Raw genomic sequence first — 57,671 nt, forward strand, 5'->3', positions numbered from 1 at the left:
AGAAAACTCCGTCTATATAGGAATAAGAAAAGTTAGATATATTTTGGAATTATAAGAAAAATTATTTAAATTTAAGAAATAGACGTTTTTTTTTGAAAAAGTGCTTAAAAAAGTGTCTAAAATTAAATGAAATAATTTTTTTTTTTTAGATAATTAGTAAAGTTAAAAAATATTAGCTATAGATTTAATGGTAAAATGTATAAGATGTTTAGCAGATTTTGAGAGGAGAATTCAATTTGATAGTATTTTTAATTTTATTATTTGTCTTTAACGGAACATTACTAATTACAGGAAGATGGTTTTTATACAAACAAAAAGATAAATTTTCAACGATTTTTTTAAAAAGTATTCAATGGTTAATGAATGGCATCTTTTTGATAGTAAATTCAGAATTGTTATTGTCGACAATGTATCCCAATACATACCATCCAGTCATTTTTGAAATTGGAGTGTCGAACTTTATACTTACGCTTATTATTCAAATTCCTTTTTACTTACTTATTTATGGCTTCCTTGGTTTTTATATAGGGAATGCTTTATTGACCGTTTTAACCTTTATATTAGGTGTTTCAAATTACGTGAAGTTTACATTACAAGGTTTGCCCCTATTTATTTGGGATTTTTTATCATCTAAAATGGTTACAGATGTGCTTTTTAATATGGTATTGAAAGAACAATTACTGATTACAATTCTTTCACTTATTCTATTAACTGCTATGATTTGGGGCTTGAAGAAACTATTTTATTCTTGGCATTTTCCCACTGAAAATTGGAAATTACGAGGAACTTTAGCCGCAATTGGCTGTATTAGTATGGTGTTTTTCTTTTTTAATTTTGAACAGATTTACTCGAAGTTTAACATTCAAGCGGCAGAGTATAACAAACCGATTCAAAAAAGTTATCAAGAAAATGGATTTGTTCTATCGTTTCTTGGGAATTCTAATCAACATGGAATGGTTATGCCTGCGAACTATTCAAAAGAAACAGTTGCAGAGGCTGTCACTGAAATTAAAAATAAAATGGATGCGATTAATAAGCCAAAAGTTGAGCTAATTAAAGAACAACGACCAAATATTATCTTTATTTTAAGCGAAGCATTTTGGGATCCAACTACAATTAAAGAAGCGGAATGGACACAAGATCCAATTCCAACTATCCATGGTTTAATGGAAACGTCTGGTGGGTACCTATTTTCACCAGAGTTTGGTGGTAGCACTGCGAATGTAGAATGGAATGTTTTAACTGGTTTTTCTTCTAATTTTACTATTGATGGTTATATTCAATACAATCGAACAACTCAACTAAAACAGGCACCAAGTATTGTTGAACCTTTGAAAAGTCAGGGGTATCAAGCGATTGCCTTACATGATTATCAAAAAGAGTATTATTATCGGACAGAAGTTTACAAAAAGTTTGGTTTTTCAGAATTCATTTCTGAAACAGAAATGACGCATCACGATACGAATAATATTGGTACGTACATTAGTGACGCATCTATTTTTAAAGAAGCAGTTGAATTGATAGATAAAAAAGGAAAAGATAATCCTATGTTGCTACATATGATTACTATGCAAAATCATTATCCTTATACATCAAACTCTAAATTTGGCCAAATAGATTATGTGAAGAATAAAGAGGCATTAGTTGATGGTGACCAATTTAATTTATATATAAATGGGTTAGCAGATACAGACAAGGCAGTTAAAGAATTATTAACCAGTCTTGAAAAAGTTAAACGTCCAACCTATGTTGTCTTTTATGGTGATCATTTGCCATCTTTAAATAATGAATTCTATGAGCATGCAACCTTTAATACAAATCAAAACCAAGTCGTTGCCAAACACGAAACTTCTTATTTTGTTTGGAAAAATGATGGAGAAAAACTAGAAGTGCCAAGTGAGGTAATCAGTCCTAACTATATTGCTGGAGATATAATGGAAAGATCTGGATTGCATCAAACTATTTTTCAACAATATACGACCTATGTTCAAAATAAAATACCTGCCTTTAATAAGCGTGTATATTTGGACAAAAAAGGCAATTCAAAAAAATTAACCAATGATGAAGAGGAACTGTTAGATCGTTATTATTTAATTCAATACGATATGATGTATGGAGAACAGTATAGTTCCAAAATTTTTGAAGTTGAAAGTTAACATAAAAAGGAGATTAATGAATGAATATCGGTATTTTTACAGATACGTATTTTCCGCAAATAAGCGGTGTTGCAACATCAATTGCGATGTTGCAAAAGGAGTTAACCAATCGTGGACACCAAGTTTACATTTTTACAACATCGAATCCTGAAGCAAATGATATAGAAGATTATCCCAATGTTTATCGAATTCCAAGCATTCCTTTTCTATTTTACACGGAGCGACGTATTTCCTACGTTAGCTCCCGTAAAATAACGCGTTTAGTAGAAGAATTGAAGCTTGATATTATTCATACACAGACTGAATTTTCATTAGGGGTGATTGGACAAAAAGTAGCACAAAAATATAACTTACCGTTGTTACATACGTATCATACGATGTATGAAGATTACTTGCATTATATTGCGAACGGAAAATTATTAACTAAACCGATGGTGAAGTACTTAATGCAATCATTCTGTCAAAAAGCAGATATTGTGATTGCTCCTACTGAAAAAGTGAAATTAACTTTGGAGAAGTATCAAATATGCCGTCCAATTAAAATTATTCCTACAGGGATTGATTTTCAAAGTTTTGAGCAAACAGATTATTTACAACAACAAACCAATGAATTAAAAAAAGAATTAGGTTTGTCAGAGGATGATTTTGTTTTAGTCTGGCTTGGACGGGTTGCTTATGAAAAAAATTTAGAAGAAATTTTAAGAGAATTACCAGCTATTTTAATGGAACAGTCGAATACGAAGTTAGTTATTGTTGGTGACGGTCCTGCTAAAAAAGATTCTGAAAAAATAGTGCAAGAATTAGGTTTAAATGAAGTGGTTCAATTTTTAGGTGAACAAAATTGGGAAAATATTAATAAATTTTATCAGCTAGGAAATGCTTTTATCAGTGCATCAACTACAGAAACACAGGGCTTAACTTATATAGAAGCGTTGGCGTCAAATCTACCAGTTATTGCCAAACGAGATAGTAGCATTGAGCAATTAATAGTTGATAAACAAACTGGATTTTTATTCGAGAAATCTAGTGAACTGCCAGCCATTATAAAATCTATTAGTCAATATCCAGCCGCAACAGAGGCTATTATTAAAAATGGACGTGAACAAATTAAGAATCTTTCGGTTGAACATTTTGGTGATACTTTAGAAGAAGTTTATGAAGGTTTGTTAAAAGAAGCAGTTGAAAAATAAATGCACCAAGTAAGAGGGGAAAATAAATGATTAGAGTAATTGATTCATCAAAAAGCTATCCGATGGGTGATCGACTACAGATGGTAAATAACAAAATTAGTTTTAAGATTCGTAAAGGTGAATTAGCTATGATTATTGGACCTTCTGGTTCAGGAAAATCAACAGTTTTAAATATCCTTGGTGGATTAGAAGTAAATGATTCAGGATCAGTTTATGTAAATAAAAAAAATATTAGTAAGTTTAGTGAAAAAGAACGCTCCTTGTATCGAAAAGATGTAATTGGTTTTGTTTTTCAATTTTATAACTTAATTGCAAATCTTACAGCAAGAGAAAATGTTGAACTAGCAGCAAATATGGCTGAAAATCCTTATACAGCAGAAGAAGTGCTGAAACAAGTTGGATTAGCGAATCGGATGGATAATTTTCCAGCACAGTTATCTGGTGGCGAACAGCAACGTGTTGCAATAGCACGTGCTTTAGTAAAAAGACCGAAAATTTTATTATGTGATGAACCAACTGGCGCATTGGATTTTGAAAGTGGCCAAGGGGTTTTAATGTTGCTACAAGAAACCGCACAAAAATATGGAACGACCGTAGTCATGGTCACTCATAATGGTGCGATTGCTTCAATGGCGAACCGAGTAATTGAGATTAAGGATAGCCGTGTCAAAGAGATTAAAGTGAATAAAAGCCCAATTCAAGCCAACTTGATCGAGTGGTAGTAAGGAGGAGATACTCAGAATGAAAGTTTTAAGACTTGATTTTTGGCGAGAAATTTCAAAATCTAAAAATCGCTTTTTTTCAATTTCGTTGTTAATTATGATTGGTACGATTCTGTTCATTGGATTAAAATCAGTGGGTCCCAATATGACCGATACCGCAAGTGACTATTACAAAAAGTATCAATTATTAGATTTTCAAATCCAAACAACAGTAGGCTTTGAAGAAGCAGACTATTTGAATTTAATGAAAGCTGATCCAACAATTGAAAGCAGTGAGCTTGGGTATTCACAGATTGTCATGAGCTATGAAAAGAATTTAGTTGCCTACTTAAAATCTTTTCCAAAATATCAAAAAAATGAAGATAGCGGTTTAGAGATTATCGAAGGGAAATTACCTAGAAAAAGCGGCGAATTAGCAATTGATAAAAAAATGTTAGGTAGTTATAAGATTGGTGATAAAATTACCTTTAACGACAGTTCAGATACAGCTATTAAAGATCAATTAAAAGTAACTACTTTCAAAATAGTAGGAATTGTTTCTAGTCCAGAATTTATCCAAAGTGGCACTCGTGGTTTAAGTCCGGTGGGCAAAGGGCTGATTGACTTTTTTGGTGTTATTTTAGAGGAAGATTTTGCCTTACCAGTTTACTCAACAATCTCATTACGTTATCAGAATACTAAAAATTTAAATGGTTATAGCCAAAAATATAGTGATGAAATTGACAAGAAAACAAAAGTTTTAGAAAGTTGGCTAGACGAGTTAGTCTTAAATAAACAAACAAAAGCTAAAGAAGACTTGCAAAAATCCGTAAAATCCTTAGAAAAAGAAGTGATCTCCTTAAAAGATGAGATTAAGAACGGAACGGAAAAGCTAGAAGAAAATGAAAAGCTACTAAATGAAAAAAAAGCCGAATATGATAAAAATAAAGCCGAATATGATAAGAAACATGAAGAAATTCAAGTAGAATTAGAATCAAAAGATGCAGAGCTACAGGAAAATCAAGAAAAAATACAGCATCAAGAACAATTATATGAAGAAAAAGCACAAGAATTTGAAAAGGCAGAGAGTCTTTTGCAAGAAAAAAAGACAGAATTGGCTGGATTACGGAGTCAATTAGAAGAAGCAAAAGCTAGTTTAGAAGAATCTCGTCAGGAGTTGATTCGACAAAATCAAGCATTGACTAGTCTACCTCCTCAACAACAAGCAATTGCTACTGAACAATATAATACAGCTTATGCAGAATATTTAACTCAAGAACAAGTAATTCTAGCCCAAGAAAATGAATTGCTAACGAATGAAACTGCGCTAATTGCAAATGAAACAGAGTTAAATGCGAATCTTAGTGAGATTGAGGCGGCAAAAGGCGAACTGCTTCAGGCCCAGACTAATTTTAATCAAGCAGCAGAAAAATTTCAAACAAGCGAAGAAGAAGTGAATCAGAATTTAGAAGAACAGCAACAAGCAATTGATGATGCTGAAGAACGTTTGGATAGTGAAGAAACTAAGTTTGATGATTTTGTTAGTAGCTTTGAGGAACAGAAAGCAGATGCTGAAGCTGCTATTGAAGAATTAGGCGAAAATATAAAAAAATTAACGAATTCAGTTAAGAAAGTTAGTTTACCAAAGTATACAATTCAGACAAGATTTGATCAACAAGGATATTCTTTATACAAAGAAAACATTGATCGTCTAGAAGGTTTAGGTTTGATTTTTCCAGTTTTCTTTTTTGGAGTAGCTTTACTTGTTACAATGACTACCATAACAAGAATGATTGAGATGCAACGAATTCAAATTGGAACATTAAAAGCATTAGGTGTTTCACCAGTGAATATTTTTTCTAAATATTTTTACTATGCGTTGTCGTCTGGTTTATTAGGCTTCATTGTAGGGAGTATCATAGGAATTTATGGATTGCCAAACTTTATGTTTTATATGTATAAGCCAATGTATAATTTTGAAAGTCTAATTACGACAGTTAAGTTTGAATATGTTCTACAGGCATTTTTAATTACAATTATTGTAACGACATTACCTGTTTTTCTATTTTATACATCTATCTTTAAAGAAAGTGCCTTAAAACTAATGCGTCCGAAAGTTCCATTAGTTGGTCGAAAAATATTAATTGAGAAATGGACATTTCTATGGAGTAAGTTTAGCTTTGATACAAGATTGTCTTTAAGAAATTTATTTAGATATAAATTACGAGCTTTAATGGTTATTGTTGGAATTGCAGGTTCAATTGCTTTACTCTATACGGGATTTAGTGCAAATGAAGCCATTCGGAAAATTCCGGATCGACAATATCAACAATTAAATCAATATCAATTAACTATGCAACTAAATAATGCTGTAGATGAAACCGATACAGAAGCAAATCATCCCTACCAGTCAGTACTAAACTATTATGGGGTGAATGAGCGACTATTAGTTCATCAGCAAGTCATTGAGGTTGGAAAAAGTAAAGAATCTAAAAAGGTGACTCTAGTTGTACCTAAAAACGAAAAGCAACTAAATGAGTTTATTTTGTTAAGAGATCATTGGAATCATGATGCTATTCCTTTAACAAACACGGGAGTCATTATTTCAGAAAAGCTTGCCAAAATGTTTAAGCTAAAAGTTGGTTCTACAATTGAATTTAAGACTAATGATGGCAGTAAAAAGCAAGCTAAAGTGGCAGCTATTAGTGAAAACTATATGAATAATTTTATTTACTTTACTAGTGAGTACTATCAAGAAACCATGAAGCAAAAGCCAAGCTTTGATGTTGAATTGTTGAAATTACCACTAGAGTTTGATCAACAACTAGTTTCTACTACTAAAGAAACAAAAGCTAGCGAAGATACAGTGCTAATTGATGCACCGTTTTATAGCTATTCTGAGAAACTAGATTCTTCATCTGATGACGAAACAGATGCGTCAGAAGATAGTACAGAGGCGACTAAAGAAGCAGAACTGTTTAAAATTGTGAATCGAAGTGGTAAAGATAGTACAGTTCAAGATAATATTGTTCGGAATTTATTAGATCTCGACGAAGTTTCAGGTATCACTTTTATTAGCGATGCAAAACAAGAAGTGAGCAGTGTTCTAGATAGCTTAACGAGTATTTTTTATCTATTAACGGTTTCCGCTGTCGTCTTAACAATTGTTGTGCTAATTAATTTAGCCAATATTAATGTCTTTGAACGCCGACAAGATATTTCAGTGCTGAAAGTGATGGGGTATAATGGAAAAAAAGTCACGCTTTACGTTTTCCGTGAAATTTACTTGTTAATGTTTGTGGGAATCGGACTCGGTGGATTAATTGGAATTTGGCTGTATAATATTGTAATGGCTGAATTAGAATTAGATTTTATTCTGTTTCCAGAAAGTACATTTTTGCTTAATTTTGGAAATTCTAGTGTAGTTGTTATTCTTTTATTCATGCTAATTATGTTAAGAATGCATCGAACCATTCAAGATATTAATCTTTTGGAATCATTAAAATCAGTTGAATAAAACTAGTTAAGCCGTTAAATCTAAGAAATTATTTCTGGATTTAACGGCTTTTTTGCATTAAAAAAAGTGAGTATTGGTGATTTTTCACCAATACTCACTTTTAAAGAAATCTCAATTAGTTGGTAGTTGCAGAACCAATTGTTTCTTTAGCAGACACATTTCCAGTTTTTTGTAAATCAAATTTGGCAACTTTTTCCATGTTCGTAATAGCAACAATCATATCTGTCGCCTTACCAGCATCGATAATTTGTTTTAAATCAACAGTAGCAATTAATGTATCAGCCGTAACAACATCACCAGCTTGAACTTTGATTTCAAATGGAGCACCTTTTAACTCAACCGTATCAAGCCCCATATGCAAGAGAATTTCTAAACCACTGCTCATTTCAAATCCGAGAGCATGCTTCGTTTCAAAAACATTGATGATTTTACCAGCAACAGGGGAATAAATAGCACCATCTGTTGGCTGAACAGCATAACCATCACCCATCATTTTTTCTGAGAAGACAGGATCGCTAACTTCTGAAATTGGAATTAAAACACCATTAACAGGAGCATGGAATTCAACAGTTTGAACTTCATTTGAAGTTGTTTCTGTTTCTGTAACAACAGGAGCTTTAGTTGCTGCAGGAGTTGGGGCTACATTTGCTGTAACTGGTGTGACAGGATCTAATTTATTAAAGATTCCTGCACGACGGAAGAAAATGGTTAAGAAGAATGGTACCACAATTGAGATTGCCATTCCGATAAAGAAAGGAACCCAATCTTGAATTCTAACAGATAGGAAACCAGGTAAACCACCGACGCCGATTGAGTTTGCTCGAACACCCATTAAGGTTACAAACATACCAGCAATACCAGATCCAATCATAGCAGCTACAAACGGATAGATATATTTTAAATTAATTCCGAACATCGCAGGCTCAGTAACACCTAGATAAGCAGAGATTGTTGCAGGAATTGAGATTTGTTCTTCTTTTTCATTTCCTTTGTGAAGGAAGATAACTGCAAGAACGGCAGAACCTTGAGCAATATTTGATAAAGCAATCATTGGCCATAAGTTAGTTGTACCAAAGTCAGCAATTAATTGTGCATCGATTGCCAATGTCGTATGATGCAGACCAGTAATAACTAACGGTGAATAAATGAAGCCAAACAAAGCACCAAATAACCAGCTTAATGAAGATGTTAATCCCATATTTACAACAGCTGAAATCCAGCTACCGATTGTCCAACCAATTGGTCCTAAAATAACATGAGCTGCAATAACAGTAGGAACTAAAGCCAATAATGGCACGAAAATCATTGAAACAACTTCAGGAACATGTTTTCTAAAGAATCTTTCTAGATAAGCTAACATAAAACCAGCTAACATGGCTGGAATTACTTGTGCTTGGTATCCAATTTTATCAACTTGGGCAAAACCGAAGTCCCAGAAAGGAATATCAGCAACTTTAGTTGAAGCAACAGCATAAGCATTTAGTAGTTGTGGAGAAACTAAGGTAATCCCTAGAACAATCCCAAGGATTTGGGTAGTTCCCATTTTCTTCGTAACACTCCACGTAATTCCAACTGGTAAGAATTGGAAGATAGCTTCCCCGATTAGCCATAGGAAATCATTTACTCCTGCCCAAAACTGTGACATTTCAACGATTGTTTGACCACCAAATTGAATATCTCCAAGAATATTACGGAAACCTAAGATTAGCCCTCCGATAACAATTGCTGGTAATAACGGCGTGAAAATTTCAGCTAAAATAGCAACGGCTTTTTGAACAATATTTTGATGTTGTTGTGCTGCACCTTTAACTTGCTCTTTTGAAACGCCTTCAACGCCAGAAACAGCAGCGAAGTCATTATAAAATGTAGGAACATCATTCCCAATAATAACTTGGAATTGTCCAGCATTTGTAAACATACCTTTAACAGATGAAATATTTTCAATTGCATCTTTATCGGCTTTTGAATCATCATTTAAAACAAAACGCATCCGTGTGGCACAATGTGTGACCGCAGAAATGTTCTCTTTTCCCCCAATGTCCTTTAACAACTTTGTAGCGTCGTCAGTGTACTTCCCCATAAAATAAACCCCTTTCATTTTTCGTATTTGTAACTTGTATATATAAGTTCTTTATCATAATACTCTGCTGGAATAAAAAATGCAAGTTTTTATTCTGATAGAAGTCAAATATTTTATTAAAAGCTGTTCCTATAGGTTTTTTAATTCTTTGAAACCCCTTTTATATAAAAAGCTTATTAGATGATATAGGTATAAATTAGTGTTATATTAAATTTAATAATTCATTTAATTAAGATCAGTTTATCATGTTTAATCAAGATTTTCTTCTTTGAACCCTTTTATTGGAAGAATCTAATTTTAGGGAATAAAGAAAATATCAAAATAAAAGAAACTGCTTGAAAAATTTGTTTAAACACTATATAATTTTTATTGAGTACATGTATAGACAAGTTAAAAATTAAAAGGAGCGATTAAATGAAATTTTTAGAGATGAAGCTTTCGTCTAATTTTGATGATACAAATAATAAAGTAGAGATTCATTTAGTAAATTCAACAACATCTGAAACCGAAAAGGAACTAACTATTGAAAACGTAGTAAGTTTAAGTGATATTGAAAACTTACTTGTTTCAATTAAAGCACAATTTTCAGATTTTTCTGGTGGAATAGTTACACAAGCTGGCAGAGAACAAGAGCAAGATATTCTATTTACAGACCAGAATAAAATTTATGATTTTCTACAAGTATTATCAGAAGGATTAAATCAACCTTTTATTTCAAGTCAAATGGCAAATGGAAAGACGATTGAAGCTGCTTTACAAGAGGCTAAGGAATTCTATAGTTGGAATCTTTCTTATGTTGGATACAATCCAGGTAAAGATGAGTATTCAGTTGAATCGTTACTAACAACTGGAAATGGATTCATGGGTTTACGTGGAACAGTTCCAGAAATGAAAATTTCAACAGGTAATTATCCAGCTACCTATTTAGCGAGTCTATATAATACAGCAGATTCAAAAGTTGCTGATGCAACTGTTTCAAATGAGGATTTTGTGAATGCACCAAATATGCAGTATCTTGCTCTTAAAATTGGTGAAGAACTTATTGACATTGAATCAAATCAAGTTAATTATTTAAAACGTACGTTGAATTTAAAAAATGGATTATTTTCATCTGTTGCTTTATTAGAAACAAAGGATGGCAAACAAGTAGAAATTAAATCTGAGCGTATTGCAAATATGGCAGATATGAACCATTATTCAATTCGATATACATTCAAACCCTTGAATTTTTCGGAAAAAGTAACCTTACTTTCAGCAGCAGATGGAGACGTCTATAATTATAATGTGGAAAGATACCGCAGTTTAGAATCACATCATTTAGACTTGGTTGATCTTCAAGCTGAGGGAACGAAAGCAATCTTGGTTTCAGCAACAAAACAATCGAAGTTTACGATTGTGCAAAAATCAGAATTACTTGGTGACTTAGTTGAGGGACAAGAAATAACTAATGAGTTACAACAGAATTATTTAACTCAATCGGTAACAATCGATGTTCAAAAAGGACAAGCTTACGCTGTAACGAAAAATGTTGATGTTTTCTTATTTAATCAAGGAGAAGAAGCTCTAGCAACGAAAGAAAGTCAAACTCCTATTGCCAGTCGTAGCTTTGATGAAGAGTTAGCACAATCAGCAGCAGCTTGGGAAAAATTATGGAAGAAATCGACGATTACTATTACTGGTGATTTGATGTCAGAAAAAATGCTACATTTGCATACGTATCACATCTTAGTATCGGGTTCACCAAATGCAAATCCTAAATTAGATGCTTCAATTACAGCTCGTGGATTACATGGTGAAGCGTACCGTGGTCATATTTTCTGGGATGAATTGTTTATTTTACCATTCTATATTATTCATTTCCCTGAAACAGCTCGTCAATTATTGATGTATCGCTACAATCGTTTAGCAGCAGCTAAAAAAGATGCGTTAGTAGCTGGTTATAAAGGTGCAATGTTCCCTTGGCAGTCTGGCTTAGATGGAACGGAACAATCACAAGATTTGCATTTAAATCCATTGAATGGTGAGTGGGGCAAAGACTTTAGTCGCTTGCAACGTCACGTTTCATTAGCAGTAGCTTATAATGTTTGGTTATACTGGAATAACACAGATGACAAAGAATATATGCAACAATATGGATCAGAGTTACTATTAGAAATTGCGCACTTCTGGGAAAGTGCAGCTACATTTGATGAAGCAACGGGTCGTTATTCAATCGATAAAGTGATGGGACCAGACGAATTCCATGAAGCTTATCCAGGTAAAGAAGAAGAAGGCGGTTTGAAAGATAACGCCTATACTAACATGATGGTTGTTTGGTTATTTGAACAAGTTAAAGCACTGCCAACAATAATAGGTGACACAGAGTTTACAATCGTTGCTGAAAAAGTTGGTTTGACTCCAACAGATTTGATTAAAATGAACGAAATGAAACACAAATTAGCATTAGAGATTAATCCAGAAGGTATTATTGCACAATTTGATGGTTATTTTGATCTAAAAGAAATTGATTGGGACTATTATCAAGAGAAATATGGCAATATTTACCGTATGGACCGCATTCTAAAGGCTGAAGGTGAATCAGCTGATGATTATAAAGTAGCAAAACAAGCGGATACCTTAATGATTTTCTATAACTTTGCTAAAACAAAAGTAGATGAAATTTTAAAAGATTTGACTTATACTTTACCAACAGACTATTTAGAGAAGAACTTAGAGTATTATTTAAAACGAACATCTCATGGATCAACTTTATCACGGGTAGTTCATTCACAATTGGCAGCTATCGCTGGAAATGCAGACTTAGCATGGCAATTGTATCAAGAAGCGCTTTATTCAGATTATCGTGATATTCAAGGCGGTACAACAGCTGAAGGAATTCATGCAGGTGTAATGGCTGCAACCATTTTCATCACGTTAAGCACATTTGCTGGTGTAGATATCCGAAACAATGAAGTGACGATTGCACCAAATTTACCAAAACAATGGCAAGACATTCAATTTGGCTTAACAATTAAAAACGTGAACTATCAAATTGATTTAAATCACACAACATTGACTATTCAAGCAGATCAAGCAACAACTATTTCTGTTTTAGGAAAAAGTTATGCACTGCTTGCGAATCAGACTGAAACAGTATACTATTAAACAAATTAGAAAACTTAAGGAGTGTCATCATGAAAAAAGGATTTATATTTGATTTAGATGGAGTTATTACAGATACAGCGAAGTATCACTATGTTGCTTGGAAAGAGTTAGCAGATTCAATCGGGATCTCAATTGATTTACAATTTAATGAACAATTAAAAGGGATTAGCCGCATGGATTCTTTAGATCGTATTTTAGAACGTGGTGAAAAAGCTGACAGCTATACGCAAGCTGAAAAAGAAGCATTAGCAACAAAGAAAAATACTAATTATGTAGAGCTTTTAGCGGATTTAACACCAAGTGATTTATTACCAGGTGTGCAAGAATTTTTAGAAGAAGCGAAGCGTCGTGAGATTCCTTGTGTAATTGCCTCTGCATCAAAGAATGCTCCTTTTATTCTTAAAAAATTAGGTGTTGCCGATGATTTTGCTCATATTGTAGACCCAGCAACACTGAAAAAAGGCAAACCCGATCCAGAAATCTTTGTAAAAGCTGCTGAAGCAATCTCAATTAGCCCAGCAGATGCAGTTGGTTTTGAAGATGCTCAAGCTGGAGTAGATGGAATTAAAGCTGCTGGAATGTATGCAGTTGGTGTTGTTGTAGATGAACCATTGCACGGCGCAGATATTGAAGTGAAAAAATTAACTGATTTAGATATAGATGTACTTTTGGCACAATAACTAGATTTTGAAATTAGACCAAGTTGGTTTACTAAAAAATTCTTTAAGAAAATAGAGAGTAATTTCTATTTTTTGAAGAATTTTTTTGTTAAAGCAACTGGTGTCCAATTGGAAATAATCATCTTTTTTACTACTTACATCATTTAAATTGCTAAAAAGTTAAAGGAGTTATATAATAAATTAAGATTTGCTTGAAAAATGGAATGGATTTAGGAGTAGTTTATGAATAAATTTAATGAGATTTTTTTAGACCTTGAAAAAAAAATAGTAGGAAATGAATATCCGTCTGGAACGTTATTGCCTAGCGAAAGTCAGCTAATTCAGATTTATGGAGTTTCTAGAGAAACGATTCGTAAAGCTTTGAATTTATTGACAAATGCCGGTTATATTCAAAAGAAACAAGGGAAAGGCTCGATTGTCCTTGATTTAAACCGATTTGATTTTCCCATATCTGGTTTAACAAGTTTTAAAGAGTTACAAGATGCGCAACATATTCCCAGCAAAACAGTTGTCTGTGAGTTAAATGAAATTAGTGTGGATGAACAAATAAGTAAATTAACTCAATGGAAAATTGGAACACCCGTTTGGAAATTAGTTCGCCAACGTTTTATTGATGGGGAAGCAGTTATTTTAGATATTGATTACTTATTAAAAGAAGTGATTCAAGAGTTACCTCATGAAAAAGCAGAGGAATCAATTTATAAGTATTTTGAAACGGAGCTAGGCTTAGAAATTGGATATGCTCAAAAAGAAATTATTGTTGAACCAATCAATCAACAAGACCAAGAATTATTAACGTTACATGATGATGAGAACATCGTTGTGGTCAGAAGTTTAGTTTATTTGGAAGATACCCATTGTTTTGAGTATACCGAATCGCGTCACCGCTTAGACAAATTTCGTTTTGTAGATTTCGCTAGGCGAAGAAAGTCACTTTAAAGAGTTATTTTGAATAAAAAGATCTGTCATTCACTAATTTTCAAGTGAATGACAGATCTTTTTTTGATTTTCCATCTTTACAACTTCCACATTCTGTCTTTATATCTGCTTCACATTAGCTTGGTAAGCTAGGAGTGTAAATAAATTTAGGAGGAACACTATGAAATTTTATAAGCGTGCATTTTTAAGTATTACTAGAAGAAAAGGGAAATCATTGATTTTATTTGCAGTTATTTTTATCTTAGGAAACTTAATTGCTGGGGCGATTTCGATTCAAGAGGCAACGAATAATGTTGAAAATACAATTAAGAAAAAATTAGGCAGTATTGCCACAATTGAATTAGATCTGCAAAAGCTACAAGAATCCGAGGACATGACAAAAATTCCAAGTTTAGATGAAAAGAAAATTAATGCATTTGGCAAACGTCCCGAAGTAAAATACTACGATTACAACATAGACAAATATGTTACTTCAGAAACCATAACACCCTATAAACCAGACAGCAGTGATAATAAAGATGCTATGGTTATTGGAGGTGTTGGAGGATCTGAATTTAAACTAAAAGGCGTTCAGTATGCTTCAATATTGGATTTTAAAGAAAAGAAAGCCAAGTTAATTGCTGGTCGAACCTTTACTGAAGAAGAAATTAAAAATAATCGTTCAAGTACCCTGATTTCAAAAAAATTAGCTGATGCAAACAATCTTTCAGTTGGTGATACATTTACTATGAAAAACGCAGTCTATGATTATAGCCAACGAGATACTGAGGCCATTGCTTCTCGAGATATTCAGATGGAAGTCATTGGTATTTTTGATCCTTTGGAAGCTAAAAAATCCGATGATTCAAAAGAAAAAAAATCCTTATCGTCTGATTTTTTTAATACTGATTTTCAAAATACATTATATGTTCCAAATGAAGTAGCAAAAAGTGAAACGGAATTTGAAAGAGACTCCATGAGAAAAGCTGGTTTGCTATCAGATAATCAATCTAACGAAACGTTTATTACACCTACTTATGTCTTGAAAACGCCAGAAGATAGTCAGCGTTTTAAATCGGCAGTTCAAGCACAAATCCCTAAGGAATATAAAGTAACAAGCTCAAGTGATCAATACAATACAATTGCAGCGCCAATTAAATCTATGTCAGAATTATCTAAATACGTACTGATTGCAGCATTAGGGGCTACCATTTTAATTATTGGTTTAGTTGTTTTGCTATTTTTGCGAGATCGTAAGCACGAGTTTGGCATCTATTTATCTTTAGGTGAGCGTCGTAAACATATTCTAGGGCAGATTCTAATTGAAGTTATGGCAGTTGCCATCGTTGCTGTTAGTTTATCAATTTTTACTGGAAATCTATTAGCTAGTGGTTTATCAGAGTCCATGATTCAAAGTCAAATCGCGGCTGATGCTGAAAAAGAGGCAGCAAGTTCAAATGTCGGTTCGACAATGGTGATGTTAGGCGGTGGTGATGCTAGTAGAGGGGGGGATGTCTCGCAAGCCGATGTTACAAAAGCATATCAAGTTCAATTAAATCAAAAATATATTGGAATGATTTATTTAGTTAGCTTATCCACAATTCTACTATCGACCATCATTCCTGTTACCTATATTGTACGATTAAACCCTAAAAAAATTATGTTATAAGAAAGCAGGCAGAACTATGGCAATTTTAGAAGTTAAAGATTTAAATTATTATTATCAAGATGGCGATCAACGTCGTACCATTTTAAAGGACACAAATTGTATGTTTGAAAAAGGTAAATTTTATACAATTTTAGGACAATCAGGTTCAGGAAAAACCACTTTTCTATCTTTAATCAGTGCGTTAGATCAACCAAAAAGTGGCGAGATTTTCTATGATCAAAAAAATATTGAAACTATTGGATTAGAAAACTATCGGCGCAATCAAATTGGCATTGTTTTTCAGAGCTACAACTTAATTCCATATTTAACGGCAGTTGAAAATGTTTTACTGCCAATGGCTATTACAGATAATCAATTGCCAGCTGAGCAATTGCTAGTAGCTTATAATTTATTGGATTATATCGGCATTGGAAAAAGTAAAGCGGATCGAACAGTCAATCGTTTGTCTGGTGGAGAACAGCAGCGTGTGGCGATTGCTCGAGCAATTGCAACAAATGTTGAAGTGATTTTAGCTGATGAACCTACAGGGAATTTAGACGAAGAAATGGAACAAGAGATTGTACGAATCTTTAAAGAATTAGCTCATAAGCATCAAAAATGTGTGATTGTCGTTACCCACTCGAATGAAATTGCACTACAATCGGATGAAACATTTTATTTACAAAAAGGAAATTTAATTTCATATGAGTGATTTTTTATCAGGCTTTAGCTCAACTACTAATCAGGAGACTTCATCCTCAAAGAGTGATAGTACGTTGAATCAACCTGTAAGTATAGTGCAAACTAGTGGGAAGTTTAGACTAACAGAAGAATCTGAATTTGATCCTAATTTTAAAAAAAAGCAACGAAAGAAGCAGTATTTGATTTTATTGGGAGTGGTTGTTGGCATTGTAATCTTATCCATCTTCTATTATAAGACTACCCATGTTCCAATGCCTAATTTTGTAAATAAGCCAGTCAGTGAAGCTCGAAATTGGGCTGCAAAGAATAAGATAGAATTAGAGTTAAAACAAAGTTACAATTTGAAAAAAGAAGCAAACCAGGTGATTCGTCAAAAAGAAAAATCTGGAAAACAGATAAGAAAAGGTCGTACAATTGAACTAGCAGTTAGTTTAGGTGCCGATCCTGATGGGAGTATTCAGTTGCCAGATTTTGCCAAAATGTCAGAACAGACGATAGACCAATGGATTAAGGAAAATCAAGCTGAGAATCTAAAATTAATTAAAGAATATAGCGATTCTGAAGAAAAAGGTCAATATTTACGCTTTGAAATTAAAAATAAAGATGTGACAGCAGCAACGTATAAACGAAAAGATAATGCTAGTGTCTATTACTCAAAAGGCAAAGAAATTTTTGAAAAAAATATTAAACTGCCAAATTTCGTTGGAAAGACTAAAAGTGAAGTTGAAACTTGGGCTAAGGCGAATGAGATTCAAGTCACCTATGAAGAGACTGATTCAAATGATAGAGCTGTTGATCAAATTATTAGTCAAACAATAGCTGAAAATGAAAAAATAGCAAAAAAAGACAGCATGTCTGTAACAGTTTCATTGGGTAAAGCAGTCATTGTTCCATATTTTGGCAATCTGTCTGCAGAAACAGCTAGCATGATTGCTGATTTAAATGTATCTGTTAGGAAAATGTATAGCACCGATGTTGCATTTGGTCATTTAATTTCTCAATCGGTTGCGGCTGATACTAAATTAACTACGAAAGATGATCAAAAAGTTGTAGTTGTTTATTCAGAAGGTCGTCCATATTTGAAAGATTATCGTGGCATAACAGAAGGTGAATTACAGAAGCAATTCTATGACGATTATCAATCAAAAGGCGCAAATGTGTTGTATACAATTGATTATGTTGATTCTACAGAAGCTAAAGGAACAGTTGTTAAAATGAGTACTTTTAACGAATATATTCCTTTAGACTATACGGTGGCAATTAGCATCAGCAAAGGCAATTTAGTAGGGGCTGAGGAGAAGTCAGCGAATAAAAATACCTCAGAGTAATCTGATCATCTTAATTGATAGAAAAAGGTTGAGTGAGAAAAAAACTACTATTTGGGATAAAAAATCAGGTGAATAAAATAAGAAACTGTAAGAAGTCAGCATTTGCAAAAATTGATTTCTTGCAGTTTTTTCAATGTTAAAACGTATGTCCTAGTCATTTAATTCTTAATTTTATAGATAGAAACTGTCATAAAAAAATGCTTGCTTCGCATGTTCATTGATTTCTTCATACTGACTTCACATACATAAGGTATACTATAAAAAGACAATGAACAAAGGACCAATTAGGAGGACCAAAATGGAGTATCATATATTATTAGTGGAAGATGAAAAAGAAATTCGGACAGCTATGTATAATTTTTTAATACGAGAGCATTATCAAGTTGTGGCAGTTGAAACTGGTGAGGAAGCTTTAGAGCAATTTAAAAAAGCTGATTTTCATTTAGTTTTATTAGATATGATGCTACCAGGAATATCTGGGGAAGAGGTGTTAAAACAAATTCGCTTGAATTCAGACGTTCCAATAATGATTATTAGTGCGTTAAATGATGAGTTAATTCAGCTAGATGCATTTGAACAAAGTGTGGATGATTATGTAGTTAAGCCTTTTTCTATGAACATTTTGATGCATAAGATTGCGTCACTATTGCGTCGGGTATACGAACAACAAGCAAAAGAGTTAGTTTATCGTGATTTGCGCTTATTGGTAAATAATTATGAGGCCTATTATCAAAATGAACTATTAGATTTAACAGTTAAAGAATTTGAAATTTTGCAAACAATGCTACAAAATTCTGGGAAAGTCTATACACGTGAAGAATTGTTGACAGTTGTTTGGGGCTATGAATACTTTGGTGATAGTCGTAATATTGACGTTCATATTAAAAATATTCGTAAAAAAATTAAAGAGGATATCATTAAAACAATTAAAGGAATTGGATATAAGGTGGAACGTTTATGATCAAAAAAATCTCACTTTATTGGAAAACATGGCTCATTACAGTCACAACAATTTTACTTACTCTTGGTGTTTTTTTTATTATATTTTCTCAATTTGCTACTTATTTTTTAGAAGATGCCCAAAAAAATCGATTTAATCAAGGGGTAAAAGAGATCAAAACATACACAGAAAAAAATGGGATTGATCCTAACTATTTAGGAGAATACTATCGTAGCGGATTTCTTGTGACAATTGTAAAAGGAGAGAATCTAATTTTTCCTGTACAAGGAATATCTGGCGAGGTTGCTGGGGTAGTCCCATTTACAGAAGAATTACAGGTAAATGAAAGTACAAAAGCCTATCCCAGTGAGGCGGTAACCATTATGAATACAACAATTGCCTCAAATTCGCTCTTAACAATGGAAGAAAATATAACGTATCAAGGAGAAGTTTACAGATTATGGGTTAGTTATCCGTTGAGCTTAAATAAAGAAGACATTCAACAAGTTTTAACGTCCGTTACACCATTTTTCCTAGGAATTGGTTTAATTGTATCCTTTGTCGTCTCGATTATTTATGCTAAATATTTTTCTTCTAAAATTACAAGGCTCAATACAGCAATTAATCAAATGGCCGATGGAACACTGATTGAGGAACATTTTGAAAAAGAAGGAGACGAACTACAAGAATTAGAAAATAACTTGCATCGAATGTATCAAGATTTACAAAGTGCGTTACAACAACTGAATCAAGAAGTTCAAGTAGTGAAGCGATTAGAAAAAGATCGGCAGTTATTTATGAGAGGAGCTACGCACGAATTAAAAACGCCAATTATGGCTATGAGTACAATGTTAGAAGGTATGTTAGAAAACGTTGAAGGCTATGAAAATCGAGATCAATATTTGAAAGCCTGCTATGGTCGCTTGCAAAGTATGGGGAAATTGGTAAATGAAATGCTAGAAGTTTCTCGAATTGAAGGAATTATCTATCAAGGTAAAACAAATTTAAAAATAGCTACTGAGGAAGTCATTGATATTTATCGGTATATGCTAGAAGATAAAGCAATTGATTTATTGTTGTCAGAGCTATTCGTAACAGAAATTGAAATTCCTAAGCGTAATCTACAAAAGGTATTATCCAATTTAATTGGCAATGCAGTGAAATACACACCAGAACAAGGAAGCATTAGAATTTATTCCAACCAAGAAATATGGAGTATTACGAATACAATGAAAGAAGGGTCAATTAAAGATGCTAGTAAAATATTTGAACCTTTTGTATCCTATGAAGAGCAGTCTGAAAATGAATTTGATCAGAGTCATGGGTTAGGTTTATACATTGTAGATGCTATTTTAACTCAGTATGGTATTGTTTATGATTATTCTATTGATGGAGAGAAAAATACGTTTGAATTCAAATTAGAATTAGGCAATAGTCAGGAATAATGATTGTATAGAAAACTAAATAAATGATGAAATAGAAAAGGTAAGTAGCTAATGAGTTGCTTTTTCTCAAATTTTAGATGAAAGAATGCTGCTCAAAAGTCTTAAAATAATAAAAAACCTAATAAATCCATTTTTCCAAATGATGATTTCTTAGGTTTTTTTATTTTTTATGTAAACATGTGGAAGTTGGTTCATTAAAAGTGAAAAAAGCAATTAAATGGGGCTTTTTACTATTGAAGATTACAAAAAAGATACATAAAGCCACATAAAGAGCATAAAAAATACATAAAGTAAAAAAACAAACTCATTTTTTACTTCTATTTTACAGTCATTTGCTACAATCAATTTAGCAAGAGATAAGAGGAGGAATTAAAAGAAATGAAGAAGAAAATAGTTAGTTTTTTAGCCATCCTATGTTTAAGTTTGACGGTGTTAGCTGCTTGTGGCAAAGGAAGTACTGCTGAAAAAGAAAAACTTACTGTATATACCGCAATTGAAGAAGAACTTGTTCAGAGCTATTTAGAATCTTATAAAAAAGAGAATCCTAATGTGGAGGTAACGATTGTTCGTGATTCAACAGGAATCATCACAGCTAAGTTACTGGCAGAAGGTAAAAATACAAAAGCTGATGTTATCTGGGGTGTTTCAGCATCTAGTTTGCTAACATTAGAGCAAAAAGATTTATTAGCAGGATATACACCTAAAGGAAGTGACGCGGTCTTACCAAACTATAAAGACACGAAATCACCAACAAAATGGGTAGGTGTTGCTGGCTACCAAACAGGAATTATTGTCAATACAACTGAGTTAAAAAAGAAAAATATCGCGATTCCCCAAACGTATGCAGACTTAACAAAGCCTGAATATAAAGGCTTGATTGCAATGCCAAATCCAGCTTCATCAGGAACAGGGTTTCTAACAGTTTCAGCATGGTTACAAATGATGGGAGATACAAAAGCATGGGAATTTATGACAGAACTTCATAAAAATATCGGAACGTATACGCAGTCAGGTTCAAAACCAGCTAAATTAGCTGCAGCTGGAGAATACCCAATTGGAATTACCCTTGCATATAGTGGTGTTCAACAGCTTAAACAAGGAGCACCAGTTGAAATTGTCTTACCAAAAGAAGGATTAGGTTGGGACGTAGAAGCGAATGCATTAGTAAATAAAGAAGGCAACTCAGATAATAAAGTAGCTCAAAAATTCTTAGATTGGGCCCTTACAAAAGATGTTATGCAAAAAGCCTTTGATGCTAATGGATTTGTGAGTATCAAAAATGAGTTTAAAGCTCCAGAGAATTTCCCGAAAAATATTGAAGAAAAAATGTATAAAGAAAATAATTTACAATGGGCTGCTACTAATCGTGAGCCTATCTTAAAAATGTGGGATCAAAAATTTGCAGAAAAAGCAGAAGTAACTAAAAAGTAAGGAAGTGAAAGTGATGCAGGCACCGTACTTGGAGGTTCAACAAGTAAATAAGCAATTTGGTAAATTTGATGCCTTAAAAGAAATTTCTTTAACAATTGAAAAAGGTGAATTTGTCTGTTTATTAGGCCCAAGTGGTTGTGGAAAGACAACCTTGTTACGTATTATTGCAGGTTTAGAAACAGCTTCTACAGGTGAAATTATCATTGCTGGGAAAAATGTGACAAGATTAGTACCAGCTAAACGGAATTTTGGCATTGTTTTTCAATCCTATGCATTGTTTCCTAATATGACCGTTGAACAAAATATTGAATACGGCTTAAAGAATAAAAAAATTGATTCAGCACAACGAAAACAACAAGTAGCTGAAGTGATTGAATTTGTTGATTTAAATCATGTGAAAAAGAAATATCCAGCACAGCTTTCAGGGGGGCAACAACAAAGAGTTGCCCTTGCTAGGGCAATCTCATTGAAGCCTGATTTATTATTATTGGACGAACCACTATCAGCACTAGATGCTAAGGTACGCGAGCGTTTAAGAGTTGAGATTAAAGAAATTCAAAAAAAACTAGGTATTACAGCTATTATGGTCACTCATGATCAAGAAGAAGCTTTGACCATGGCTGACAAAGTTGTTGTCATGAATCATGCCCAAATCATGCAGATTGGTACGCCAGAAGAAATTTATAAAACACCAACAAATCCATTTGTAGCCAAGTTCATTGGCTCAATGAACTTTTGGGAAACACAGCAAGTTGAAGAAGTCTATGGAATACGACCTGAACATGTCACCTTGTCAAATGAAGGCGAGGGAGAAAAAGGTGAGGTAACAGCCATTGAATTTCGTGGAAGCCACTATCGAATTCAAGTGAAAATGAAAGAAAGTCTATATTTCTCAACGACTAACGAAGTAATTGTAGATATTCAAGCAAAAGAATTAGAAAAAGCTCAACTATCTATTGGTAGTGAACTTACACTAACTTTTAATCCGAAAAAAATTCTAACCTATCCTAAAAGAGCAGTTGAGGTGTAAGCAATGGTTCGACCAGTTTCTCAAAAAGTGAATAAGTTCAACAAAAAAACAATTAAACAAAAAGCAGATAAAAATAGTTGGTTGCAACGTAGTTTAGTGCTAATTATGCTTTTAAGTTTTCTATTATTTTTGATTTTACCCTTGTCTATGTTGTTTTCTCAAGCCTTCTTTGATAATAATCAGAAATTTATTGGTGTTGCTAATTTTTCCGAATATTTCACAACACCAGCCTTAGTAGAATCATTGAAAAACTCTTTAACCGTATCTAGTCTAACAACAATTATTTCAGTTAGTTTAGCCTTTTTCTTTAGTTATGGGTTAACGAGAACCAATATGTTTGGTAAAACAATTTTTCGCTATATATTGTTGTTGCCTTTATTTGCTCCAACAATGTTCTATGGGATTGGTTTGATGTATTTATTTGGCAATCAAGGTATTGTTACTAATGGGTTATTTGGTGTTTTGCCACCAATTAAAATTGAACTTTATGGACCAGTTGGTATTGTCTTAGCTGAAATTTTATATACATTGCCACAGGCATTTATGATTTTATTAGTGGCTTTTAAGTCATCAGACTATCGGTTATATGAGGCGAGTGAAGTTCTGTATGCAAGCAAATTAAAACAATTTTTTACTGTTACTTTACCAAGTGTAAAATATGGACTCATTAGTGCAATGTTTATTAGTTTTACATTATGTTTTACTGATTATGGTGCGCCTAAAATAGTTGGAGGTATGTATAACGTACTGGCAACAGATGTTTATAAAAAAGTTATTGGTCAACAAAACTTTGCAATGGGAGCAACTGTTGGAATCTTACTAATGTTGCCAGCCTTGATGGCTTTTGTAGTAGACCAAGTCACCAATAGAAAAGCTGGCTTGTCATTAACTGCCAAATCAACTGCCTATCAAATTAAACCAAATAAAGGACGGGATTTGATCTATACAATCTATGGTCTAATAGTAGCATTAGCTGTCTTACTGGTTTTCTTTGCAGTAACAATTGCAGCAGTCGTGAATGTTTTTCCATATGACATGGGTTTGACATTGAAGAACTTTAATTTTAATACATGGAGTGGCGATGGGTTAGTAGCCTATAAAAATAGTTTAATCGTAGCGAGTTTAACAGCTTTGATTGGAGTAGTTGTAACCTTTTTATTTGCCTATTCAATCGAAAAAATTCGTATCTGGCCATTAGCTAGAAAATGGGCAAGCTTCTTTTCAGTCTTACCTATTGCGTTGCCAGGCTTGGTATTAGGGCTATCGTATGTATTTTTCTTTAGCAAACCAGAAATTCAAGTCTTTTCAATTTCTCTTCCAAATCCATTATATGGACTATATGGTACGATAGGATTGCTAGTGATTGTCAATATTCTTCATTTTTATTCCGTTAGCTTTGTTACAGCAACTACAGCCTTAAAAAAGTTAGATGGAGAGTTTGAAATGGTGGCTGAAGCTATGAGTATTCCATTCTATAAATTGCTTTTTCAAGTAACCTTACCGCTTTCTTTTGGAGCTCTAGTTGAAATGGCAATGTATTTATTTGTGAATTCAATGGTGACTATTTCAGCAGTAATCTTTTTATATCCGCCAGATTTCAAATTAGCAGCTGTTTCAATTATCAATATGGAAGATTCTGGAAATGTTGCAGCAGCAGCAGCGATGTGTTTGCTAATTGTCTGTACAAACTTACTTGTTCGGATTTGTTATGAAGCAGCAACCAAAGGGATATCCATAATAAAAAAACGTAGAAACGAGAGGTCAGAATAGTATGAGCAAAGTTGAAGGAGTTATTTTAGATTGGGCAGGAACAATGATTGATTATGGTTGTTTTGCACCATTGGATGTCTTTTTAAAGTCATTTAAAAAACATGGGATTGAAGTGACGATTGATGAAGTCCGTGAACCTATGGGACTATTAAAAATGGATCATATCAAGAGAATTTGCGAGATGGAGCGTGTAATGGATCAATGGCAAATCGTTTTTGGACGTCATCCTAATGACGCAGATATTCAGACAATTTATCAAAATTTTGAAGCAGAGTTACTAAAAAGTGTAGCAGAATATACAGAATTAATTCCAGGGGCTTTAACTTTAGTTGCGTATTTGAAAAAACGTCAGATTAAAATTGGTTCTACAACAGGCTATACATCAAAAATGATGGAGATTGTTTCTTTGAAAGCTCAAGAACAAGGCTATCAACCAGATTGTTATTTTACTGCTGATGAAGCAGGAAAAGGTCGACCGTATCCAAATATGATTTATAAAAATGCAGACTATTTGGATATTTATCCGTTAACTCATTTCGTTAAGATTGGCGATACGGTAGTTGACATGCAGGAAGGTAAGAATGCTGGAACGTGGACAATTGGGGTTGTCTTAGGAAGTAGCATCCTAGGTCTAACCAGTAAAGAAGTAGCTGAACTATCTGAAATAGAGTTAGAGCATAAGGTAAATCGTGCGAAGGTGGCTTTGTATGAGGCTGGAGCCGATTATGTGGTTCTTTCTATTGGTGATGTTCCAGCAATTATTGAAAAAATTGAACAACGATAAGGAGTAAATTTGATGAAAAATCCCTATTTATTATTAACACCAGGACCGTTAAGTACAACTGAAACTGTTCGCAATGCGATGGGCGTGGATCATTGTACTTGGGATGAAGAATACAAAGAGCTGACACAAGATGTGAGGTCAAGGTTAGTTGCATTAGGTGGTAGCGAAGAGTATACAGCAATCTTAATGCAAGGAAGTGGAACCTTTGTTGTAGAAGCAACCATTGGATCTGTTTTGCCACGAAAAAATGCAAAATTATTGATAGCGGCTAATGGTGTATACGGACAACGAATTGCTGAAATTGCTGAAATATTGGCAATTCCCACTCAACTACTGGATATGGGAGAGGTGAACCAAATTACCGTTGAAGCAGTAGAGGAACAGTTAAAAAGTGATGCTACAATTACTCATATTGCGGTGGTTCATTGTGAAACGACAACAGGAATTTTAAATCCAGTTGCAGAAATTTGTCAATTAGCAAAACGTTATCAAAAAGTGACAATTGTTGATGCTATGAGTAGCTTTGGCGGTGTTCCACTTAATTTAAAAACAGCAAAGATTGATTTCCTAATTAGCAGTGCAAATAAATGTATTCAAGGAGTTCCAGGATTTGGCTTTGTTTTAGCAAAGAAAGATCAAGTAGCGGGATTAGCGAATAATGCTCGGTCATTATCACTTGATTTGTTCGATCAGTTAGAAACGATGGATCAAACAAATGGTAAATGGCGTTTTACTTCGCCAACGCATGTCTTACATGCTTTTCACCAAGCTTTGCTGGAATTAGAGCAAGAAGGTGGGATTACGAATCGTTATCAACGTTATTCAGCGAATCAAAAACGTCTAAGTCAAGGGATGGAATTAGCAGGATTTCCATTATTATTAAAGCCAGAACAGCAGTCGCCGATTATTACATCGTTTTGTTACCCAACGACTACTTTTTCTTTTACTGAATTTTATGAACAATTAAAGGAAAGAGGATTTGTTATTTATCCAGGTAAGATTTCTAAAGAAGCAACTTTTAGAATTGGCACAATAGGAGATGTAAACGAGGCGGATATCGAAGAATTTTTAGAAGCTGTACATCAAATTATGAAAACATGACATGAATAGGGGAGTTTGGCTATGTCAATTGTAACAGAACATCGTCAAGTAGAAATTATTAAAATAGTCAATACATTGGGGAAAGCGCAAGTAAAAGAATTAGCTACTTATTTCCATGTCTCAACTGAGACAATTCGTCGAGACCTGCAACATTTAACGAGAGAGAAAAAAGTAGAAAAAATTTTTGGTGGAGCAAAAAGAATCAGCTCACAATTGATTGAACCACCGATTGGCACAGCTGGTGAAGAAATTAAAGAATTACAAGCGAAAAGAAAAATTGCAGAAAAAGCAGCAAGCTATATTAAAGAAAATGAACTAATCATTTTAGACGAAGGGACGACAACTTTACAGATGTTGCCATTTCTTTGTCGCTATCGCTCCCTTAAAATCATTACAAATTCTTTTCAAATCGCAAATGAATTAATGAATTTAGCTAGAAATGGGAAGTTCAAAGGAAAGTTGATTTTTATTGGAGGCGTAGTACAGCTTAAACATCAGCGTTCTTTGGGATTAATAGCTGAAAAAATGATTCAAGAATTTTATGTAGATCGTGCTTTTTTATCAGCAGATGGTTATTCAGAAGAGTATGGAATTACAGGCTTTGACTTAGAAAAAGTTCAATTAACAAAATTATTTTTAAAACAAGCGAAAAGAAACTATTTTTTGCTAGATAAGAGTAAACAAGAATTTAGAACCAATTATCATATTTGTGACTATCAAGATGTAGATGACATTATTTCGGCTTAACATAAAATTGGACTAAGTGGTGTTAGTGAGAGAGACTCACTAACGCTTTTTTTATTGTAACGTAGGTTTTCATAAAATTGGAAATTTAATAGGAACTGTCATTTTTATATGATAAAATTAAAAAGAGCCTTAAATAAAGATAGTAAGCGTTTTTAATTTGTTGGTAATAAGGGAAGCTAAAATAAAACTGAAAATGAAGGAGGAAGCAATATGTTTAGAGAGACGTTAATGACATTATTAGAGGAACGTCAAAAAGAAATGAGTGAGATTCGCCGTTATCTACATGAACACCCAGAATTATCCTTTAAGGAGGATAAGACAGCCGCTTACATTTGTGATTTTTATCATGGAAAAGATGTCATTGTTGAAACTGAGGTTGGTGGAGTACATGGCATTATTGTGACGATAACTGGAGGGAAACCGGGGAAAACAATCGGTTTAAGAGCTGATTTTGATGCATTGCCGATTGCTGAAGAAACGGAATTGGAATTTGCTTCTAAAAACCCTGGAGTGATGCATGCTTGTGGACATGATGGACATACAGCTTATTTAATGATCTTAGCTGATTGTTTCATTCAATTAAAAAAAGAATTGCCAGGTACAATAAAAATTATTCATCAACCTGCTGAAGAAACACCACCGGGTGGAGCTAAAAGTATTATGGAATCAGGTGCTTTAGATGAAGTATCGGAAATTTTCGGTATTCATTTCTTTCCAACTTTTGGAAAAACAGGCGAGGTTGGATATCATAAAGGGTTTTCAATGGCAGGTAGAACTTATTTTAAATTAGGCATTCAAGGAACAGGTGGTCATGGTTCATCCCCACATATGGCAAATGACGCAATTGTGGCAGCAAGTTATTTTGTAACTGCACTTCAAACAGTTGTTAGCCGTCGCTTAAATCCATTTGAAACTGGTGTAGTCACAATAGGTTCCTTTGATGGTAAAGGTAGTTTTAATGTAATCAAGGATTATGTGGAGCTTGAAGGTGATGTTCGGTATATGAATCAGGCTACTCAAGAAAGAATTGAATCTGAAATTAAAGGTTTAGTTGTTGGATTAGAGAGTATGTATGGCATTAAAGCAACTTTAACTTATACAGCAGATTATCCACCATTATACAACAACCCAGAGGTAACAGATCAAGTTGTTAGTTATTTACAAAAAGGAATGGGTGAGTATTTAACGGATATTCGTGAGGCGGAAATGTTATCTGGTTCAGAAGATTTTGCCTATTATTTAGAAAAAATTCCGGGAACTTTTTTCTACATTGGCTGTGCTCCTGAGGGTGTCAATCAACCATTCTTTAATCATCATCCTAAATTTGATATTGATGAAGCAGCCTTACTTGTTGCTGCTAAATCGGTTGCTGAGGTTGTTTGTGGCTATTATCAGTTAACTTAAATTTTTTATTTAAAATAAAGTTTCTATGAAATCAATTTATTTATGGAAGCTTTGTTTTTTTACTGTATTATGCTTGACTTATGTAGGAAATAACTTGTATACTTATTTTGGAAGCGCAATCATTTTTGGTAGTTAATTTAATTTGGATGAAGATTATGGGAGAGTCTATGTGCAAATATAGCACCGAAGGTATAAGTGATTAGTTGGCTAAATTAATCATGAAAATCTCAGGTAAATGGACCATAATTAGACAATCCTCTGAAAAAAATATCAAAGGATTCTTTGGATACCCCAAGGATGAAAAATGAATTTTTAACAGGGAAGCAGCATACAGTAGTTTTGTGTGGGCTTCCTTCTTTTTGTTATAAAAATAATGATAGAGGGTGAGGGGAAAAGGATGGAATTAAAAACACCGTTGTATCAAAATCATTTGGAGGCGAAAGGAAAGTTAGTCAATTTTGCTAATTATTTGTTGCCAATTCAATATCCAACTGGTGTATTGAAAGAACATTTGGCCGTGCGGAAAAGTGCAGGTTTATTTGATGTGTCTCATATGGGAGAGTTAGTGATTACTGGCAAAGATGCATTGAAAAATATGAATCAGTTATTCTCAAATAATTTTACAACAATGGTTAACGGACAAGTTCGTTATAGTTTAATGTGCAATCACGAGGGAGGAATTTTAGATGATGTAATCGTGTACCGCTATACAGCAGAAAAATATATGGTAGTTGTCAATGCTGCTAATCACGCCAAAGATGTTGCTTGGATTCAAAAGCAGTTAATTGGTAATGTGACATTAACCGATGTATCTGAGGAAATCGCCCTATTGGCATTGCAAGGACCAAAAGCAAAAGCTATTTTAAGTCAACTTGTTGTAGAAAAAGAATTACCTGAAAAATATTATACATTTAAAGAAAAGGTCCAGATTGGGGATATTCAAGCGGATATTTCTCAAACTGGCTACACGGGAGAAACAGGATATGAGATTTATTTAGCAAACAAAGATGCCGCTACAATATGGCGACTATTACTTGAGAAAGGCGAGGCTTGGGATCTAATTCCATGTGGCTTAGGTGCTAGAGATACGTTGCGTTTAGAAGCTGGTATGCCACTATACGGGCATGAAATGGATGAAACAATCACGCCATTTGAAACGAGTTTGAATTTCGCTGTTAAGATGCAAAAAATAGATTTTATTGGCAAAAAAGCTTTAGAAAAAAAAGGAGAGCCTACTATTACGAGAGTTGGATTAAAAGTTGTTGGACGGGGAATTATTCGCGAAGACACGCACCTTTATGTGGGAGATCAACAAGTTGGAAAAACAACTTCAGGTACACAGGCGCCCTATTTAGGTTATCCAATTGCTATGGCTTTAATTGATAGTAAGTATCAATTAATCGGCACAGTTGTTGAAGCAGATGTTAGAGGACGAAGAATTGAAGCAGAGCTTGTAGCGCTTCCTTTTTATAAAAAAGAAAGATAAATTTAGGAGGAGAAAACATGACAAATCCCAAAGAGTTACTTTATACAAAAGAGCACGAATGGATTCAATTTTTAGATGCAGATAAAAAAACAGCAAAAGTTGGAATTACTGATTTTGCTCAAAGCGCTTTAGGAGATATTGTTTTTATGACATTACCAGAGAGTGGAGATCAGGTGACAAAAGGAGACCAAGTGGCTGATGTGGAATCAGTTAAAGCCGTGTCTAATATTTATACACCGGTTACAGGAACGGTTACAAAAGTCAATGAAGAAATTATAGACAATCCAGCGGAGTTAAATACCAAACCTTATCAAAGCTGGTTGTTTGAAGTGAAAGAAATCACTGATACAACTGAATTGTTGGATAGTGAAGCTTATGAAAAAGTAGTGCTTGAGGAGGAGTAATTATGGGGAATTATTATCCATCAACAATTGCAGAACAAAAAGCAATGCTAGAGAGTTTTGGTAAATCGACATTGGATGATTTATTTGTAGCTATTCCTGACGAATTAAAAATTAGCAAATTAGCGCTTCCTACTGCAAAATCTGAATTAGAAGTCCGTCAAACGATAGAAGCAATTGCCTTGAAAAATAAAGTCTTTTCAACAATTTTTCGAGGAGCTGGTGCTTATAATCACTACATTCCATCATTAGTAAAGCAAATTACGGCAAAAGAAGAATTTTTAACAGCATATACTCCATACCAACCTGAAATTAGTCAAGGAGTACTACAGGCCATTTTTGAATTTCAAACAATGATTTGTGAATTAACAGGTTTAAATGTAGCGAATGCTTCTGTTTATGATGGTGCTTCAGCAGCTGCAGAAGCCATCAACATGTGCGTAGATCGTAAGCGAAAAAAAGTACTAATTGCCAGTACAGCTCATCCTATGACGATTCAAACAATCCAGACATACTGTAAGGGAATGGATATTGAAGTAGTTCTTGTACCAGAAAAGAATGGTGTAACAGATGAACAAGCACTAAAAACATTAATGACAGAAGAAATCGCTTGTTTTTATCTACAACAACCTAATTATTATGGACAGATTGAATTGGCTCAAGAGTTAGGAGAAAGCGTTCATCAAATGAATGGAAAATATATTTTGGGTGTGAATCCAATTGCAATGGCTGTTTTAAAAACACCAAGTGAATGTGGTGCTGATATTGCGACTGGCGAAGCACAGCCATTAGGATTGCCTTTATCATTTGGAGGTCCTTATCTAGGTTTTATGGCTTCTACAGAAGCAATGATGCGCAAATTACCAGGAAGAATCGCTGGTGAAACCACGGATTTAAATGGAGAACGAGCTTTTGTCTTAACTTTACAAGCACGAGAACAGCATATTAGACGAGAAAAAGCTTCATCAAATGTGTGTTCCAATCAAGCTCACTGTGCATTAACGGCTTCAGTTTATTTAACGGTTATGGGACCAGAGGGATTGAGATCGGTAGCAGAAGCATGTTATGGAAAAACACATTATTTAGCTCAACAATTAGAAACGATTGAAGGCTTTAATTTACGTTATACAGAAAATTATTTTCATGAATTTGTTATGACAACACCGATACCAGCTAGTGAATTGTTGTTAAAGCTAGAAGAACAAGATATTTTAGGTGGTTATCCAGTGGGAAACGATTTGCTTTGGTGTGCAACGGAGCTAACAAGTAAATCCGAAATTGACAAAATGATTACGATTATTCAGGAGGTGTGTAAGTAATGAAGTTAATTTTTGAAAAAAGTCGAACTGGTCGCAAAAATCAACTACTTCCAGAATTAGATGTACCCTTTTCAGGTATTCCTTCTGAGTTTGAACGTAAACAAGCCCTTCATTTGCCTGAAATCGTCCAACCAGATATTAGCCGTCATTATACAGAATTGGCTAAAGCCACTCATGGTGTGAATGATGGGTTCTATCCACTGGGCTCATGCACGATGAAATACAATCCAAAAATAAATGATGAGCTGGCAAATCTATCAGGATTTTCGGGGATTCATCCGTTGCAACCTGAGCATACTGTTCAAGGCTGCTTAGAAGTATTCGTGACTGCTGAAAACTATTTAACGGAAATTACTGGAATGGATGCTATGACCTTTCAACCAGCGGCAGGTGCTCATGGAGAGCTAACTGGATTACTGATGATAAAAGCCTATCATGAATCTCGTGGGGATTTTAAACGAAAAAAAATTATCGTACCAGATTCTGCACATGGAACCAATCCAGCAAGTGCATCAATGGTTGGATATACGACCATAAATATTCCTTCAGATGCTTCTGGATGTGTTGATTTGGATCAATTGAAGGCCGTAGTCGATGAAGAAACAGCTGGTCTAATGTTAACCAATCCTAATACAGTTGGCATCTTTGAACAGCAGATTATTGAAATCACAAGCATCATTCATAAAGCAGGTGGGCTAAATTATTATGATGGAGCGAATCTAAATGCAATTATGGGAATTGTTAAGCCTGGAGATATGGGCTTTGATGTTATTCATCTTAACTTGCATAAAACTTTCTCAACGCCTCATGGTGGTGGTGGACCAGGTGCTGGACCAATTGGATGCAAAGCATTATTGGCTCCATTTTTACCAATGTATTATCCTGTTCAAACAAATGAGGGAATTCATTTTGACTCTCCAATTGAAACTATTGGAAGTGTAAAAGGTTTTTATGGTCATTTTTTAATTGTTCTTCGAGCGTTAACTTATATTTTAACATTAGGCCAAGAAGGGATACCAGCTGCCGCTAAAAATGCAGTTTTAAATGCAAATTATATGATGAATCAGCTATCTGATTTGTATGATGTTTCGTACCAAGGAATCTGTATGCATGAATTTGTGCTGACCTTAGCCCGTTTGAAGAAAGAAACTGGAATTACAGCGCTAGACGTGTCCAAAGCGATCTTAGATCATGGAATGCATCCACCTACAATGTATTTTCCAATGACGATTAGTGAAGCCTTGATGGTGGAGCCAACAGAAACCGAATCAAAAGAAACATTAGATGACGCGATAGCTGTATACCGTCAAATTTATCAAGAAGCATATGATCATCCGCAAGTATTACATGAAGCGCCGATTCATACTCAAATTCGACGATTAGATGAAGTAGGGGCTGCTCGAAATCCCAAATTAAGATTTAAATTTGACTAAATTAGTTTTAAAAGAGCTAACTGGTTCTAAAACAGCTTAGCTTTTTTTTACATGAACAAAATTAATAGAAAAATTGATTTTATCTGTTATTAAATTAGCGGTCAAATCAATATGAAAGTAATTTTTATATAAGGCTGGATCTAAATTATGTAAGGTTTTCATAATTTGAAAATTATTTTTCAATATGCATAGACTTATGAGGAAAATTAGTTTATAATATTAATATCTTATGGTAGATTGAAAATTGGGAAAATAAAGGTTATTGTAAGAAAGGAAGTAATAAGTTGGGGCAATTAGGAAAAAAAATTAAGGCAAGCCGTTTAGCTAAAGGAATGACACAAAGCGAGTTAGCAGAGGGAATTTGTACACAAGCCACAATCAGTAACTTAGAAAGTGATTCAAGTGTACCTTCATTGGAAACTTTGTTATCTATTGCAGATCGTTTAAATATTGAATTTAGTGAAATATCTGAATATGCGATGAAAAATGAAAGCACAAGCATTAGAGTTTTTAGTCAAGTTAAAGAACTATGTAGTCAATTTAAGTATCAAGAAGCTTATAGCTTATTGACTAAAGAGATTACTCTTGATGAATTAGAAACAAGTTACGAAAAGAAAGAATATTATTATTATTTTGGAATCACAGCATTATTAGGTGAAAAAAATTATTCTGATGCGCATTACAATTTTAATTTAGCTCTTTTCTTAGAAACAGGTAAACATTTGAATTTATTAGATGTTTCTATTACAAATGGAATTGGTTTAGCTTACTCAATGAATTCCGAGACAGATAAAGCGTTAACTTATTTTGAAAAATCACTGCAACAATTAGATGAAGTGATGGAACGAATTGATACGCTTCAAGATAGCAAAGAAGTTATTCGAATATATTTCAATACTGCTAAATTTTATGCACAAGTTGAAAAGTACAATAAAGCAATAAATCTTTGTTCTTTAGGGATAGCCCTAGAACAAAACCAAAATATGAATTATATTTTAGATGAATTGACGTATGAAAAAGCCTATAGTCTGTTTAAATTAGGCCAAACTGAAGATGCAGAACTTTTCTACTGTTATACAGCAACGTTAGCTAGATTATCAAACAATGATTCATTAGTTAAAAAAATTAAAAAAGACATGAAAGAGTTTGGATTAAAAGGATATAAATACTGGTAAAAATAATCTGAATGTACTTTAATTATAAAAAAAGAATTAGCAGGCATAATTTTATGTCTGCTAATTCTTTTTGATTTTATTAAACTTTAGAGATGTTTTCAGAATGTCGTTAATAAAACAAGTGTGTTATAATATGGATAATGAATAGGGGCTAACTTGTTCGGAATAATGAAGTTAAAGAGGTGAAAGGATTGAATACTCTTCTAGGGATTCGGATTGCTAATTTAAGGAAACAAAAGGGAATTTCTGCAAAGGAGTTGGCAGAGGGGATTATTTCGATCTCTTACTTATCTAATATTGAAAAAGGGAAAAAATACCGAGTATTGAGACCTTTTTATTTTTATCAGAGCGTTTAGAGATTGCCGATAAACAACTACTACCAAATTTTGAAAAAAATAAGGTTTTAGAAGCACGTTTAGAAAGAATCTTTGAACTTCTAATTTACAATCGACTAGAAGAAGCCAATATGGAATTAATACAACTAAATCAAGATTATCGATTTGAAAAAGAAAGTCCTACTGTAGAGCTTGGTTATTTCTTTTTAAAAAGTATTTATCATTTAAAAGCATGGGAATTTGATCAATCAGAAGAGATTACTAAGAATTATTTAAATTCCTTTATCAAACTAACAGATAAAAAAAAGGTACCAATCTATTTAATGGGTTACTTTTACTTGCATGAAGGTGTAAAAAACAACTTATACGGAAAATACCAAAATTCAATTAAATCCTTTCAACAGTACTTAAATCTCAATCATAAAAATGAACAAATAAATCTAATCATAGAAACAAGCATTGTGATTAATTATATTTGTATATGTTATTACGAACAAGCAATTCAACTGATCAATTCCTTATTAGAAAAAATAACTAAATTTCCTGAAAAACAACAAGAACAAAAGGTAAAACTGCTTTATTTGAAAGGGTTTACTTATTTTTACATTGGTTTTTATAAAAATGCATTAGATAACTTACAGCAAACGTTAGCAGCCATTAAAGTCTATCCTGAGATGGAGAATGAATATCTACTAACAACGCAATATCGCTTAATAAGTGTATTACATGAAATGAATCTGATTGATGAAAAGAAACGCTATTTAATGGAAATTTATCAAGCGATTATGCGGAAAAAGAAATCAAATCGAGCATTTTTAAAAAATGAGCTGTTGCCTATTTCAGAATTATTTGTCATTTTTTCTGAAGAAGGTGACATTACGAGGGCTATTGAGTTATTGTCTATTTTAAATGGTATTGAGTTTAAAACTCAGGAAATGAATTATTTTATAGATTATGGTTTGGCCCTATGTTACCTTCATAAAGGTGATGTAGAGCAGTACGAAAGAGCTATTTTATTGCTACTTAAAAAAGTAGGTCAATCTAATGATCCAACATTTATTGCCAAAGTAAAAAAACAAGCAAGTTCATACTTTGCCAATCAACAAAAATATAAAAAGTCCTATGAGATTTTAAAAGAGGAGCAATAAATATAGAGGGAATTAAGTAGAGAAAAATCAAGTTGACCAATACAGTCAACTTGATTTTTCTTTATTCTCCTCAACTCTAAATTTCACAATTTTACTAATTAATTCATAAGGTAATGGTTGATTTAGAGGGAATTGAATAGCACCTTTTGAAGTTTTATAATTTACTAGCTCTTCAGAAAATGCCGTGATGCCACTAGGAGTAGGATAAAAACCAATATGTTGCTTGGCAGCAGCGAAATGAACTAAATTTCCCATAAATACAAAAGTAGGCATTTGATAGCTGATTTTTTCTGTGCTTTCGGGTGCAGCATCTTGGATAACTTTTCTTAATGTAGTTAGGCGTTCTTGTACAGTAGGATCACAAGTCGCAATATAAGCATCAATCGTTGAAATTGTTTTTTCTTTATCCATGGGAATCCTCCAAATTTAATTAATCTGTCTCAAATTAGTATACTATAAATAAGAAAGAATTCCTTTCTATTTGCTTCTATTAGAGTAAGATTAGTACATTATTGTATATAAAGCTCGTTATTGGGGAATATCTATAAAGAGAGAGAAATAGGAATACAAATAAGAAAATAGCCGTAGCCAATTCTGACTATGCAGAGAATTTAGATTAAAATCATGATTTTTACTAACTATATAAATTCAACAAAAAGGTAATAATACTATCTCTATAGAAAATTATAAGAGGTAGAGTGTACGTGATAATGGAGCTAGTAGTCCCTCAATAAGTTGAAATAAATAGTTAGAAACTAGAGATAAAGTGTAAGCATATTAAAGCTATAATAGAGTTCCTTGTTTTATAGGTTTAATATTATTCTGCTAAATTATAATGTTAATGTGGAGCAAGATAAGGATCCTATAATGTATAAATAAAAAGAAGTAAAATTTGACCAATGTTTAAATTTAGTTATAATGAAGGAATACAAACTATTTTTTATAACATAGATGAATAATATAAGTAAATACGTACTAAGAAAAGAAGAGGGAATAGGGATGAAAGAAATTAATGAAGTCAAAACTGTTCAACCAGAAGTAATGGATCGTGTCATGAATAAATTACCTGAACCAGAAATAGTTAACCAACTATCTAATTTTATTAAAGTTCTGGCAGATGCTACACGAATTAAGATGATTTGGATTTTAGAAGAAAATGAAATGTGTGTGAATGATTTAGCTGTAGCCTTAAATATGACGCAATCAGCAGTCTCTCATCAACTAAAAACATTAAAAGATGCAAATGTTGTAAAATCTAAAAAAGAAGGAAAAAATGTGTTTTATTCATTATCTGATGATCATGTAAAGGATATTTTCCTAAAAACTTTAGAGCACATTCAAGAATAAATCACCTACTCACCTTGTTTATTAGTTGTCAGCTACTCACTTTTAATATGCTGGCTTTTTTATTTTTAATAAAAAAATGGTTTCCTATATAAATTTTTTTAAAATAACAGATAAATTTCATTAGAACTTAGTAAAATTTTAAAAAAATTAAGGTATAGTCATACTAATACTTGATTATTGTAAGTTAGAGATGGGGGATAAAAATGGCAAACAAGTATATTACGATAGATTATAAGGAATTCGATGAACTAAAAAATAGAGTTAAGACTTTGGAGTATTACTGGATGCGATATAAGAGCCAAAATGGAGACAGTGTAGATCTTGAATTTAATAAAAATCAAGATTCCATTGAGAAATTTATAAAACTGCATCGATATGAAGAGCTTAAGATGGTTCGATTTAATTTTCGTGGAACAAAGGTCAAAATGGAAGAAGAAAATTATTATGAGCTAGTTCATTTTGCTGATTTAGCTTTTGATATTCAAAATAAAGTAAACTAAAAAAGACAAAATTATTAAGTAGTAATAGCTTAATAATTTTGTCTTTTTGTCTAGAAAACATCATTGTAAATGATGTAGATATCCTTTATCTATAATGAATGCTTAATAAATAGAATAAATTTATTTAGCAAGAAATTTCATTTATGTGTTATAATGGCAATAAATAAAAGGATGTGAAATTTTTGAATACATTATTAAAAGATAAAAAGATTGTCATTATGGGAGTTGTAAATAAAGCCAGTATCGCTTGGGGTTGTGCAAAAGCAATGAGCGATTGTGGTGCTACAATTATTTATACGTATCAAAATGATCGAGTGAAAAAACAACTTGAAAAATTAGTTGGCTCAGAAGCAAATATGGTAGAATGCGACGTAGCTACAGATGAACAAGTAGAAACAGCATTTAATTTGATTCATGAAAAATATGGTACTATTGATGGATTAGTTCATTCAATAGCTTTTGCTCGTAAAGAAGAACTTGGTGGGAATATTTATGATGCAACTCGTGAAGGATTTGCATTGGCGCACGATATTAGTTCTTATTCATTCCTATTAGTTTCTCGCTATGCAAGCAAAATTATGCACGAGGGTGGAAGCATTATCACAATGACTTATATTGGTTCTGAACGTGCGATTGCTAATTACAACATTATGGGCTTGGCAAAAGCATCATTAGAGGCTTCTGTTCGCTATTTAGCATTAGATTTAGCAAAACAAGATATTCGAGTGAATGCAATCTCTTCAGGAGCGATTAAAACATTAGCAGCTTCTGGAATTAAAGGTTTTAATGCCTTATTAGATGAACAAGCTGCAAGAACACCATCAGGTAAACAAGTAACAACTGATGAAGTTGGAAATACTGCTGCATTTCTAATGAGCGATATGTCTCGGGGAATTGTTGGAGAAATTATTTATGTAGATAAAGGCACTCATATGACATAAGCTTGATTTAAGTCAAAAAAAGATCTCTTAGATTATTCTAAGAGATCTTTTTTTTGAGAAATATTAATTAATGGAAGGGATTAGTCTTTTTCTAATGGTTCACTTTCCTCTAATTTTAATGCAAATACACCCAAGAAAATACCTAGATAATAAGTAAAAATTCGCCATAAAATCAACGCGATGATTAATTTTTCCTGATTAAGAATAAATCCTCCAAATAGTAATGTAAAGCTATATTCAGCCCCACCAGCCCCACCTGGAATTGGAAACATAGATACAATCAAAACGATAAAAGCATGTAGGCTAATAATGGTTAAAATACTCGTATGATGTACGCCTAGACTTAACAGAATAAAATAGGGAACAATAAAGTAGAAAAATAATTGAATCAGTGTAAGAAGGCAAACCTCCAATAACAATTTTTTTTCTCTTCTGATATACAAGCTTTCTTCATAAAATAAATTAATTTTTTCAATTAAAGTATCTTCCCATTGATTGATTTTAGCAGGTTCTTTAAATTTTGTTGCAAATTTTAATACCCAGTGAATAAGTGCTTTTAACCAGCTGGCTTTAAAGGTAATTAGCAATAACATGATAATCACACCGATATGAATGAGCAAACCAAAAATAATTAAAAGAGAAAGCTGAGACAATTGTGTACTTAAAGCTTGATAGCCAAATAAAACACAAACTGCGAAAACAACTACAATCATTCCTTGATATACGACAAACTTCATTAATAAAACGGAGCTGCCTATTCCAACATCCACCCCAGTTTTATTTAAGGCAACTAGTTGAGCCGGCTGGCCACCAGTAGAAAATGGAGTAATGGCATTAAATAGATCTTCAATTAACGAAACTTTATAAGCGTTTGTGAACTTATATTTTTTATACCTTCTTCGTAATAATGTCTGAATAACTTTTGCTTTTATTCCCCAATAGATTAACATAGAAACCAATGCAATTAAAATCCAGCCCCAATTAAGTTGCTTTAATTCTTGCCAAACTTGAGAAAATGATAATTGTCTAAATTCCCAAATAAAAATGCCAAGCCCAATGGCTAAAACAATTCCTAGAAACCATTTATTTTTTTTACTCATAAAGCATCTCCTTAATTTAATCGTTTAGAAAGAATTCAACTTATTATACCATTTTTTTGATAGCTAAGAGTATTAGAAATCATTTTAAAGCCTATATTACTGATGTTTAAAAATATTCTATTATTTTAGAAGTTTTCTAAAAAAACAGTAGCATGTTATTTAATTGTAAAAATGATAAAAATGAGCATAAATTAAATAAATTACATTTTTATTTTGTGAAAAAATTACTTTCGTTAGAAATACAAAAATTGAAAATAAATTTCGATAGTTATTTATATTTGATTAAATTCAATAATATCAACATTTAGAGTTTTTTATAAAGTTATTTTAAATTCTATAATAACATTTTAATTTTTTAAGGTTTGCTTGTTTAAAAAAATGATGAAAAAATGGCAAATATTTAAAGAGAAATAAGTTGCGGATTCGGTATACTTATACTAGATATTTGAATCTGGAATTCTAAAGTAAAGCTAAGAATCCTTTGATTTATTATTAAAAAGTAATCATTATTTACTAGAAAGGATTGATAAAAGTTGAATGTATTTTTGGAAAAAATTTCCTTAAGAAAGCTATACCTACTGTCGTTACTCTACTCCCAAAAAAAATCGTTTATGATTAAAGAACTAGAAAAAGAATTGGGCTATAACAATAAAACTATTGTTAAAATGATTCAAACTTTACAGATTGAACTAGAACCTTGGAAAGATCAGATTAAGTTAGTGATAAATCCTGATAAAACTCTGTATCTAGAGAAAGAGCCCAGTTTTTCTCTTGAAACAATAAAATTAACTTATTTAAAGCAATCCTATATATTTAAAGCATGTTGTGCAATATTTAACGAAGAATTTGTTGATATAGCAACATTTTCAAATGCCAACTATATTAGTTATAGTACTTTATATGGGCGTTTAAATGAGATAAAGCCCTTATTAAAAAGCTATCAAATTGAGTTTAAATCAAATAATATAGCAACCTTTGAAGGCGAAGAAAAGCAAATTCGCTATTTTTTTTATCATTTTTATTGGGGAACATATTGGGGAACTGAATGGCCTTTTAAAGGTATTGATAAAGAAAAATTCACCTCTTTAATTGGTTTGATTGAAAAAATCCGAAGAAAAGCTATGTATATATCAGAGTGGGAATCTTTTGCTTTTTGGTTAGGAGTCATAGCGACAAGGATAGAACTTGGCCATGTCATTGAACATGTAGAGCTTTATGATCCTATTATTGAAGACAGTACTGCATATAGTTCTTTTGAAGCTCAAGTACTGACTGAATTTCAAACTTTATTTCCACAATTAGAACATGGTCAATTAATCAATGAAATCAAGTTCTTCTATAGTATTTACTATTCAAACACTTCATTTGAAATCAATGATTTATTAATCAGCGAGACCTTAGTATTTTCGCAAAATAAGAAAAATGAACTCTTTGAAGTAACAAACTATTGGTTGAAAGAATGGATAGATTTATTTAATCTATCCTTAACAGCTGCAGAATATGGTGCAATTTATGCTAATTTAGTACATTTGCATGCAGGAGTTTACTTTTTTGAAGGAAATATTGATGGCTTTTTTTATGATGAACCAGGTGAAATAAAATCAAATAATTCTGAAGATATTTATGATTCTTTGATGGATTATTTTTATGAAAAATTAATTTCAAATAGAAAATACAAAGATATTTTTAGTCAAAAAAATCGAATGTTGCCAAATTATAAATTAATTGCAAGAAAATTTATCAAGGTCGATATTGAAAAAAATCCAGTTCGTATCTATTTGATTTCGATTCATGGAAATAAAGAAATGGGTCGGTTAGAACGTTTAATTAGGCAAACATCTGGTGGTTACAATATTGAGTTTGCCGATCAACTAGAAAATGTTGATTTAATCGTTTCGGATCGGATGTATGCAGGTATTGTAAATCAAGAAGCTACAATAATTATATGGGGAGAAAATCCTAACGAAAATGAAGTTCTTTCAATTAACTTGGCTATTAAGGAAATATTATTACTAAAAGTAAAGAAGAATATTAAGGAAGTCAATGAATTTCAATTGCAATAAGTAGTCAATGAACATAGGCAGCTAAGAAAATGAATTTCTTAGCTGCCTATTTTTTGATTGTGGAAGACAACTCTTAAATTTTAAAGGTTAAAAAATTAAGATGAAAAAAAATTATAAAAAATTTTTCTAAAAAAAGAATCAGTTTTTAATGTTTTTAGTTATTTTATTAAAAAATGGATTTATTCTAAAATTAAATCTTTAAATTTTAAGTTAAACTATAGTCTGTGGTTCACACTCTAGGCCACTTAAATTTTTGTATATACTTGCTTTTTTCAATATATTTTTGATGACTAATTTATGGGTAGTTTATTTTAAAACTATTATAAAAGTAAGAGTATACGTGATTATCTATTATAGAGAAGCTTTTTTTGCAAGTCGATTTCTAAATTGGTCTTGGATGAGATTTGTTTTCAAGGATGTGGTGAATAGAGATAATTATGAACTGTTTAAAAGTTTAAAGGAGTAAATTAAGGAGGAGGTAGAATGATTTCTTATAAGAAGAGTAAATTTATTATCGTAATTGTTGCTTTCTTATTAACAGTGAGTGCCACTAACGCGATTGGTCAGTTTATTGGTACTACTTCAAAAAATCGAGTGCAAGCAGACTCTAGTTTAATAATGGCAATAGATAAAACTAAACTATCAACTGGTGATGCAGCAACTGCTACAATTACTTATCAATCAGAAATTCAACATTCTGATAAAATTATAGTTCCAATTCCTATTGGTTTAACTATTGATGAAGAAAAAACAAAGCAGTTAAATGACGGAATAGCTAAAGACTTAATTTGGAATTCCGAAAAAGCACAATTTGAAATATCTTCTATTATAGAAGGAGAAACAACAAACAACTTTAAAGTTGCCCTAATTGCTAATGATGCAGGTAACTATCAACTATCAGCATCATTGGCTAACTTAACAGCGGAACCAGTTGAGTTAAGTGTTGAAGATAAACTTGCTAATTTAGATGCAACATCTCAATTAGAACCTAGTCTACTAGACACTATCATCACTCCATATAGTACACCAACTAGATGGCCTGATTATATAAACATAATGGATCGGCCAGGGGTTAAATTGGTAGAAGATAATACGGATTATGTCATTCCCGGGAAAAACTCTTTTGTTATGCAGCTATATCCTGAAACAACTTATGTAGCTGTTGGGGAAGGTATTACTGATAATACTGGAAATACTGATTCAGATTTATTATGGGGATACGTTTTTTCTAACACAAGTCAATTAACTGATCCAACAGCCGAAAGGTATGTACTCGCTCAGAAAATTGGAAAGTATCGTGGAAAATGGGTTGATACTAAAATTTTTATAGATGAAGTAATAACAGCAAATCCTAAAGTTGGATTTGGGGTTGCTACACCAGATTTTAGTAATAAAGATGTGCAATACCAACGTACTAATACGTATGGTAATTTCTTTATGGCTGTTGGAACACCTAAAAATTCTTCAAGAAATGATCAATATAAGTATCATTATGAGTTTTTTGATAACGAAACAGGAAATAAAATCACAAATATGTCAGGAATGTGGAATTTTCAAAATATTAATGAATTAAAACAAACAGATATTAAAATGGATTCAAAACATATGTCAAGTTTGTTTGCCACATCATCCGCAACAATTGAATATAGAGAAGATGAACCTTCAGATGCTGATTCTATGCGACTATGGGGAACAAGTGTATCAATACCTAATCCTGGATTAGGCACATATGTTACTACTTTATTTGATGATATTTCTGAATACCCAATCACAATGACATCACAAACTGGTGGAGGAATAAATGGAATGATTGTCATGTATAATCAAGCTCCATTAGTTCGGATTTTTCCAACCATACCTGAAGTAATTGGTACAAGAACTGAAGAAAATCCTATGAGGCTTAAATATGAAATCTTGCAAAGTGTTCCTGCACAATTAGCAAAATACTATGCTAAGAGTTTTGAATTAACATCAGAACTTCCAGCAGAATATGATTTTGATTTAACTTCGCTTGTTGTAAAAAATGAATTAGATGGCGCTATTGAGACGGCCTTGTTTACTCCATCTTACGGAGATAATGGTGCTAGTAAAAATAAACTAGTACTCACTGCCAATGATTCAGCTAGCACAGAATTTAATGGGAAAACTTACCGTGTCTTTGTTGAGGCAACTCCCAATAATATCTTTAATATTGCAGAGTACCTAGGTGGCAATAAAGGACCTAGAGATAAACAATATAATCAAGGAGATAGTTACTTGCAAGTTCCTTTACAAGCAACCAATACATTTGATACTGGGAATCCTAATCTAGGTGTAGTTATCCAGAATTCAGAAGTTCTTACTCCTGATGAAGCAATTTCTTATATGTTGTATAAAGGGAAACCAGATGCAGATCCACAGGACGGAAAGAAAGTACCAATTGGAACCGATTGGAACCAACAGAATGCTGAAGACTTTGTTATGAATGGTAGAACAGACACTAGTTCTCCACTTGATGGACCATTAAGTTATACGTTTAAACCAGGGACATTACCAGATACTAGTAATAGAGGAAATGCCACAATTGTTGTAATTGTTGAAACGGCCCGTGGTGAAAAGAAAGAAATCACTGTCAATATCGTGATTGCTAATGATGATCCTATTCCTGTTTTCAAAATTGAAAATTTAATTAAAAACACAACACAAAATCTTGGATTTTCTAAAAATCAAAATGCAAAGATCAAGGATCAATTAACCTTACAAGCAAAAATAACTAAAGGAATAGATGGTTCTATTTGGAACAATCCTGTCATTACCATGACAGTACCAGATGGTGTTGAATTGCCGACAGAAGGAGCAATTTCTTTAAATGATGGTGTTAATGCTATCGCTACTACGTCGATAAACATTACTGCAGATCGTAAAATTACTGCAACTTTGGCACAATCTGTAACTTCAACAACTCCTATTTATTTAAGTTTTGATACTAAAGTTCTAGATAATGCACTAGGTCAAATTTATACATCTACTGTAGAGATTAGTGGACAAGATAGCAATCAAGATATAGTTACTGGAACAGATACATCTCAGCTAACAGTTCTTGATTATGAAAGTCCTACTATTACGTTAGAACCAAAAATTGAAAAACAACTGCCTGATGGTATATCTTGGGAAGAAAATAGCAATGTAAAACCTGGAAATACGGTTCGTTTTACGATTCAAAGTACATTGAATAATGATTATACGATTTGGAAAAATCAAAAAATCGTTGTAACGATTCCAAATGGCTTAGATACTATTCAAATTATACCAGATAAAGCAGTTATTGTTCGACCAGGGCAACCGGATATTGAAGTGACTCCAGATAGTTTGACTCAATTTAGTAAAGTTGGTAATCAAATTATTTTTGAAACAAATGATCCTCAATATCAATTTATGGCAGCAAATAGCCGGATTCGTTTTAGCTATACTGCGAATGTAATGATTGATGCAGTGGCAATCGCCCAAGTAAAAACTTCTGTTCAAGTTAGTGGTTTGAATTCACGAGATGAAGCTGTTAGTATTCCAGAACAGTTTATGACATTAAATGTTACTGAAGGAAAACTTGATTTTAAGGCATCACCTACGATTGATTTTGGAACGAATGACTTAATTAGCACAGGTTCTGTGATTCGTAATCCTACTGAAAATTTTGCTGTAAATATTACAGATACGCGTGGTACAGCTAACTCTGGATGGAAAATTTTTGCAGAAATTAGTCGACCATTTACTTCAACCAATGGACGGTCAACTTTAAATGGTGAGATTATTTTTGTTGATAAAGAGAATAAGAGACATGTTCTTAACAATGGGTTTACACCGGTACACGAAAATACGAGTCCATTAACTAGTCAACCAATTACTTGGGAGAATAGTGCTGGACAAGGGTTATTCTTAAACCAAAGGGCTGGATTAAATTTAACAGGAACATCGTATTCTGGTGAGATTACATGGACATTAAGTGAAGGACCTTAAGGGAGGAGATTAATGATGAAAAATTTTAAATTTCTCCATTCTAAAAGGAATTTGCTGTTTGGATTAGTAGTATTAAGTGGTTTAATTATTGGGCTAAACAGCTCAATATCAGCATCCGCTAGTACAATGGATTCAAATGTCGGAATAGAATTCACTGGAGAAGTAACTGTTAAGAAGCCAGATCCTCCAAAAGTCCCGGATCCACCAGTAATTCCGGGAACGCCTACCCCTATACCAGGAGGGAAATTACCACAAACTGGAGAATCACAAACAGATAGCCTGGCTGCATTTGTTGGTATTTTTATTATCGGAATTGGTTTAACTTTTATGAAAGCTAAGCCAATTAGAAAAGGAGGAGAAATGAATGGTTGTTAATCTAAAAAAATTAATAAACATGACAGCATTAGCCAGTTTGGGCTTGCTTTTAACTTCTCCGCCGATAGTAATAGCAGCTGAGGGTGGAACAATTGATAATGATGCAGATTTAGGTTTTATAGAAAACACTGATAGTACAAATCCTGTTGATCCTTCAGACCCATCAAAACCAATTAAGCCTACAAAGCCACCAACACCAGGTCCATTAGCTTTAAATTATGCTTCTGATATTGTTTTTGGTTCTCACGATCTTTCTGAAGAGGAAGTTACTTTTTATGCACTTCTAGATAAAGCAACCCTTGATGATGGAACAGATGAACAAATTGAACGACCTAACTTTATTGAAATGACAGATAATCGTGGCACGAATTCTGGATGGCGTTTAACAGTAAAACAAAATGGAAAATTAAAAAATGCTAATGGAACAGAGTTGATTGGCGCTTTTATTTCATTACAAAATACAGAAATTGTTACTTTGGATGAAGTGAATTCAGCACCTACAGGCATAAAAAAAGAGTCGATTCCTATAAGTGATTCTCACGAAGCTCTAGTAGTTAATGCTGAAAAAGGAACTGGCATGGGAAGTTGGAGCGTGAACTTTGGTAGTGATGCTACTGAAGGGAAATCTAGTATTTCTTTGTTTGTTCCAAAAGATACACCTAAAGAAAAAGGAATTTATACTACAAGTTTAACATGGACATTAAGTGATTCAATTTAATTAATTTTATAGCGGTTAAAGTGAATCAATTAATATAATTAGGGTTTATAGGAGGAGAATAATGAGTTTAAAACAATTTACAAAAATAAGTTTAATTTCGACAGTAAGTGCATTAATGCTATTTTCTGCAGCATTACCAGTGCTTGCTGCTGTTGAAGAATCAGTACCGACAAAAGGTGATATCGGATTTGAAAAAGATGAAACAGGTACAACACCACCTTTGGAATCAGAAAATCCAGATATTGATGAGCCTGTTGACTTAGTTGAACCACCAGTTTCAACGGTAGGAGCATTAAGAATTGATGTAGCTCCAATCCTGCATTTTGGTAATAATAATAAAATTGTTGCTACTAGACAAAATTATTATGCAGAGTTTGTACGTGGAACTAAGTTTGGTGAAACAGTTGTATCAGATATTGCGAACTATTTACAAGTAACAGACGTTCGTGGAGGAACTCAAGGATTTAAAGTATCTGTTAAAACTGATGGTATTTTTACTTCTGGAACAGATAAAATTGAAAATACGATTATTACTATGAATGATTTTAGTATTCATTCTGGTAGTAAAATTGTAGATTCTACAGTATTTCCAAAAGTTTCAACAACTCCAATGTCTATTAGCGATAATCAATCACATGTTTTGATGGATGCTGCTGTAGGTCAAGGTTATGGAATCTGGACAATGCCTATGGGAACAGAAGCTGTAAAAACTTCTGGACAAGGAAAAGATGGTACGGGAACTACTGGTGCAATTGATGTGACTAAAGCTGGACGTAATCCAGCAATTCAACTAACTATTCCAGCGGGACAAATTATTAAGGCTAGCACTGCAACACCATATGTTTCAACATTAAATTGGACTATTTCAGATAATATTTAATTAAAAATTAGGAGGAAAACATTATGAAGAAAAAAGTTTTAGCAGCAGTATTATTAAGTGGGATTTTATTACCAACATTCGCATCAGCAGCGGATCAACCTGGAGTACCAACAAGAGGTAGTGTTGTATTTGAAGTAGTTGGTGATACTGAAACAGGTACAGTAATTGTACCAGGAGAAGAAGATACAGATGACAATACAATTATTCCAGAAGGTGGCGGTAGTTCAACAGGACCATTAAGACTTGAGTCTGTACCTGATATTAAATTTGGAACAATTAAATTTAAAACAGGAAAAACTACTCACCCTGCACTTCTTGAAGAGTATACAAAACCTGCAGAACCAACAGTAAAACGTGCTATTCCACATTTCGTTCAAGTCACAGATGAACGTGGATTAGTAGATGGAACTTGGAAATTAAATGTTACTTCAACTACATTTAAGGATACAGCAGCTGTTGCACCAGAATTGATTAATTCAAAAATCATTTTGAAACAACAATCATTTTTTAACTCAGTTGGTGATTTTGCTACACCTGTTGTAGCTGCAACTACTTTAGTAGATGGTTTTACTGGGACAGAAGCAACAATCCCAACAGATGGCACAACAAATGTTCAGATTTTATCAACAAAAACTGGGCAAACAACAAATGGTTCTAAAACATCTACGGTTTTCAATTCTGCATATCTTCCTGAAAACTTAGATTCATATGAAGTTAACACATACAATGATGGGGTTATTCTAGATAAAGCGAATGGCGATAATGTTCAAATTGGAGTTAACTATGAAAGCAACTTAATTTGGACATTGAGTGATTCAATTTAATCTATTTAATAATTAATTAACAAGAAAGAGGATGATAAAATGAAATTAACAAAAGTAGCAGTCATTGCATTAGTTGCAAGTGTCGGATTAACAGGTTTAGGTTTATCAGCTGAAGCAGCAACTACATCAGCTGACACAACAGGGAAAGTACAATTTAAAGCACCAACGGATCCAAGTGGTCCAACTGTAAAACCAGATACACCAGATGAAGAAATTACTACAGATACTGGTAATCTGACTACAGGTACGTTAAGAATGGAACATGTACCTGATTTTGATTTTGGTAGTGTATTCTATCGTTCAGGAAGCCAAGAGTTCTGGGCTAAGAATGAAGGCTATAAAACTGGAGCAGTTCAATCTTATATTCCAAACTTTGTTCAAGTGACAGATGAACGTGGGGCTGAAGCTGATTGGAATGTGAGTGTATCTGCTACTGTTTTTACAGCAGATAAAGGTACAGCAACTGAAAAAAGATTAGATAATACAAGCATTCAATTAAGAGAGAAAAAATTAACCAATAATGTGTATGATTATGCACCATTTGATTTGACTGGAAGTGGAGCTGAAACAGCTACGCGTTTAGAAGGATTTGATGTAACAAGTGGTACAATTCCAACTACTGGTTCACTTACTATTTTTGGTACAAAAGCAGGGGCAAATACTGAAGGTTCTAAATCTTCAATTGTGTTTAACACTGCCTACACAGAAGGAACTTCATATTCTGCTCCAGAGGATGAAGTAGAAGTAAGTGGAGTAATTGATCGAAAATTAGATGGTAAAAATTCTGGAGTTGTTTTAGTAAAACCAGCTTCAGACAGAGCTTTAGTAGGAAAAGAATACGTATCTACTTTAACTTGGACAGTTTCATCATCAATTTAAACTAGTTCTAAATTGAAAATATTATGGTAACACTGTAACAAAATATAAATTAGAAAAGGAAGTAATTGAACATGAAGAAAAATAAATTTGTCCTAGTTGGGTTATGTGCACTTGTATTAGCAACAGGAGCTGGATTAGCATTAAATGCTGACACAGCAGAAGCAGCAAAAGTTTCAAGTCCAGCATTAACAGTTGTAGTACCTACAAGCTACACAGAAGTTAACACGATTGATGAATTTAAAGCGGCTTTAAAAGATGAAAACGTAACATCAATTAAAGTAATGAGTAGTATTAAATTTACTGGAAATATTACTAAAATCCCAAATCGTGATTTAGTAATTAATGGTAATGCAGATCAAGGAGTTGTCATTGATTCTAATATTTATTCAATCTATGGCAAACAAAATACTAAAGGTAGTAATGTATTTGCAATTCAAAATGCTAATATTACTGGTGATGCAGGAGTAGGTCGCTTCTTTACCGGTGGAACTGGTAATGGTCCTTGGAGCTACGGATGGGATGTAAATGCTAAAGATGTAACTTATACAGGAGCTCGTTTTGTACATTTATCAGAAGGTACATTAGTATTTGATGGAACAAACAAAATTGATACAGGAGCTGAAAATGCTTGGGTTCATAATCTAGTATTTAAAGCTGGTTCAAAATATAACGGAACTGCAGCAACAAAAGGTCAATTTTCTGCATTTTATTTCAACGGTGAATTAAGTGGAGGTAACGCAGACGGTAAAGTTCAAATTGAAGATAATGCTGAAGTAAATGTAGTTATTTCACCTGAAAACGATAAAAACTATTTCTATCCAGTATTTTATGACAAAGTATATCAAGTAAACGTTGGTAAAGGCGTTAAATTTAACGTAGATGCTGCTGGAGTAGCTTTCCAATTTATTCCACGTGCTGATTTCCCAGAAGAACCATCATTAAATATTCAAGATGGCGCTAATGTTAACTTTAATGGTCGTGGTGGTGGATCATATGCTGCAATGAAAATCCAACAATATGGTACTAACATTAATTTAGATCAAGGTTCTGAATTAAAAGTTACAGGAAATTCAAAATATGGTGTTATTGAAAGTAAATATAATTTCGTAGACTTCAATATTAATGCTGCCTACAATTTTGAAGTAACAAATAATTTAGCAGATGCTCCATTATTCAATGCTTCAAAAACTGAAATTAAAGCTGTAAACGTATCTGCTATTAGTACTTGGGGAAAAACAGGAGCAGAGTATACTGAAGTTGAGGACCATGCTTTTAATGGTGTAAGAACATTTACTACTAGCATTACTGGTAATGCTAATGGGGAAGTTCAATCAGTGAATACAGATGCAGTTGAAAATTTCCAAATGGATAATTATGGAAAAGTTAAATTCATCGCTGGTGGATGGTAAAAAATAGTTAAAAATTAAACTTGAGCTAGAATAGGATTTTATCTTATTCTAGCTATTCTTTAAAATAATGGAGGAAATAAAAAAATGAAAAAAAATAAATTTGCAATGATTGGTTTCGCAGCAATTGCTTTATCAGTAGTATCTTTTAATACTGTAGCATCTGCTGTTCCAACAAATGCTGATGTACAGTTTGAAATAGATGATGACTCGACTATTGGTGAGGTTATTAAACCTGGTACTCCTGAATTAATTATTACTCCTGAAGAAGGTGGAAGTACAACGGGTCCATTAAGAATTAATCATGTTCCATATATGCATTTCGGAACACAAAAAATTTCAACAGCTAAGAAAGTATATCATCCAACTGTTGAAAGATATACAGAAGGAATAGAAGTGAAATATATTCCGCATTTTGTACAAGTTGCTGACGCTCGAGGAAGTATGACGGCTACTTGGAAACTTACGGTTTCTGGAACTGTATTTAGTCCTACTGTATCAACAACAAATCCAAAATTAAACAATACTTATATTTCTTTGGATCAAGGAACAATTACAAATAACTATTATGATGAGCAGTTACCAGTTGAAACGGCAAATATATTATCAGGTATTGGAGCTACAAAAATTATTCCAACATCTGGTGGATCACTTGATGTTTTACAAGTACAAGCTGGAAAAAATACAAACTCAACTATTTCTTCAATTGTTTTAGCTGATGGTTATAACGAAAGTACTCCATACACTGAAACTGATTTGAATTCTGGAGTTAGTTTGCATGTTCCAACTAATGATATCAAAGTTAATGGAGAGAAATATGAATCTACTTTAACTTGGACATTAGCAGATTCTATCTAAATTAAAAATAGATGATCTAAATTCGGGCATTTTGCTTGCCCGAATTTTTTAATCAATTTTTGCTGATTAATTTGATTCCCAACTATCTTAAATACATAGGAATAGAGTATGTAATGGATATAAGCGTTCATCAAAACGATCAATATGACGACTGATTTGTAAAAAGAAAAACTTATAGGTAAAGTATATTGAATTATAGCTATAAACTAAATGAATATTTTGAATAATTATGAATGACTGTTTAAGAAGCTATCCAATAAATGATACTGAGTAAGTTTATAGTTAAAGATACTTAATTGAAGGAGCGATTACAGGATGAAAAAATCTAAAATTTTTTCAATTTTATTTACAATAATGGTGTTACTAACAACTTACTTGCCACAAAAAGCTTATGCTGCTAATGAAGATAGTTCAGTTCCTATTTCGGCAAATGTAGTTTTACCAGAAAATCAATACAAAAAGGAAGCATCGTATTTCTATTTGAAAATGACTCCTGGTCAAGAGCAAGAACTTGAAGTCAAATTAAACAATGGTTCAGATAAGGCACAAACCGTTGATATTAGTTTAGCTTCAGGTATTACAAATGATGGTGGAATTATTGATTATCCAGATGATTTGAAAAAATTTGATAAAACCTTGAAATATCCATTTTCAAAAATTGCTTCAACAGATAAAACAGCCACTATTGATCCCAATTCTACAAAATCAATTTTTATTAAAGTGAAAATGCCTGCTGAAGAATACGATGGTATGATTATTGGTGGGATTAATATTAGTTTAAAAGAGAATAATGACAAAGAAAAAGCCGACAAAGATTCTGAAGGTGGCATGAAAATAAAAAATGTTATTCGATATAACTTTGGTATTGTTTTAATTGAAAATGAAAATGTAGTTATTCCTGATATGAAATTGAATAAAGCTTATGCAGGACAAGTCATGGGGATTAATACAATTAAGGCAAATCTATCTAATACAGAGTCTTGGATTATTGATAACCTTGATATTACTGCGAAAGTTTCTAAAAAGGGTAGTAAAGAAGTTCTTTATGAAACGACTAAAAACGGGCTAAGAATGGCACCTAATTCTAATTTTGATTTTGGAATTGGAATGGGGAATAAAGCTTATAAAGCTGGTAGCTATAAAGTAACGATTGCAGCTAAATCAGATAGTCCAGAAAAAGAATGGAATTTTGAAAAAGAATTTACAATTGATAGTGAAACAGCCAAAAAATTAAATGATAAAGCAGCTGAACTAGAAGCGCCTGATTATACAATGTATTGGATTATTGGTGGTGTTAGTTTAGGTGCATTGCTGATTGTTGTTATTGTAACTCTAGTCATTTACAAAAAAAAGAAAAAAGCTAGAGAAAAAGAAGAGCGTCGAAAACGTTTGATGAGAAAGAAAAAACGTCAAGCACAAAATAAAAAAAGAGCAGCAACTAATTCAGCTGATAAGTCAGTGAAAAGAAAAACAAATTCTACAAAAAAAGAGTAATGAATTCAAAAACTAACATAGGATGCATAAATTATTAAATTCCTTATTTTTTGATAATTTGATAAAATTAAAAATGTTTATTTTATGTTATGATTTATTTATCGGCTTAAATAAAGTTGAAATTTAGTTAATAAAAGGGGAAAATTATGAAAAAAACAATTACAAAAGTTGCTTTAATTGCAACACTATCTTTATCAACAGGAGTCTTATTAGCTCAAACGGCTCACGCTACTGAAGGAGTCTCTACAACAGGGATTGCGTTAAAAAGTTCGGTAGTTGTAAATACCTATGAAGAGTTGGCTACTGCTTTAAAAGATGTTTCTATTAGTGAGATTATTGTAAATAATAATATTACGTTCCCAAAAGCAATTACTGGAGTACCTGCTCGTAATGTTCGTATCTATGGTTCAAAAGATAAAGCTATTACAATTAATTTAGGTAAATATTGGATTAAAGGAAATTCTATTAAGAATTCTGATAGTAATGCAGTCATGACTTTAGAAAATGCTAATATTGTTGGTTATCGTAAATTGGCAACGTTCCTTAAAGGTGAAAAAGGTTGGGATTTTGTTTCAAAAAATAATGATTTCAACGGTGAATCATTAGTTCAATTAAATAATGGTCATTTAACCTTTGAAGGTACAAATAATATGGATGCTGAAGATGAAATTGGTTGGGTTAATCATGTAACTTTTGCTGAAAATTCTGTATTAAATGGAGTTGCCGCAAACAGTGGACATGATCGTAGTGCTTTTCGTTTTAAAGGAACATATGCAAATGGTTATGGTGGGATTGTAACTTTAGAAGATAATTCAGAAGTGAATTTAGAAGTTAAAAATAAAGCTCGTGCCGCATTTAATGGAAAAGTAAACAAAGTTAACATTGGTACTAGAGCAATCTTAAATATCAATACAGACGGAACTGCAATTGAATTCGAGAAGAGTAGTTTGCATAAAACGAATCCTGAGTTTAATGTTGGTGAATCTGCGATAGTTTCAGTTAAGTCTAACGGTGAAGCAAAAGTTGCTAAACCAGCAATCAGCTTTAAACAACCAGGAAGTCAATTTAACATGGCTTCTCAGGCGACTGTAAACATTATTGGAACAGCTGCAACAGGAGTTATTGAGTCTGCTAAAGATACTAATTTTAATTTTGATAATGCTGCTCGTCTAGTAGTAGAAAATGAAACAATTGGTTCACCTGTATTTTCTACAAAACAAACTTTCGCGACTAGCTTTAATATTTCTGGTGATTTTTTAACTGTAAATGCTTGGGATAAGCAAACGGTTAGAGCTGGTAGTTGGGATATTTTATCGAATACTACTTTTAATGTGAATAAAGGTGCAACATCAACAATTGTTTCAGATTTTGAAAAATTTGTTGAAGAATTTAAAGTAGAAAACTATGGTAAAATTGTAATTGAAAACGGTGGATTTTAATAATAACTATTAAAAAATGGAAATGGCTTGCTTAAGCCATTTCCATTTTTTTTGATACATATTTCCTTAGTTTAAATAAACTTACTAGAAAATAAAGGTTATTCTTGCTATACTAGATAAGCTAATATTGCGATTTATCTGGTTGAATTATTTTTATTTTATTCCATATTGTCAGTAAAATAGTCGTTAAAAAGCATTAATTTTTGAATTTTACAGGGGGTTTTTAGGTGGAAGTTAATGAACATGATTTTAATTATGAGCAAAGACGTGTCGATTGGACAATTTCTGAGATTCTGAGACGCGAAATAATTTTAACAGACTCTGTAGAATCAGTACGTGGCGAAGCACAAGATATTCGCTCAAATTTTTGGAAAGATGTTACAGTGAATGTTAGTGAATCTGATGATGTAATTGAGACAGAAGTTAGTATTCGACAGCAGGAGCTGTTATTACAAGAACGAGAATTAAATTATAAACATGCTGAAAAACAATTAAAAGCAATGAAAAAATTAAAGAGTTCTCCTTATTTTGCTAGGATTGATATCCAAGAAGGGCAAAATGAATCTGAAACGATTTATATTGGAACAGCTTCGTTTATGGATCAGAATGATGAGTTTTTGATTTATGATTGGCGTGCTCCAATTTCGAGTGTTTACTATGATGGTGCATTGGGAGAAGTTGAATATTTAACACCAGATGGTACACAGATAGTTGAAGTAAGTTTAAAACGGCAGTTCATTATTAAAGATGCTCAAATTGAGGCTATGTTTGATACAACTGAAACAATTGGAGATGAGATGCTTCAAGATATTTTGGGGAATCAGTCTAATTCACAGATGAAAACTATTGTTTCAACGATTCAACAGGAGCAGAATAAAATAATTCGTGATACGACGAGTCAACTTTTATTTGTTCAAGGTGCTGCAGGGAGTGGAAAGACTTCGGCAATCTTACAAAGAATTGCGTATTTGCTTTATCATTTTCGTAATGGGTTAGATTCAAACCAAGTAGTGATTTTTTCACCGAATAAGCTTTTTAATCACTATATATCTAATGTATTACCAGAACTTGGTGAAAAAAATATGATTCAAACCACTTTTTTAGACTTTGCTCAAGCACGAATTCATGGATTACGAGTAGAAAGTTTATTTGAACAATTTGAAAACAAGGAAAATAAACAACGTCAAGAGTTATTGAATTTAAAAGAAAATGCTATTTTTTATCGTAGTTTAGATCGCTATGCTGGATACCTTGAAAAAGGTGGTATGATTTTTAAGGATATTAAATTTAAGCAAGAAATTCTTTTTACAAAAAAGAAAGTTGCTGAAATTTTTTATTCTTTTCCCAGTCATTATACAATGCCACAACGATTCACTTATACAACTGAAAAATTATTAGATGAATTGAACCGACTGGTTAGAAAGGAATCTAAAAAGGAATGGGTTGAAGAATTACTAGAATCTCTCAGTGAAGAGGAGTATAAGGGTATGAGTGGCAATCAGAAATTTGAGAGCTTTAAAGAAGAGCAAACGTTCTTAGCCATGAAAGTTGTTCGCAAACAATTTAAACATGTACGCAAGTCGATTAATCAAAGACGCTACTATCATTTAAAAGCACAATATGCTGATTTTTTGAAAGTTGTCCCAAAACTAATAAAATTAGACTCCTATGGAATCTCTCTAACTGAATGGCAATCTGAACAAAGTTCTGTTATTTCTAAATTAAATAAAAAACAAATTATGATGGAAGATTCAGTACCGTATCTGTATTTGAAGGATATAACATTAGGCAAAGAAATGATGCGCACAATTAAATTTGTTTTTATTGATGAAATTCAAGATTATTCAGCTTTACAAATCACTTATTTAAAAAGTCTATTTCCAAATGCACGATTTACTATGTTAGGCGATTTAAATCAATTGATTTTTAAAAATAAAAAACAAGAGGATTCTTTATTTGATAGTATTGCACCATTATTTGATCCAGAACGTATTCAAAAGATTGAATTAACAAAAACATATCGTTCAACAGCAGATATCACTAATTTTACGAAAGGAATTTTAGTTGATTCAGACACAATTGAAGCTTTTGAGCGTAAAGGTGATTTGCCAAAGGTAGTCATTGATTCTAGTTATCCAGCAATGATTGATTCAGTCGTGGAGGCTGTTGCAGGAAAGCAGAGAGAATCTAATTTAACAGCGATAATCGGGAAAACAATCGAAGACTGTGAAAAGGCTTATGAGTTGCTTAAAACTAGGATAGATAGTACCTTGATTAGTAAAGAAAATCAAAAATTAACGGAAGGTATTATTGTTCTTCCATCTTATCTAGCCAAAGGTTTAGAATTTGATACAGTGGTTGTTTTAGATGCATCTAATCACAACTATCATTTAGAATCTGAACGAACATTGTTGTACACGATCTGTTCTCGGGCAATGCATCATTTAGTTATTACTAGCAATGGTCCAAAATCTACTTTATTTGATCATGTGCCATCAGAACTTTACCAAATAAAGTGAGTGAAAAAGGCTGTTTTGACTAAAGATTAGTGAACTAAAAAATTAAAAACTGTAAGAAATCAGCATTTGTAAAAATGGATTTCTTGCAGTTTTTTTAGTTATAGACTTGATAGGTAATCACATTACTGTCTGTTCGTTTAAATTCATGATTCAGAAAATCTAGATAAGCCCCAGGAGTTAAAATACCATTAATGGTGAGCAAGTCAATCCCAGATGGTCCAATAATAGTATCAGCTAAGAGAACACAATTGGTTGTTAAAACAAAATATGTTTTAAATTTGCCGCGATTGAATTTTGATAGGTGACAATGAGTCGCTGCATA

The 57,671-nt window shown here is 32.7% G+C and carries 45 protein-coding genes and 1 riboswitch (1 of these 46 running past the window's edge); of the genes, 41 read left to right on the plus strand and 4 right to left on the minus strand.

Annotated features, from left to right (window positions below; genetic code table 11):
- The first annotated feature begins 236 nt into the window (after window positions 1-236).
- Genes BR43_RS16520 through BR43_RS16535 form a run of 4 tightly spaced genes read left to right on the plus strand, consistent with a single transcriptional unit; the run spans window position 237 to window position 7,564 of the window.
- Window positions 237-2,156: an LTA synthase family protein gene (locus tag BR43_RS16520; RefSeq protein ID WP_034563951.1), complete on the plus strand. Its 1,920-nt coding sequence runs from the start codon at window positions 237-239 to the stop codon at window positions 2,154-2,156.
- Between the two features lie 20 nt (window positions 2,157-2,176).
- Entirely contained in the window at window positions 2,177-3,346 is a 1,170-nt protein-coding gene (locus BR43_RS16525; protein ID WP_034563953.1) for a glycosyltransferase family 4 protein, read from the plus strand.
- 26 nt (window positions 3,347-3,372) lie between these two features.
- Window positions 3,373-4,068 carry an ABC transporter ATP-binding protein gene (locus BR43_RS16530; RefSeq protein WP_034563955.1) on the plus strand — a complete coding sequence of 232 codons (696 nt, stop codon included), beginning with the start codon at window positions 3,373-3,375 and terminating at the stop codon, window positions 4,066-4,068.
- 19 nt (window positions 4,069-4,087) lie between these two features.
- Window positions 4,088-7,564: an FtsX-like permease family protein gene (locus tag BR43_RS16535; protein WP_034563957.1), complete on the plus strand. Its 3,477-nt coding sequence runs from the start codon at window positions 4,088-4,090 to the stop codon at window positions 7,562-7,564.
- Between the two features lie 115 nt (window positions 7,565-7,679).
- Here the strand turns inward: BR43_RS16535 and treP are convergent, their stop codons facing one another.
- Window positions 7,680-9,644 carry a PTS system trehalose-specific EIIBC component gene (gene treP, locus BR43_RS16540; RefSeq protein WP_034563959.1) on the minus strand — a complete coding sequence of 655 codons (1,965 nt, stop codon included), beginning with the start codon at window positions 9,642-9,644 and terminating at the stop codon, window positions 7,680-7,682.
- A 414-nt stretch (window positions 9,645-10,058) separates the two neighbouring features.
- On the opposite strand from treP, the gene BR43_RS16545 reads away from it, so the two are divergent.
- The 22 genes from BR43_RS16545 to BR43_RS16645 all read left to right on the plus strand — a co-directional run bounded on the left by BR43_RS16545 (window position 10,059) and on the right by BR43_RS16645 (window position 36,013).
- A complete protein-coding gene (locus BR43_RS16545; protein WP_084679969.1) occupies window positions 10,059-12,788 on the plus strand; it encodes a glycoside hydrolase family 65 protein in 2,730 nt (909 codons plus the stop codon).
- A gap of 29 nt (window positions 12,789-12,817) precedes the next feature.
- The gene (gene pgmB / locus BR43_RS16550) at window positions 12,818-13,468 is read left to right on the plus strand and encodes a beta-phosphoglucomutase (RefSeq protein WP_034563961.1); all 651 of its coding nucleotides are present in this window, start codon (window positions 12,818-12,820) and stop codon (window positions 13,466-13,468) included.
- A 222-nt stretch (window positions 13,469-13,690) separates the two neighbouring features.
- Complete coding sequence (treR, locus tag BR43_RS16555) at window positions 13,691-14,407, plus strand: trehalose operon repressor (RefSeq protein ID WP_034563964.1); 717 nt, start codon at window positions 13,691-13,693, stop codon at window positions 14,405-14,407.
- Between the two features lie 160 nt (window positions 14,408-14,567).
- Complete coding sequence (locus BR43_RS16560) at window positions 14,568-16,055, plus strand: ABC transporter permease (protein ID WP_034563966.1); 1,488 nt, start codon at window positions 14,568-14,570, stop codon at window positions 16,053-16,055.
- 16 nt (window positions 16,056-16,071) lie between these two features.
- Window positions 16,072-16,746, plus strand: a complete 675-nt coding sequence (locus BR43_RS16565; protein ID WP_034563968.1) for an ABC transporter ATP-binding protein — start codon at window positions 16,072-16,074, stop codon at window positions 16,744-16,746.
- A 64-nt stretch (window positions 16,747-16,810) separates the two neighbouring features.
- Window positions 16,811-18,064: a PASTA domain-containing protein gene (locus BR43_RS16570; RefSeq protein WP_245617880.1), complete on the plus strand. Its 1,254-nt coding sequence runs from the start codon at window positions 16,811-16,813 to the stop codon at window positions 18,062-18,064.
- A gap of 298 nt (window positions 18,065-18,362) precedes the next feature.
- Window positions 18,363-19,025 carry a response regulator transcription factor gene (locus tag BR43_RS16575; RefSeq protein WP_034563970.1) on the plus strand — a complete coding sequence of 221 codons (663 nt, stop codon included), beginning with the start codon at window positions 18,363-18,365 and terminating at the stop codon, window positions 19,023-19,025.
- Window positions 19,022-20,449, plus strand: coding sequence for a HAMP domain-containing sensor histidine kinase (locus BR43_RS16580; RefSeq protein ID WP_034563972.1), 1,428 nt, complete (start codon window positions 19,022-19,024; stop codon window positions 20,447-20,449). Before BR43_RS16575 ends, BR43_RS16580 begins: the two co-directional genes overlap by 4 nt.
- A 378-nt stretch (window positions 20,450-20,827) precedes the next feature.
- Entirely contained in the window at window positions 20,828-21,880 is a 1,053-nt protein-coding gene (locus BR43_RS16585) for a putative 2-aminoethylphosphonate ABC transporter substrate-binding protein (RefSeq protein ID WP_034563974.1), read from the plus strand.
- 13 nt (window positions 21,881-21,893) lie between these two features.
- Window positions 21,894-22,910 carry a putative 2-aminoethylphosphonate ABC transporter ATP-binding protein gene (locus BR43_RS16590; RefSeq protein ID WP_034563976.1) on the plus strand — a complete coding sequence of 339 codons (1,017 nt, stop codon included), beginning with the start codon at window positions 21,894-21,896 and terminating at the stop codon, window positions 22,908-22,910.
- 3 nt (window positions 22,911-22,913) lie between these two features.
- Window positions 22,914-24,680 carry a putative 2-aminoethylphosphonate ABC transporter permease subunit gene (locus BR43_RS16595; RefSeq protein WP_051934013.1) on the plus strand — a complete coding sequence of 589 codons (1,767 nt, stop codon included), beginning with the start codon at window positions 22,914-22,916 and terminating at the stop codon, window positions 24,678-24,680.
- Window position 24,681: 1 nt separating this feature from the next.
- Window positions 24,682-25,464, plus strand: coding sequence for a phosphonoacetaldehyde hydrolase (gene phnX / locus BR43_RS16600; RefSeq protein WP_034563978.1), 783 nt, complete (start codon window positions 24,682-24,684; stop codon window positions 25,462-25,464).
- Window positions 25,465-25,476: 12 nt separating this feature from the next.
- Window positions 25,477-26,565: a 2-aminoethylphosphonate--pyruvate transaminase gene (gene phnW, locus BR43_RS16605; RefSeq protein ID WP_211252937.1), complete on the plus strand. Its 1,089-nt coding sequence runs from the start codon at window positions 25,477-25,479 to the stop codon at window positions 26,563-26,565.
- Window positions 26,566-26,586: 21 nt separating this feature from the next.
- A complete protein-coding gene (locus BR43_RS16610) occupies window positions 26,587-27,312 on the plus strand; it encodes a DeoR/GlpR family DNA-binding transcription regulator (RefSeq protein ID WP_051934014.1) in 726 nt (241 codons plus the stop codon).
- A 210-nt stretch (window positions 27,313-27,522) separates the two neighbouring features.
- Complete coding sequence (locus BR43_RS16615) at window positions 27,523-28,716, plus strand: amidohydrolase (RefSeq protein ID WP_034563981.1); 1,194 nt, start codon at window positions 27,523-27,525, stop codon at window positions 28,714-28,716.
- Window positions 28,717-28,862: 146 nt separating this feature from the next.
- Window positions 28,863-28,969: riboswitch (glycine riboswitch) on the plus strand.
- A 144-nt stretch (window positions 28,970-29,113) separates the two neighbouring features.
- Complete coding sequence (gene gcvT / locus BR43_RS16620; protein WP_034563983.1) at window positions 29,114-30,202, plus strand: glycine cleavage system aminomethyltransferase GcvT; 1,089 nt, start codon at window positions 29,114-29,116, stop codon at window positions 30,200-30,202.
- 17 nt (window positions 30,203-30,219) lie between these two features.
- Window positions 30,220-30,606 (plus strand): glycine cleavage system protein GcvH, encoded by a 387-nt coding sequence (gene gcvH, locus BR43_RS16625; RefSeq protein WP_034563985.1) that lies wholly within the window; start codon window positions 30,220-30,222, stop codon window positions 30,604-30,606.
- Window positions 30,607-30,608: 2 nt separating this feature from the next.
- Window positions 30,609-31,922, plus strand: a complete 1,314-nt coding sequence (gcvPA, locus tag BR43_RS16630; RefSeq protein ID WP_034563986.1) for an aminomethyl-transferring glycine dehydrogenase subunit GcvPA — start codon at window positions 30,609-30,611, stop codon at window positions 31,920-31,922.
- Window positions 31,922-33,355, plus strand: a complete 1,434-nt coding sequence (gene gcvPB / locus BR43_RS16635; protein WP_034563988.1) for an aminomethyl-transferring glycine dehydrogenase subunit GcvPB — start codon at window positions 31,922-31,924, stop codon at window positions 33,353-33,355. The genes gcvPA and gcvPB overlap by 1 nt, the downstream gene beginning before the upstream one ends.
- A gap of 284 nt (window positions 33,356-33,639) precedes the next feature.
- On the plus strand, window positions 33,640-34,530 hold the full coding sequence (locus tag BR43_RS16640; RefSeq protein WP_034563990.1) for a helix-turn-helix domain-containing protein: 891 nt from the start codon (window positions 33,640-33,642) through the stop codon (window positions 34,528-34,530).
- A 182-nt stretch (window positions 34,531-34,712) separates the two neighbouring features.
- The gene (locus tag BR43_RS19720) at window positions 34,713-34,886 is read left to right on the plus strand and encodes a helix-turn-helix domain-containing protein (protein WP_084679971.1); all 174 of its coding nucleotides are present in this window, start codon (window positions 34,713-34,715) and stop codon (window positions 34,884-34,886) included.
- Between the two features lie 110 nt (window positions 34,887-34,996).
- Window positions 34,997-36,013, plus strand: coding sequence for a hypothetical protein (locus tag BR43_RS16645; RefSeq protein WP_051934015.1), 1,017 nt, complete (start codon window positions 34,997-34,999; stop codon window positions 36,011-36,013).
- A gap of 45 nt (window positions 36,014-36,058) precedes the next feature.
- Here the strand turns inward: BR43_RS16645 and BR43_RS16650 are convergent, their stop codons facing one another.
- A complete protein-coding gene (locus BR43_RS16650) occupies window positions 36,059-36,424 on the minus strand; it encodes an iron chaperone (protein ID WP_034563992.1) in 366 nt (121 codons plus the stop codon).
- Between the two features lie 588 nt (window positions 36,425-37,012).
- Between BR43_RS16650 and BR43_RS16655 the strand changes: the two genes are divergently transcribed.
- The 3 genes from BR43_RS16655 (at window position 37,013) to fabI (ending at window position 38,801) form a co-directional block, all read left to right on the plus strand.
- Entirely contained in the window at window positions 37,013-37,360 is a 348-nt protein-coding gene (locus BR43_RS16655; protein WP_034563994.1) for an ArsR/SmtB family transcription factor, read from the plus strand.
- Window positions 37,361-37,563: 203 nt separating this feature from the next.
- Complete coding sequence (locus BR43_RS16660; protein ID WP_034563996.1) at window positions 37,564-37,860, plus strand: hypothetical protein; 297 nt, start codon at window positions 37,564-37,566, stop codon at window positions 37,858-37,860.
- 182 nt (window positions 37,861-38,042) lie between these two features.
- On the plus strand, window positions 38,043-38,801 hold the full coding sequence (gene fabI, locus BR43_RS16665; protein ID WP_034563998.1) for an enoyl-ACP reductase FabI: 759 nt from the start codon (window positions 38,043-38,045) through the stop codon (window positions 38,799-38,801).
- A gap of 80 nt (window positions 38,802-38,881) precedes the next feature.
- On the opposite strand, the gene BR43_RS16670 is transcribed toward fabI, so the two are convergent.
- Window positions 38,882-39,901 carry a lysylphosphatidylglycerol synthase transmembrane domain-containing protein gene (locus BR43_RS16670; protein ID WP_034564000.1) on the minus strand — a complete coding sequence of 340 codons (1,020 nt, stop codon included), beginning with the start codon at window positions 39,899-39,901 and terminating at the stop codon, window positions 38,882-38,884.
- A 545-nt stretch (window positions 39,902-40,446) separates the two neighbouring features.
- Here BR43_RS16670 and BR43_RS16675 point away from each other — a divergent pair.
- The 12 genes from BR43_RS16675 (at window position 40,447) to helD (ending at window position 57,349) form a co-directional block, all read left to right on the plus strand.
- On the plus strand, window positions 40,447-41,964 hold the full coding sequence (locus tag BR43_RS16675) for an AcpB/EbpR/MafR family transcriptional regulator (RefSeq protein WP_245617913.1): 1,518 nt from the start codon (window positions 40,447-40,449) through the stop codon (window positions 41,962-41,964).
- A gap of 483 nt (window positions 41,965-42,447) precedes the next feature.
- Window positions 42,448-45,957: a WxL domain-containing protein gene (locus BR43_RS16680; RefSeq protein ID WP_034564003.1), complete on the plus strand. Its 3,510-nt coding sequence runs from the start codon at window positions 42,448-42,450 to the stop codon at window positions 45,955-45,957.
- 15 nt (window positions 45,958-45,972) lie between these two features.
- Window positions 45,973-46,332 (plus strand): EF2685/EF0750 family sortase-dependent surface protein, encoded by a 360-nt coding sequence (locus BR43_RS20505; RefSeq protein ID WP_245617881.1) that lies wholly within the window; start codon window positions 45,973-45,975, stop codon window positions 46,330-46,332.
- On the plus strand, window positions 46,322-47,050 hold the full coding sequence (locus tag BR43_RS16690) for a WxL domain-containing protein (RefSeq protein ID WP_034564007.1): 729 nt from the start codon (window positions 46,322-46,324) through the stop codon (window positions 47,048-47,050). Before BR43_RS20505 ends, BR43_RS16690 begins: the two co-directional genes overlap by 11 nt.
- Window positions 47,051-47,111: 61 nt before the next feature.
- Window positions 47,112-47,930 carry a WxL domain-containing protein gene (locus BR43_RS16695; RefSeq protein ID WP_034564009.1) on the plus strand — a complete coding sequence of 273 codons (819 nt, stop codon included), beginning with the start codon at window positions 47,112-47,114 and terminating at the stop codon, window positions 47,928-47,930.
- A gap of 23 nt (window positions 47,931-47,953) precedes the next feature.
- Entirely contained in the window at window positions 47,954-48,754 is an 801-nt protein-coding gene (locus tag BR43_RS16700) for a WxL domain-containing protein (protein ID WP_034564011.1), read from the plus strand.
- Window positions 48,755-48,793: 39 nt separating this feature from the next.
- Window positions 48,794-49,633: a WxL domain-containing protein gene (locus BR43_RS16705; RefSeq protein ID WP_034564014.1), complete on the plus strand. Its 840-nt coding sequence runs from the start codon at window positions 48,794-48,796 to the stop codon at window positions 49,631-49,633.
- Window positions 49,634-49,704: 71 nt separating this feature from the next.
- Entirely contained in the window at window positions 49,705-51,042 is a 1,338-nt protein-coding gene (locus BR43_RS16710) for a pectate lyase-like adhesive domain-containing protein (RefSeq protein ID WP_034564016.1), read from the plus strand.
- Between the two features lie 84 nt (window positions 51,043-51,126).
- Window positions 51,127-51,897 (plus strand): WxL domain-containing protein, encoded by a 771-nt coding sequence (locus BR43_RS16715; protein ID WP_034564019.1) that lies wholly within the window; start codon window positions 51,127-51,129, stop codon window positions 51,895-51,897.
- A 315-nt stretch (window positions 51,898-52,212) separates the two neighbouring features.
- Window positions 52,213-53,391: a WxLIP family cell surface protein gene (locus tag BR43_RS16720; RefSeq protein WP_034564020.1), complete on the plus strand. Its 1,179-nt coding sequence runs from the start codon at window positions 52,213-52,215 to the stop codon at window positions 53,389-53,391.
- A 146-nt stretch (window positions 53,392-53,537) separates the two neighbouring features.
- Window positions 53,538-54,830, plus strand: coding sequence for a pectate lyase-like adhesive domain-containing protein (locus BR43_RS16725; RefSeq protein WP_034564023.1), 1,293 nt, complete (start codon window positions 53,538-53,540; stop codon window positions 54,828-54,830).
- A 227-nt stretch (window positions 54,831-55,057) separates the two neighbouring features.
- A complete protein-coding gene (gene helD, locus BR43_RS16730; RefSeq protein ID WP_034564025.1) occupies window positions 55,058-57,349 on the plus strand; it encodes an RNA polymerase recycling motor HelD in 2,292 nt (763 codons plus the stop codon).
- 94 nt (window positions 57,350-57,443) lie between these two features.
- On the opposite strand, the gene BR43_RS16735 is transcribed toward helD, so the two are convergent.
- On the minus strand, window positions 57,444-57,671 hold the 3' portion of the coding sequence (locus BR43_RS16735; RefSeq protein WP_034564027.1) for an HdeD family acid-resistance protein. The gene runs 1,068 nt beyond the window's last position; the window shows 228 of its 1,296 coding nt (coding positions 1,069-1,296); the start codon falls outside the window, past its right edge; it ends in the stop codon at window positions 57,444-57,446.

This window comes from Carnobacterium gallinarum DSM 4847 (genome assembly GCF_000744375.1).
Classification (GTDB): domain Bacteria; phylum Bacillota; class Bacilli; order Lactobacillales; family Carnobacteriaceae; genus Carnobacterium; species Carnobacterium gallinarum.

Excerpts from the sequence above, each read along its gene's own strand:
- BR43_RS16610 (WP_051934014.1), top strand. The coding sequence starts at position 26,587 with ATGTCAATTGTAACAGAACATCGTCAAGTAGAAATTATTAAAATAGTC.
- BR43_RS16645 (WP_051934015.1), top strand. The coding sequence starts at position 34,997 with ATGGAATTAATACAACTAAATCAAGATTATCGATTTGAAAAAGAAAGT.
- BR43_RS16535 (WP_034563957.1), top strand. The coding sequence starts at position 4,088 with ATGAAAGTTTTAAGACTTGATTTTTGGCGAGAAATTTCAAAATCTAAA.
- treP (WP_034563959.1), bottom strand. The coding sequence starts at position 9,644 with ATGGGGAAGTACACTGACGACGCTACAAAGTTGTTAAAGGACATTGGG.
- phnW (WP_211252937.1), top strand. The coding sequence starts at position 25,477 with ATGAAAAATCCCTATTTATTATTAACACCAGGACCGTTAAGTACAACT.
- BR43_RS16720 (WP_034564020.1), top strand. The coding sequence starts at position 52,213 with ATGAAAAAATCTAAAATTTTTTCAATTTTATTTACAATAATGGTGTTA.
- BR43_RS16615 (WP_034563981.1), top strand. The coding sequence starts at position 27,523 with ATGTTTAGAGAGACGTTAATGACATTATTAGAGGAACGTCAAAAAGAA.
- BR43_RS16695 (WP_034564009.1), top strand. The coding sequence starts at position 47,112 with ATGAGTTTAAAACAATTTACAAAAATAAGTTTAATTTCGACAGTAAGT.
- BR43_RS16595 (WP_051934013.1), top strand. The coding sequence starts at position 22,914 with ATGGTTCGACCAGTTTCTCAAAAAGTGAATAAGTTCAACAAAAAAACA.
- BR43_RS16705 (WP_034564014.1), top strand. The coding sequence starts at position 48,794 with ATGAAATTAACAAAAGTAGCAGTCATTGCATTAGTTGCAAGTGTCGGA.
- BR43_RS16680 (WP_034564003.1), top strand. The coding sequence starts at position 42,448 with ATGATTTCTTATAAGAAGAGTAAATTTATTATCGTAATTGTTGCTTTC.
- BR43_RS16660 (WP_034563996.1), top strand. The coding sequence starts at position 37,564 with ATGGCAAACAAGTATATTACGATAGATTATAAGGAATTCGATGAACTA.
- BR43_RS16650 (WP_034563992.1), bottom strand. The coding sequence starts at position 36,424 with ATGGATAAAGAAAAAACAATTTCAACGATTGATGCTTATATTGCGACT.
- BR43_RS16575 (WP_034563970.1), top strand. The coding sequence starts at position 18,363 with ATGGAGTATCATATATTATTAGTGGAAGATGAAAAAGAAATTCGGACA.
- BR43_RS16715 (WP_034564019.1), top strand. The coding sequence starts at position 51,127 with ATGAAAAAAAATAAATTTGCAATGATTGGTTTCGCAGCAATTGCTTTA.
- gcvH (WP_034563985.1), top strand. The coding sequence starts at position 30,220 with ATGACAAATCCCAAAGAGTTACTTTATACAAAAGAGCACGAATGGATT.
- pgmB (WP_034563961.1), top strand. The coding sequence starts at position 12,818 with ATGAAAAAAGGATTTATATTTGATTTAGATGGAGTTATTACAGATACA.
- BR43_RS16525 (WP_034563953.1), top strand. The coding sequence starts at position 2,177 with ATGAATATCGGTATTTTTACAGATACGTATTTTCCGCAAATAAGCGGT.
- BR43_RS16580 (WP_034563972.1), top strand. The coding sequence starts at position 19,022 with ATGATCAAAAAAATCTCACTTTATTGGAAAACATGGCTCATTACAGTC.
- BR43_RS16655 (WP_034563994.1), top strand. The coding sequence starts at position 37,013 with ATGAAAGAAATTAATGAAGTCAAAACTGTTCAACCAGAAGTAATGGAT.
- gcvT (WP_034563983.1), top strand. The coding sequence starts at position 29,114 with ATGGAATTAAAAACACCGTTGTATCAAAATCATTTGGAGGCGAAAGGA.
- treR (WP_034563964.1), top strand. The coding sequence starts at position 13,691 with ATGAATAAATTTAATGAGATTTTTTTAGACCTTGAAAAAAAAATAGTA.
- BR43_RS16560 (WP_034563966.1), top strand. The coding sequence starts at position 14,568 with ATGAAATTTTATAAGCGTGCATTTTTAAGTATTACTAGAAGAAAAGGG.
- BR43_RS16700 (WP_034564011.1), top strand. The coding sequence starts at position 47,954 with ATGAAGAAAAAAGTTTTAGCAGCAGTATTATTAAGTGGGATTTTATTA.
- BR43_RS20505 (WP_245617881.1), top strand. The coding sequence starts at position 45,973 with ATGAAAAATTTTAAATTTCTCCATTCTAAAAGGAATTTGCTGTTTGGA.
- BR43_RS16670 (WP_034564000.1), bottom strand. The coding sequence starts at position 39,901 with ATGAGTAAAAAAAATAAATGGTTTCTAGGAATTGTTTTAGCCATTGGG.
- BR43_RS16590 (WP_034563976.1), top strand. The coding sequence starts at position 21,894 with ATGCAGGCACCGTACTTGGAGGTTCAACAAGTAAATAAGCAATTTGGT.
- BR43_RS16725 (WP_034564023.1), top strand. The coding sequence starts at position 53,538 with ATGAAAAAAACAATTACAAAAGTTGCTTTAATTGCAACACTATCTTTA.
- phnX (WP_034563978.1), top strand. The coding sequence starts at position 24,682 with ATGAGCAAAGTTGAAGGAGTTATTTTAGATTGGGCAGGAACAATGATT.
- BR43_RS16545 (WP_084679969.1), top strand. The coding sequence starts at position 10,059 with ATGAAATTTTTAGAGATGAAGCTTTCGTCTAATTTTGATGATACAAAT.
- BR43_RS16530 (WP_034563955.1), top strand. The coding sequence starts at position 3,373 with ATGATTAGAGTAATTGATTCATCAAAAAGCTATCCGATGGGTGATCGA.
- BR43_RS16690 (WP_034564007.1), top strand. The coding sequence starts at position 46,322 with ATGGTTGTTAATCTAAAAAAATTAATAAACATGACAGCATTAGCCAGT.
- gcvPB (WP_034563988.1), top strand. The coding sequence starts at position 31,922 with ATGAAGTTAATTTTTGAAAAAAGTCGAACTGGTCGCAAAAATCAACTA.
- BR43_RS16710 (WP_034564016.1), top strand. The coding sequence starts at position 49,705 with ATGAAGAAAAATAAATTTGTCCTAGTTGGGTTATGTGCACTTGTATTA.
- gcvPA (WP_034563986.1), top strand. The coding sequence starts at position 30,609 with ATGGGGAATTATTATCCATCAACAATTGCAGAACAAAAAGCAATGCTA.
- BR43_RS16565 (WP_034563968.1), top strand. The coding sequence starts at position 16,072 with ATGGCAATTTTAGAAGTTAAAGATTTAAATTATTATTATCAAGATGGC.
- BR43_RS16585 (WP_034563974.1), top strand. The coding sequence starts at position 20,828 with ATGAAGAAGAAAATAGTTAGTTTTTTAGCCATCCTATGTTTAAGTTTG.